The organism is Actinacidiphila epipremni (assembly GCF_012034175.1).
Lineage (GTDB): Bacteria > Actinomycetota > Actinomycetes > Streptomycetales > Streptomycetaceae > Actinacidiphila > Actinacidiphila epipremni.
This window is the reverse complement of the sequence record NZ_JAATEJ010000025.1, coordinates 55548-111898: the sequence shown is the minus strand read 5'-3', so window position 1 is coordinate 111898 and position 56351 is coordinate 55548. Positions and strand designations below refer to the sequence as shown.

Here is a 56351-nt window from a genome sequence, read left to right as displayed (position 1 = left end):
AAGAGCATCCGCAGCACCGCGGGGCAGCCGGTGTGGACCACGGCGTTGGTGACCAGTTCCGAGATGAGCAGGATCAGCGTCTCGGCGACCGGCTCGTCGGCGCCTATGCCGGAGCCGGCCAGCCGCGACCTCGCCCAGCGGCGCGCGCGCCCCACTTCCGCGGGGTCGGCGCCCACCTCGAGTTGCACCTGCAGCATCTGCACGTTCACACCATCCGAGCCGGCGGACACAGGGCCTCATGCCTGCGCGGGATCACCGTGTGTGATGCCCGCCGCACACAGCATGATCGACCGTCAGTCACTCCAACAAGCGCTTCCGTCATATTCCAGCGCAACGGGTCACGGGTGCCGCATACTGTGCGCCGCGTGGGGCCGGGCGACGAACACCCGGAGCTCACCACCGCCCGGGCCCGCCGGGCGGTGGTCCGGGAAGGCCGGGAAGGCCGTGGACGCAGCCGCACCCGATGGAGCGTACCCGAGGTCGGAGCCGACTCCACCGCGTGACAAGTCACGCATCGGACACAACTGCGCGCGGACGCTCCGTAATCGGACCGCGCGGACGTACCGCCGTGGCCGGTCAGGCGCTCAGCGGCTGGGCGGACTCGTCGGTGGCGGCGGCCAGGTCGGGGAAGACCTCGAACAGCCGGCGCACGCCGAGCGCCGCGAGCACCCGGTTGACGTGGGCGCCCTGGCCCGGAGGTGCGTCCGCCGCGGGCAGCACGACCCGCAGCCGGCCCGCGCAGGACCGCATCAGCCGCCGGGAGCCGATCAGCACGCCGACCCCGCTGGAGTCGCAGAAGCGCACGCCGGCCAGGTCCAGCACCACGTCGCGCCGCCCGTCGGCGACCGCGTCGTGCACCTTCTGCCGTACCGCGGGCGACGAGATGAGGTCCATCTCGCCCGTGACCGTCACCACCGCCCAGCCGTCTCGCTCGGCCCGGGTCACGCGCAACAGACCGCTCCTCGCCTCGACGTCGGATTCAGCTGTCTCATCCCACCGAGCCTATGCCCAATCACAGCCGTAACTCTGCCCTCTTCCGGTCACACCCGGATAACAGACCGACAGAACCGATCACATGAGGGGCCATGTTGCCGCAAAGGCACGCATGCCGCGGTGGCCGGCGGGTACGGTCGAAGGCACACGGACGGCACGCGAGCAGCGCCGACGAGGCAAGGGGGCGGCAGATGGCGACACCCGCACCGCCGCGCTGGGACCGCAAGATGCAGCAGCGGCTCGCCCGCGGCGAGGAGGCCGCGCTCGGCGAGCTCTACGACCGCTACGCCACCCTCGTGCACAACCTCGCCTACCGGGTGCTCGACGACGACGAGGCCGCCGACCTGATCACCCGCGAGGTCTTCGGCTACGTCTGGGAGAATCCGGACGACTACGACCCCAAGCACGGCTCGCTGCGCTCCTGGATCGCCGGCCTCACCCAGAGCCAGGCCGTGCACCGGCTGCGCCAGTACGCCGGCCGCGGACGTTCCACGCCCGGCGAGGTCGAGGCCCGGGTCCGCGAGGCCACCGCCGCCGCCCGCGCCGACTTCATCGTGACCTCCATGCCCGCCCCGCTGCGCGACGCCCTCGACCTGGCCTACCGCGACCGGCTGGACTACCGCGACGCAGCCGCCGGGCTCGGCGTGAGCGCCGACGAGTCGCGCCGCCGGCTGCGGCTGGGCCTGCAACTGCTCTCCACCGCCATGGACCCCGCCGACAGCCAGGACCCCCGCACGCCGTCCGGCGGGCCCGGGCACCTGAGCCCGCACCTGCGCACCGATCGGGGACAGCCGTGAGCGGCCCGGCCTACAGCAACGGCGACGGCACGCACGGCGGCGGCGGTGAGGGCGAAGGGCTGCCGCGCGTGCCGCAGCAGCGCGACCAGCCCGGCATCCCGCGGGCCGTCCCCGACCCGCCGCCAGGGCCGGCCGAGCTGTCGGAGCCGTCGGAGCCGAACGGCACCGCAGAGCCCGTACACCCCGCAGGACCCTCGGCACCGGCCGGTCGCCGGCCCGGCGGCACCTTCGAGGAGCCCGCCGAGCGGCTGCCGCTGTACGACCACGCCACGCTCAAGGCGCTGCTCGGCGCCTGGGCGCTCACGGCCTGCTCGCGCGACGAGTCGCTGGCCGTCGAGGTCCACCTCACCGACTGCGCCACCTGCGCCGAGGAAGCGCTGCGGCTGCGCGACGCGGTCGGCCTGCTGCACCGCGAGGAGAGCCTGGACCTCGACCCGCTGCTGCGCGCCCGGGTGCTGGAGGGCTGCCTCGGCCGCCGCCCGGCCCGTATCCCGGTGCCGGAGTGGGCGGGCCCGTACGACGCCGAGGCCGCCCGGCTGGACGCGCTGCTGCGCGACCTCGGCGACACGTACTGGCAGGAGCCCGTCGAGCTGCGCTGGTACGACAACGGCCCGGTGACCAGGAAGGCCACCGTCGGCGAGGTCATCGCCCATCTGACGGCCGTGGACGGCCTGGTCGCGGCGGCCCTCGACGTCCCCGGCGCGGCGGCGTCCGACGGGCTGGACCTGCCTGCCGACCCGACGCGGCGCACCGAGGCGCTGTGGGCGGCACGGCGGGCCGCGGCGGCCGGCGGCGCGGGCGCGGGTACGGGTGCGGGACCGGCCGCCGGGCTGCGGGACGTCTGGCGCGCGCAGAGCCACACCCTGCTGCGTACGGTCTCCTTCGCGGGCGCCGGGGCCGCCGGGGTCGGCGTCGACTACGGCCTGCGCACGCTGCCGCTGCGTACCGCCTTCGTGGACCGGGCCTTCGCGTGCTGGATCCACGCGTGGGACATCGCCGAGGCGGTGGCGTACCCGTACGACCCGCCCGCGCCGCGCAACCTCAACCGGATCATCGACCTCGCCGCGAACCTGCTGCCGGGCGCGATGGCCGGGCGGCGCCGGCAGGGGCTCGCGAGCTTCCCGGCCCGGCTGGCGGACGCCGGGGCGCCCGGGCGGTCGCTGGTGCTGCGGATCGAGGGCGCGGGCGGCGGCGACTGGTGCCTGCCGGTGGACTCGCCGGGCACCACCGCCTCGCCCGAGCACGCGGTGGCCGAGGTGGCGATGGACGGCGTGGAGTTCTGCCAGCTCGCGGCCGGTCACCTCGAGCCGGAGCGGATCGCGGTGGGCCAGCAGGGCGACCGCGCGGTGATCAGGGACGCGCTGTTCGCGGCGGCGTCGCTGTCCCGGCTGTGAGCCGGCGCCGACCGCAGGCCCCGTAAGCCCCCGTAAGCCCGCAGGCTCCGAATCCCAGCAAGCCCCGCAAGCCATGGGCCCTGAGCCGTAAGCCCTGAGCCGCGCCTCAGGCGAAGACGACGGTGCGGCTGCCGTTGAGCAGCACGCGGTGCTCGCTGTGCCACTTCACCGCCCGCGCCAGCGCCTGGCACTCCACGTCCCGCCCGATCGCGACCAGCTGCTCCGGCGTGACGCCGTGGCCGACCCGCTCGACCTCCTGCTCGATGATCGGGCCCTCGTCGAGGTCGGCCGTCACATAGTGCGCGGTCGCGCCGATCAGCTTGACGCCGCGGTCGTGCGCCTGGTGGTAGGGCTTGGCGCCCTTGAAGCTCGGCAGGAAGGAGTGGTGGATGTTGATGATCTTCCCCGACAGCTCGCGGCACAGGTTGTCGGAGAGCACCTGCATGTAGCGGGCCAGGACGACCAGTTCCACGCCCTCCCTGCGCACCAGCTCCAGCAGCTGCCCCTCCGCCTCCGCCTTGGTCTCGCGGGTGACGGGGATGTGCAGGAAGGGCACGCCGTAGGAGGCCGACAGCTCGCGGAAGTCGGTGTGGTTGGAGACGACCGCCGCGATCTCCACCGGCAGCGCGCCGCTGCTGGCGCGGAAGAGCAGGTCGTTGAGGCAGTGCCCGAACTTGCTGACCATGAGCACGATCCGCATCCGCTCCGCCGAGGGGTGGATGCGCCAGTCCATGTGGTACGCGTCCGCGACCGCCGCGAAGCTCGCCCGCAGCTTGTCCAGGCTGACCGGGGGCTCGGCGGAGAAGTGGACGCGCATGAAGAACAGCCCGGTGCCGCGGTCGCCGAACTGCTGGCTGTCCACGATGTTGCAGCCGGTCATGAAGAGGTAGCTGGAGACCGCGTGCACGATGCCCTGCTTGTCGGGGCAGGACAGCGTGAGGACGTACTGCGGCTCGGCGGGCTGCTGCGTCGGCTGTTCGTTCACCCGGTCAGCCTCGCACACCCGGCCGCCGGCGCGCCGCGCTGTCCGTCACGCGGACCTGGTGTAGATCGCCAGCACTTCCAGCGAGCGCGGCGGGGTGTCCGGGTCCTCGCCGTCCGCGCCGGCCAGCAGGACGTGCGCGTCCCGCGCGGCGTGCACCGCGTCCGGCCAGCCCGGGTGGTCCAGATACGCGGCAACGGGCGCGTCCGCCCCCACCTGGTGCAGGATCTTGAGCACCCGCAGCACCGCGACGTCGACCAGCGCCGCCTCCTGGGCGTCGCGGAAGACGGTCCCGACGTACTTCTCGGCGGACCAGTTGTCGAGCCAGGTGTCCTCGACCAGGCGGTAGACGGCGTCGGTGACGTCCCCGTAGCCCGGGCTCCCGGTCTGCCACACCTCACGCTGGAAGACCGGATCGCTGATCATGTGCAGCGCCGAGCGCACATTGGCACGCCAGCGCCACCACGGCATGTCGTTGAGCGGCATGCCTCCCATCGTGGAGGAGACACGGCCGCGACGGGAAGCTTTCTCGGAACCTTGCACGACGGGCAATCGTACGCACTCGAACGACGGCACCCGTAATTCACCTGAAAGTGACCGCCTGTTTGGTTGAGATCACCCTGACGTTGGGGGCGGACCAGCATCTTCCGTAATCATGACTGAACGGCGCATGCGCAGGGTTCGCCACGCTGTCGTCCCCTTGGTGGCCACAAGTGCGCTGCTCAGCGGCTGCGGTGTGCTTCCTGGGGGCTCGGGGGACTCCCAGGGGCCCGTGGTGGTGATGACATGGGCCCCGGTCGACACCAAGGCGACGAACATGCCGGGCATGATCGCGATGGCCCAGGCGTTCGAGCGGTACGTCAACGACAACGGCGGCCTGGGGGGCCGCAAGCTCAAGGTGCTCACTTGCAACGAGCGCAACGACTCGGTCGCCGTCGCCAAGTGCGTGCAGCAGGCCGCCGACGCGCACGCGGTCGCGGTGGTCGGCTCGTACAGCGAGCAGGGCAGGTCGTTCACGACGGCGCTGGAGTCCAACGACATCCCGTACATCGGCGGTTACGGCATCACGCAGGACGAGTTCCTGAGCCCGCTGTCCTACCCGGTCAACGGCGGGGTGCCGGCGCTGCTCGCGGGCAGCGGCGCGCAACTGGCCGCGGCGTGCAAGAAGGTGGCGTTCGTGCGCCCCGACACCATCACCGGCGACCAGTTCCCGAACTTCCTCAACCACGGCCTGAAGTCGATGGGCCACAACCCCGCCCGCGACCTGCGGGCCCAGGACGACGCGACGGAGTACACCGGCGTCGCCGAGCAGGCGGTCGGCGACAACAAGGCGAGCAACTGCGTGTCCGCGGTGCTCGGCGACCACACCAGCACCTTCTTCGACTCGCTGCGCCGCCTCGGCGACAAGCCGCCCAAGGTGCGGCTGTCGTCGGTCATCGGCAGCGTCCAGCAGTCGCTGGTCAACGCCACCGGCGGCGCCAACAGCCCGCTGGAGAACGCGCTGGTCACCGACTGGTACCCGCCGGCCTCCGACCCCAAGTGGGCGGAGATGAAGTCGGTCATCGACAAGTACGCCTTCTCCGACGACCGCATCGACGTCGCCGACCCCGGTGTGCAGACGACATGGATCGCCTACTCCGTCTTCGCCAAGGTGCTCCGGGCGATGGACAAGAACACCAAGGTGACCGCGACCACGGTGGAGAAGGCCTTCGACCACACCACGGCGCTGTCCACCGGCGGGCTCACCCCGGACCTCGGCTGGACCGACACCGACCTGCTCAACCTGCCCGACCACAGCCGGCTCGGCGACGCCAAGGTCACCTACCAGGTCGTCCGCAACGGGCAGTTGGTGCAGCAGACCGGCGGCTTCGTGGACGTGACGCGCACGCTGCAGGAAGCCACCGGGGCCCTGTAAGCGGGCGCGGGCGGCCGGGACGCGGGAAGCAGCACCTGGGGCGCGGGAAACGGCGCCCGGGGCGCGTAAAGCGGCGGCCTGGGCGGCTAAGGCGTGGGGGCCGTCGGCGGCCCGCTGCGTGCGGCGGCTCACAGCTGGCTGTACTGCCGCTTGGTGAGGCCGTACTGCGCGGCGATGGAATTCCACAGCTTCACGGCGGCCTTCTTCTGCGTGGTCGCCGTGCTGCTCTGCTGGTTGCCGGCCTGCTGCTCGCCGGTGGAGCGGGCGTGGCCGCCCTTGCACACGCTGCCGTTGTTCGCGGCCTGGTCCGCCCATGCCGCGTAGTGGCCGTCGGCGGCCGAGGACGCCTTCCACGCCTTGGTCAGGGCCGAGGTCAGCTCGTCGTGCTTGGGGAGCTTGTCCACCGACAGGTTCTGCAGCTGGGTGACCAGGCCGTCCCGCTGGGTCGCGGCCGAGCGCAGGTCCGCGGCGGCCTTCTGCAGGTCCTTGCAGCCCTTGATGTCCTCCACCGCGTTGACCACCGAGCTGCGGCTGGCGCCGCTGGAGCTCAGCAGCGCGTCCAGCGCCTTGGCCTGGCCCTCGGCGCCGTCGGCCGCGCCGGTGGACGCGCCGTCGCCCGAGGCGCTGCTGCCGGGCTTGCCGGAGGCCGGGGCGGACGGCTTGGCGGCCGAGTCGTCGGCGCCGGCCTTGCCGCCGCCCCCGCTCATCAGGCCGCCGACCACGAGCCCGGCGACGACGCAGCCGGCCACCACGATGCCGATCAGCACCTTGGGCGACATCCGGCGCCGGCCGCCGTCGTCCCCGTCGTCGTAGCCCTCGTAGCCGTCGTACCCGCCGTCGGCGTAGCCGCCGCCCTGCTGCTGCCACTGCTGCTGGCCGTAACCGGGCTGCTGGGGCCGGGGCTGCTGGGCGCCGTGCGGCTGGAGGATGCGCGGGCGCATCGGCTCGGGGGCCGGGACGTCGTTGCGGAAGAGGTGGTCGTAGTCGCTGTCCGGCGGCGGGGGCTGCTCGTCGTAGCCGGCCGGCGGCGCGGGCTGCTGGTCGTAGCCGGCGGGCGCGGCGAACTGCTGCTCGGCGCCGTACGCCTGCGGGTCGGCGTACGGCTGCCCGCCGCCGTACTGCTGCCCGGGGTGGGCCTGCTGCGGGCGGCCGTACTCGTCGAAGGGCTGCGCGTCCTGGAAGAGCGGCAGCGCCTGCGTGGCCTCGGCGGGCGCGGGCTCGCTAGGCGGTACGGGGGCCGGGCCGCCCGCGGGGTAGGGCGGCAGCATCTGCGTGGCGTCGGCGAAGGCCGCGGGCTCCGGCTGCGGGGGCTGCTGCGGTGCCTGCTGCGGCTGCGCGGCGAAGGGTACGTGCGCGGGCGGCGCCTGCTCGGCGAACGGTACGTGCGCGGGGGCCGGAGCCGGGGCCGGGGCCTGCGGCGGGAGGCCCGGTATCGGCGGCGGGGTGGCGGCCGGGTACGGCGGCAGCATCTGCGTGGCGTCCGCGGCCTCCTGGGCCTGCGGCGGGTACCCGGGCGGGCCCTGCGGCGGTACGGGCGCCGCGCCGCCGCCCTGCTGCGCCGCCGGGTCGCCCCACGGGGTCCCGCCGGCCGGCTGGACGTGCTCGCCGTACGCCGCCGGCGGCTGCTGCCCGGCGGGGAGGACGACGCCCTGGTACGGGTCGGGCGTGTGCTCGCCGCGTCCGTTGCTGTGCATCGCCGTTGACTCCCGCCTTCACCAAGTGTCGGACGTCCGCACACGCTACCGGGTCAACGGCGACACCGGCCACGAAGCCGAACGGGTGAACGGCCCCTGAAGGCGCGGCAATAGGGCACAGGGCTCCGCATATGGCCACGGCGCGGCAATTTCCAGCGCTTTGGGAACGCCCGCCGGTCCGGTGACGGAACGGTAACGATTCGGTGTGCTGGTGCCCGCGGACCGTTCCGTACGGCTCCGGTACGGCGTCCCGGGCGGGCCCGCGCAGGTGTTCAGGCGGCCTCCGGGGTGTCCAGGCGGGCGCCGAACTCCCGCACCGACGGCTCCGCGGAGAACGGTTCGAGGCGGCGCCGGAAGTCCTCCAGATACTCCGCGCCCCGGTCCGAGCGCAGCCCGGACAGCAGCGCCACGGCCTGTGCGCCGGTGTGGCAGGCCTGCTCGATCTCGCGCTGCTGCACCTGGGCGTCGGCGAGCAGCAGCATGTCGATGGCGCGCCGCCTGGCCCGGGCGACCGGGTGCGCGGCCAGCGCCTCCTCGGCGCGCCGCGCGGCGGGCACGGCCTGGCCCAGGTCGCGGTGGCAATGGGCCAGTTCGTCGGCGAGATAGGCGTGGTCGAAGTGCGCGATCCACGCCGGGTCCTCGTCGGGCTGGGAGCGGTCCATGGCGTCGACCGCGAGCCCCGCGACGGTGGCGAAGGTCCGGGCGTCGCCCAGCAGCGCGTGGCCGCGCGCCTCGGCCGCGTAGAACATCGCCTCGGCGGTGTGCCCGACCTGGCCCCTGGCGCCTTCCTGTGCCGCGCGGGCGAGTTGGGCGATCTCCCGCGGGTTGCCGAGCGCGGCGGCCAGGTGGCTCATGCTCGCGGCGAGGATGTAGCCGCCGTAGCCGCGGTCGCCGGCGGCCTGGGCGAGCCGCAGCGCCTGGATGTAGTAGCGCTGCGCCAGGCCCGGCTGGCCGGTGTCCACCGCCATGTATCCCGCCAGTTCGGTCAGCCGGGCCACCGCGGAGAACAGCTCGCGGCCCACCGACTCGCGGTAACTGCCCGCGAGCAGGCCGGAGACCACGCTGTTGAGGTAGTGCACCACCACCGGCCTGACGTGCCCGCTGCCGAACCTGTGGTCCAGCTCGGTGAGCGCCTGCGTGGTGGCCTTGACCGCCTCCACGTCCGAAGCGCCCACCCTGGCCCCGCCGTTGCGCGCTACGCCCTGGTCGGGGCGGGTGATCAGCCAGTCCCTGCTCGGCTCGACCAGGGCGGAGGCGGCGACCGTGGAGCCGGTCAGGAACTCGCGGCGGCCGACGTCGCTGCGCCACAGCTCGCAGACCTGCTCGATCGCGCCGAGCACCGTCGGCGAGAAGTGCAGGCCGATACCGGTGGCCAGGTTCTTCCCGTCGGCCATGCCGATCTCCTCGATCGACACCGCGCGGCCGAGCTTGCGGCCCAGCGCCTCGGCGACGATCCCCGGCGCCCTGCCGCGGGGCTGCTGGCCGCGCAGCCAGCGGGCCACCGACGTCTTGTCGTAGCGCAGGTCGAGGCCGTGCTCGGCCCCGCACATGTTGACCCTGCGGGCCAGGCCGGCGTTGGAGCAGCCGGCTTCCTGGATGAGCGCCTGGAGCCGCTCGTTGGGCTGGCGCGCCACAAGTGGTCGTGCGGCCATCGTGTCCCCCTCGTCCTCGTCGACCCGTCCCGGTGACCGACGTCCGTACGGTCCCGCGGCACGCTGTGCCGCTGTGCCGCTGTGCCGCTGTGCCGTCGTGCTGCTGTGCCGCTTTCTGCGGCTTTCTGCGGCGCCGCGGCTCCCGCGGTCCGATTGCGTTGCGCCCGGCGGCAGTTGTGCCGCCAGGCGGTACGGCCCGCACGGCTGTGCGGCTCATGCGTGTCGATACTGCCCATCCGGCGGCCAGAAAATGCCCCTCTTTGCGGGAGTTTCGCCGCACGGTGCCCGTGGGCACCCCCCACTGCCTACCCGCACCCGACGCCCGTTGCCCGTACGCGCCCCCGGCCGTGCATCCGTGCGCCCGCCATGACCCGCCGTGACCCGCGGCGCCACCCCGTAACCCGGGGGCGCGGGCGCGTGTTGTGCAGCGCGTGGAAGACAGCAGCGCAGTCCCGCAGCAGTTCACCGGCCGGCTCGCCGACGCGGCGGCCGGCTATGCCGAGGAACGGCACTGGGACGTCCTGCCGGGCGCCTGGCTGGAGGCCGGCCCGCACGGTGCGCCCCGCTGCTCCTGCGGCTTCGCCTTCTGCCCGGCTCCCGGCGCACACCCCACGCGCCCCGACTGGGCGGCCCGGGCGAGCGGCGCCGCCCCCGCGGTACGGCGCATGTGGCAGAAGCAGCCGCGGGCCTCGATCCTGCTGCCGGCCGGGCGGAGCTTCGACGCCCTCGACGTCTCGGAGGAGGCCGGCTGCCTGGCGCTGGCCCGCATGGAGCGGATGTCGCTCGCGATCGGGCCGGTGCTGGGCACCCCGCGCCGCCGGCTGCTGTTCTTCGTGCTGCCGGGCACCGGCGCCAAGGTGCCCGACCTGCTGCGCCGGCACGGCTGGGCGCCGCAGTCGCTGGACCTGGCGGTGCTCGGCGAGGGCGACTGGGTCGTCGCGCCGCCGACCAGGACCGTACCGGCCGGGTGCGTCCAGTGGGCCCGCCGGCCCACCCTGGCCAACCGCTGGCTGCCGGACGCCGCGGAGCTGATCGGCGCGCTGGCGTACGCGTGCGCCCGTGAGGCGATCGAGGCGCGGGAGGCCGCCGAGGCGCGTGCGGCGGCCGGGGTGCGCTGAGCGCGGGGCCGTACGCGGGCGCCCCGGGGGTCCGGGTCCCGAGGGTCCGGGGGTCCGGGCGGCGGTCACCGAACGTCGACCACCCCGCCGCTCTGGTCACTGTCAGTGGTCCCCTTTAGGGTGGGAGTCGTCCGCCGGAGGAGGCGGAGCAGGTTCGGGGACGCTACGGGGAGACCGGGGGAGGCACCGAGGCATGGCCGAGGAGTCGCAGGAGACGGGCCGGCGGGACGCGCTGCCGTCGTACGGGGATTTCCGGGACGGCGGGGCGATCGGTGCGCGGCCGGAGGGTCCGGTGCCCGCGGTGCGGGTGCGCGGGCTGTGGAAGCAGTTCGGCGAGCAGGCCGCGGTCGCCGGCGTCGACCTGGACCTGCCCGCGGGCCGCTTCATCGGCCTGGTGGGACCGAACGGCGCGGGCAAGACGACGACGCTGTCCATGGTCACCGGCCTGCTGCGGCCCGACGACGGCCAGGTGCAGATCAACGGGCACGACGTGTGGGCCGACCCGGTCGCCGTCAAGTCCAGGATCGGCGTGCTGCCCGAGGGCCTGCGGCTGTTCGAGCGGCTGTCGGGCCGCGAGCTGCTCGCCTACACCGGCCGGCTGCGCGGGCTGCCCGGCGCCGAGGTCGACAAGCGCGCCGCGCAGCTGCTGGACGTGCTGGACCTGACCGGGTCGCAGCACAAGCTCGTCGTCGACTACTCCACCGGCATGCGCAAGAAGATCGGCCTGGCCGCGGCCCTGCTGCACAACCCGGAAGTGCTCTTCCTCGACGAGCCGTTCGAGGGCGTCGACCCGGTGTCGGCGCAGGTCATCCGCGGTGTCCTGGAGCGCTTCACCGCCGGGGGCGGCACGGTGGTGTTCTCCTCGCACGTGATGGAGCTGGTGGAAAGCCTGTGCGACTGGGTCGCGGTGATGGCCGCGGGCCGGATCGTGGCGCGCGGCCCGCTCGCCGAGGTGCGCGGCGACGCCTCCACGTTGCAGGACGCGTTCTTGTCCCTGGTCGGCGCCGACCGCGTCGGCGGCCAGGACCTGGACTGGCTCGGCGGGGACTCCCGGTGAGCGCCCCCGCCGCCCCGGCCGCCGCCGGCCCGGCCCCGGCACGTATGGCCGCGGCCCCGTCCGTGACCGGCGTCTTCGTCCGCCTGAAGCTGTCGCTGCTGCGCAACGGGCTGCGCGTATCGCGCGGCCGTACGGTCGGCTGGTGCATCGGCGTCACCTTCGCCCTGCTGTACGCGCTCGCGAACGGCGCGGGCCTGATCGCGCTGCGGCACAACGAGCACGCGCCCGCCGCCTCCGTCACCGTCGCCGTCGTGCTGGGCGTCGGCTGGGCCGTGGTGCCGCTGTTCTTCTTCGGCGGCGACGACACCTTGGACCCGACGCGGCTGACGATGCTGCCGCTGCGCCCGCGCCCGCTGCTGACCGCGCTCATGGTGTCGTCCCTGGTCGGTGTCGGCCCGCTCGTGACGTCGCTGATCGTGGCCGGCGCCGTGACGTCGGTCGCCTACGGCGCGGCGGCGGCCGTCGTCGCGGTGCCGGCCGGCGTGCTGGTGGTGGCCTTCTGCGTGGCGCTCTCCCGGGCCGTCGCGGCGGCCAACACCCGGCTGCTGACCAGCCGCAAGGGCCGCGACCTGGCGCTGCTGAGCGGCCTGTTCGTGGCGGTCGGCGCGCAACTGGCCAACCTCGGCGCCCAGTCGCTGTCCGACAGCGACGGGCTGGACCGGGCCGACTCCGCCGGGCACGTGCTGCGCTGGATCCCGCCGGCCACCGCGGTCGACGCGGTCCGCTCCACCGGCCGGGGCGCGTACGGCCTGGCGGTGCTGCAACTGGCCATGACGGCGGCGGCCGTCGCCCTGGTGCTGTGGTGGTGGCACCGCAGCCTGGTGCGGCTGATGGTCTCCCCCGACGCGTCCACGATCGCCGCCGCCTCCGAGTCCGCCGCCGGTGGCCGCGCCCGGCGCGGTTCCCGGCTGCGACTGCGGCTCCGGCTGCCCGAGGGCCGCACCGGCACGGTGATGCAGCGGCAGTTCCGCTACATGTGGCGCGACCCGCGCGCCAAGGCGGCGCTCGCCACCGGGCTCGCGGTGGGCCTGCTGCTGCCGCTCATCGCGGTCGTCCAGCACGGCAGCGTCTACCAGTGCCTGTGGGCGGCCGGGCTGCTCGGCGTGCAGATGTACAACCAGTTCGGCACCGACGGCTCCGCCTTCTGGGTCGTGGCGTCCGCGACCGCCGACCGCCGCGACGCCGAGCTGGAACTGCGCGGGCGCGCCCTGTCGGTGGCCGTCGTCGCGCTGCCGTACGTCACCGTGGTCACCGTCGGCGCGGCCGTACTGCTCGGGCAGGTCGGCTCGCTGGCCGAGACCCTGGGCCTGGCGTACGCCTTCCTCGGCGCGCTGCTCGCCGTCGGCTGCCTGGCCAGCGTGCGCTTCCCGTACGCGGTGCCGCGCGACAACCCGTTCGCCAACGCCGCGCCCGGCCAGAGCGGCCTGGTGGTCCTCAACGTCATCGGCGGCACCCTCACCGGCGCGGCCCTGTGCCTGCCCGTCCTGGGCCCGGTGCTCGCGCTGCACCTGACCGGGCACCACGGCCTGCTGTGGCTCGCGCTGCCGGCCGGCGCGATATACGGGGCCGCGCTCGCGGCGCTGGCGGTGCGGTTCACCGCGCCGCGGCTGCTGGACCGGCTCCCGGAGATCCTGGCGACGGTGCGGGCTAGCTCGTAGCCGGCGCCTTGCCGCGGACGAAGGTGGCGGCCAGGGCCAGCAGCGGCAGGGCGGCACCCAGGCCGGCGGTCAGCGGCCAGCCGCCGAGGTGGTAGGCGGCCGAGCCGGCCTGCGAGCCGAGGGCGCCGCCGACGAAGAAGGTCGCCATGAAGGCGCTGTTGAGCCGGGCCCTGGCGCCGCCGTCGAGCTGGTAGACGACATGCTGGCCGAGGACGAGCGTGGTCTGCACGGCCATGTCCAGCAGCACCGCGGCGGCCCCCAGCGCCAGCACACTGTGCCGTCCGACGCCCGCCACGCCGAAGGCGGCAGCCGCCGTCACGAACGCGGCGGCCGTCATCGGCCGCACCAGCCCGCGGTCGGCCCAGCGCCCGGCCAGCGGCGCTATGAGCGCGCCACCCGCGCCGGCGAGGGCGAACAGTCCGACCTGCCACTGGCTGTAGTGGAAGGGCGCGGCGGTCAGGACGAAGGAGATCGTGGTCCAGAAGACGCTGAAGGCGCCGAACATCGCCGCCTGGTAGAGCGCCCTGCGGCGCAGCGCCGGGTGGATCCGCAGCAGCCGCACGGTGGAGCGCAGCAGCGACCCGTACGGCAGCGTCGCCGCGGGCCGGCGCGGCGGCAGGGCCGAGCGCAGCACCAGCGTCAGGACGGCCATCAGCGTGGCCGAGCCCAGGTAGACCACCCGCCAGCTCGTGGCGTCCGCGACGACGCTGCCGACCGTGCGGGACAGCAGGATGCCGGTGAGCAGGCCGCTCATCACCTGCCCGACGACCCGCCCGCGGCTGGCGTCGGGCGCGAGGTCGGCCGCGTACGGCACCAGGATCTGCGCGACGGTGAGGGTGCAGCCCAGTACGAGGGAGGCGGCGAGCAGCACCGCGAAGTCCGGTGCGAGGCCGGCCAGCACCAGCGCGGCGGTGGTGAGCGTGAGCAGCAGCGTGGCCAGCCGGCGCTTCTCGAGCACGTCGCCGAGCGGCACGACGAGCAGCAGGCCGAGCGCGTAACCCAGTTGCCCGGCGGTCACCAGGCTGCCGGCGGTGACGGTGCCGATGTGGAAGGAGTGCCGCAGGTCGCTGAGCAGCGGCTGGGCGTAGTAGAGGTTGGCGACGGTCAGGCCGCAGGAGACGGCGAGCAGCACGACCAGGGCGCGCGGCGGCCCGCCGTGCCCCGGCACCTCCCGCGGCGCCCGGCGGGTCTGCGGACGGCCGCTCCCCCGGGCGGGCTTCGCAAGGCCGGCGGGACCGTTCGGCTGGGACATCGGCACCTCACTGCGCTGGCTGACGACTGTTTCACCGGAACCGGTTATACCGGTCCACTGACGGTACCAGTCAAACCGGTTCCGGCAGTAGGCTGGCCGGCATGGAGGAGATCGACGCGACGCCGCGCTTCCGCCAGGGCGCGGGGCGGCTGTCCCTGGACTTCGTCCGGACCCTGCGCTATCGCGGAACGCCGGGCGAGCAGGAGGAGTTGCCGGACGGCGCGGCGCTCGCGCGGTGGGTCCGGCAGTGCGGCCCCGCCCTCGACACCCCGCCGGGCGCGCGGGCCGGCGGGCGGCCGGGCGAGGCGGAGGTGCGCGCCGCGCGGGCGCTGCGGGAGGCGGTGTACGCGCACATCGCCGCCGCGCGGTCCGGCGGGAGCCCCGGCCCCGAGGTCGCCGCCCGGCTCAACGGCGCCGCCGCCCCGGACGTGCCCGTGCCGTACCTGTCGGCGCAGGGCGCGCTGCGGTGGCGTGCGGACGACCCGGTCTCCGCCGTACTCTCCCTGGTCGCCCGCGACGCCCTGGAACTCGCCGCGGACCCCGCCCTGGTGAACCGCCTCCACGAGTGCGCCGCTCCCGACTGCGGGGCGGTCTTCCTCGACTCCTCCCGCCCGGGAACACGCCGCTGGTGCTCCATGGACGTCTGCGGCAACCGCGCGAAAAAATCCGCCCTCCGCGCCCGTACCTCCGCCTGACACCACCGACGCCTCGCCGGGCGCGCCCTTCAGGGGCCCGCCGCCCGACGGCCGGTCAGTCGCTGGGCAGGCCCGTGCGGGAGAAGACATCCGTGGGGCCGTCGGTCCACTGCACCGTCAGCGTGGCACCGTCGGGGGTCAGCACGCCGTGGCCGGCGGTGCGTTCCGTGTCGCCGTCCATGCAGGTCAGCGTGATCGTGATGGGGCCCTTGCCGGTGTAGCCGCCGCCGCACAGATGCGTACTGGTCAGCGCGGCCTCGCCCTTGCCCAGCACGAGCTGCACCTTCGTCGCGTCGTCCGCCGCGAGCCAGACGCCCTCCACGGTCTGCGTCCCGGCGCCGCTGGAGCCCGGGGGCGGTGCGCTGCCGGTCGCCGTACCCGTCGCCGAAGCGGTCGGAGTGCTCGCGGGCGTCGCCGCCGAGGAGTCCGCCGCGGGCGTCGACGCCCCGCCCGACGCCTGCTTGCCGCCACCGCCACCGCCGCTGCAACCGCCCAGCGCCAGCGCGGCAGCCACCGCGACCACGGCAACCGCCGCTCTCAACACTCCGTGGCGCACTGTGCTCCCCCATGACGCAAACGAATCCAGCGATCGCAAATTACCAGCAGGCCACGGCAATGCGCGCACGCCGCCGAACGGCCTCCGCACCCGGGCGCGGACACCGCGTCACCGCCCTGGCGCAGCCCGCGGGCCCTCGTACCGGCCCTTCGGCGCCCGCACACGGCGTGCCCCACCGCACGCAGGCCCCGCCATTTATCACCGACTTCTCACATCACCCTCACGTCCGTCCCGCACGCACAACCTGCCTCCCGCCCGCTTCCGGCCCCGCCTTCCCCTGCACCGCCGCCCCCGCCCCGGCTGCCCTCCCGGCCCCGGCCCGCGCTCCCGGCGCCGTCGGCGGGGTCGGCGGGTCCGGCGGGGCCGGCGGGGTCGGGCACCTCGGCGGCGGGGTCGGCCCCGCCCCCGCTCCCCCGGGCGCCCCACGGTCGGCGCGGCACCTCCCGCAGGAAGCGCTCGACCGTCTCGCACCAGGCGTCGGGCTGGTCCCACGGCACGAGGTGACCGGCGTCGGCTATCTCGGCGTAGCGCCCGTCCGGCAGCACCCGCACCATCTCCTGCGCCTCGGCACGGCCCAACTGACCGTCCAGCCCGCGGACCACCAGCGCGGGACAGCCCACACCCGCCAGCTCGTCCCAGTGCGCGTCCCGTGTCCACGGGTCGCCCGTGCGCAGCAAATGCGCGGGGGCGTACTGCGGACGCCACCCGTCGTCGTCCTCCGCCATGACCTCGGCGAAGAAGTCACCCCGCGCCGGGCCCGGCGCGTCGGCCCACGGATCCTGCTCGGCGAACCAGCGGCGGGCGTCCGCGAGGGTGGCGAAGGGCACCGGCCAGGACCGTGTCCACTCCTCCCACGCGCGCCGGCCCGCCTCACCGGGCGCCGCCGCCCGCATCTCGCAGATGACCACCGCGGCCACCAGATCCGGCCGCTGCGCCGCAAGCTGCCACGCCGTCAACGCGCCGAGACCGTGCCCGATCACGGTGACCGGCGCGAGGGCGAGCTGTTCGACCGCGGCTGCCGCGTCCGCCACGTACACCTCCGGCTCGCTCGCGCCCTCGGGGCGCTCGCTGCGGCCGTGCCCGCGCTGGTCGAGCGCGATCGCCCGGTACCGCGGCGCGAGCCGGCGCGCGGTCTCCGCCCAGTGCGACGCCCGGCCGAGCAGGCCGTGCAGCAGCAGCACGCCGGGTCTGGCGTCGGGGCCCGGCGCCTGCCCGGACTCGCGCCGAGCCGCCGGAACGGGCGCCGGCGCGGCGCCGGCCGCGCGGTCGGCGATGGCGGTCGCCGCCGCGTAGTCCCAGGCCATGAGGCGGGTGCCACCCGCTCCTGTGACCTCGAAGCGGCGCGGCCCGCGCTCGTCCGCCTGCTGCTTCATACGCCTCACCCCCTTTCGCCCGGTCGTCGTCCGTCCCGGTGCCGTTGCTGGATCACTTCGACGACCAGGCTATCGAACCTTTATTCGAACAAGGGGCTCCCGCGCCCAACACCGCTCTTTCGAGTGACAAGGCTCAAGGATTGGCGGCACGCGCCGAGGGGAGATCTTTCAGCGGGACGCGGCGCGAAGGGGAAGCGGGTCGCGAGGAGGTACCGGGAAGCTCGGGGTCCCGGCACCTCCGCGGGGACGCGGGGAGGGAAAAGGGGGGACAGGGAGGGAGCGGGAGGAAAAGGGGAGGGAGCGGGAGGGGCAGGGAGGGAAAAGGCCGCCCCGGTGCCGTCGACCACGACGGCACCGGGGCGGCCCTGTGTCCGCTCCGTGCGTGTCCGCCCGCGGGCCGCCGTACGGCCCCGAGCGCCTGCTACCGCTCCACCGCGCTACCGCTTGGCGACGAAGACGTGCGAGGCGACCTCCGCGTCCAGCTCGGCGGCCTCGCCGCCGCTGCCGACCAGCACCCCGCCTGCCGAGCTGGTCACGCTCACCACCGCGCCCGGCTGCACGCCGGCCCGCCGCAGCGTGTACATCACCTGCGCGTCGGTCTGGATCGGCTCACCGATCCGGCGCACGACCACGCTGGCCGCCGCGTCGCCCGGCTTGAGGTCGTTCAGGCTGACCATCCCGTCCTCCAGGAAGGTCTCCGCCTCGCCCTTCTCGCCCAGCTCCTCCAGGCCCGGGATCGGGTTGCCGTACGGCGACTCGGTGGGGTGGCGCAGCATCTCCAGCACGCGGCGCTCCACCGCCTCGCTCATCACGTGCTCCCAGCGACACGCCTCGGCGTGCACCTGCTCCCACTCCAGGCCGATCACGTCGACCAGCAGGCACTCGGCGATGCGGTGCTTGCGCATGACGCGAGTGGCGGTGCGGCGCCCTTCCTCGGTCAGCTCCAGGTGGCGGTCCCCGGCCACGTGCAGCAGCCCGTCCCGCTCCATCCGCGCGACCGTCTGGGAGACCGTCGGGCCGCTCTGGTCGAGCCGCTCGGCGATTCGGGCGCGCATCGGGACCACACCCTCCTCCTCCAGTTCCAGGATGGTGCGGAGATACATCTCCGTCGTGTCGATCAGTCCGGACATGCGCGCCCCTCGTGTAAATCGTGCGTGGCCCTCACACAATTCTGACGCATACCACCGACAACCGGCCCCGAAGTGAGAACGCCCACCGCCGAGGAGCCCTCCGCAACCACCCGGTCACCCGCCGCTGCCCCTCCCCCGCCGCCTCCGGGCGGCCCCGCGGGGGCCCTGAGCAGCCCGGGAGGCCGCCGCGCCGCCCGCTCCCGGCGCCGCCCCGCGGACGCCCGCGGCCACCGCCGGCCGCAGGCCCGGCGTCCGTATCGTGGACGGCGGTGCGGCACGTGGGCCCTGCGGTCCCCGGCGACGGCCCCGCGCCCGCCGGCCACCCGGTTTTTCTTGACACCGGCCACGCCCTGGCCCCACGGTGATCCGCATGACTGAGCCCCGCGACGACCTGGCCGACCGGTATTTCGACGCCGCGATCGCGCTGCTGCGCCGGGTGCGCGACGAGGAGGCGGACGCCATCAAGGCGGCGGCCACCGCCGTGGCCGACGCCGTCGCCTCCGACGCCCGGGTCTTCGTCTTCGGCGCGGGCCACTCCTCGCTCCCGGCGCAGGACGTCGTCTACCGCGCGGGCGGCCTGGCACTGATCAACCTGCTGGCCGTGCCGGGCGTCGTCGGCGTGGACGTGATGCCGGCGACGCTGGGCAGCGCGCTGGAGCGGGTCGACGGGCTCGCCGGCGTGGTCCTGGACACCAGCCCGATCCGGCGGGGGGACGTCCTGTTCGTGATCTCGCTGTCCGGCCGCAACGCGCTGCCCGTCGAGATGGCGCAGAAAGCGCGCGCACTGGGCCTGACCGTGATCGGCGTGACGTCGGTCGTCTACGCGGAGCAGACCGGCTCGCGGCACGTGTCCGGCACGTTCCTGAAGGACCACTGCCACATCGTGCTGGACTCCAAGATCGCCGTCGGCGACGCGGAGCTGACCGACGACGCCATTCCCGCGCCCTTCGCCCCCGCCTCCACCGTGGTGACCAGTGCCCTGATGCAGGCGGTCGTGGCGACCGCGGCCACCGACCTGGCCGGTCGCGGCATCACCCCGCCGATGCTGCGCTCGGGCAACGTCGACGGCGGCCACGACTGGAACGCCAAGATCTTCGACCAGTACCGCGACCGCATCTTCTTCCGGCGCTGAACGGCAGCGGCCACCGGAGCCGAAACCGGAGCCGGACCCGAAACCGGACCCGGGTGGCGGCTGAGGCGTAGCGCCGCGCCTCAGCGCTCGCCGGCCAGCCGCGCCAGGTCCAGGGCCATGGCCACCCGGGCGGCCACGTCCTCGGCGTAGGCGGCGTCGGCGCGGTCGAACAGCCGCCGCCCCGGGCCGCGCAGGAAGGTCAGCGCGCCGACCGTGCGGCCCCGGCTGCGCAGCACGGTGACCAGCCCGTGCGCCGTCCCCGGCGGCCAGCGCCTGGCAGCCGCCCACGCGTCCATGTGCGAAGCCTCGGCAGATTGCGCCGGATCCGTCGCCGCACAACTGGTCCGCACCGTGCCGACCCGCTCCAGTGCCTGGACGGCGGGATGGGTGGCGGAGTAGCCGACCGGGATGCCGTTGTCGGCGGCGTCGCGGGACAGCTCGCTCGGGCCCGGTTCGCCCGCCGGAGTCGCCGCGACCCGGACCAGCCGCTCGGCGTCGTCGGCGACATCGAGCAGCACATGGTCGGCGAAACCGGCGAGGGCGTAGTCCATGTGCAGCGCCGCCGCCTCCAGGGCAGTGCCGGACTCGGCGGCGGCGCGGTCGGCGCGGTGGAGCTGCTGGTAGCGGAAGCGGATCTGCGCGCCTTCCGTTTCCGCGGTCTTCTGCCGGGTGATGTCGATGAACAGCCAGCCGACGCCGAGGGGCACGGGCTCCTCGCCGAGGGGCGAGCCGAGCCGTACGAAGCCGCAGCGCCAGCAGCGCCGCTTGCCCTCCGGGTCGGCGCTGAGCGCCACCCACAGGTCGGCGGTGGCCGGCGGCGGACCCTCGGCGAGTACGTGCTGGAGCGCGTTCTCCAGCTCCTCCACGCCGCGTGTGAGCAGATTGCCCAGCGGACGGCCCAATACCTCGTCAGGACCGGTCTTCAGCATCGCCGCGGCCCTGGGGTTGACGACGGCGGGCCGCAGGTCGGCGTCGATGAGCACGACGCCCCACGACGCGTCGGCGAACAGCGCCTCGCTGAGCGCGAGGGAACGCTCCAGGTCGATCTGGGCGTGCACCGCGGAGAAGGCGCAGTACACACCCGCGGGCCGCCCGCCGGCGCCCGGTACGGCCGCGGACTGGGCGCGTACGAGCACCCGGTGGCCGTCCTTGGTCAGCAGCGCGAACTCGTGCACCTGGCGACCGCGGGAGTCCATGACCCGCCGCAGCCGCTCCTCGGTCTCCGCCGCGTCGGACGCCCGTGCCGCCCATCCGGCCAGGCCGTGCCGTCCGATGGCGTCGGCGGCCGTCCAGCCGAGGATCCGGGCCGCCTCGGCGTTCCAGTGGGTGACGACGCCCGCGCCGTCGAAGGCGACCAGTCCCGCCTCCATGCCGTCGAGCAGCGCGGCCAGCAGCCGCTCGTCGTCCCCCTGCCCCTCGCCGCCCGCCGCGCCCGCCGGGCCGCCGGTGTCGTCATCACCGCTGCCGTCGTCCAGCGGCTTCGGTTGCGCGTCGAAAGGCTGCACGTCACCACATTCAACCCCCGTGTGGGCTGCGTCACACCGTTTTTGCATAAATCGGTTGTGCGGGCTCCGGTGCGGTTCCTACTGTTGCGGCACACATGAAGGGAGGTGGTCTGAAGCATGGTTTGCAGTCGGACACGTGAGGTGGTCGCGGGCTAGCTCCGCGCACTGGGCGTGCGCGCAGCGCGCCAATTCCACGCGATCACCCGACCCGCGGGCTCGCCGGACTTGTCCGGCCGGTGCCCGGAGCCGCAGGCTCCGGGAGGCAGCCCGCGGGTCGTTCGCATGTACGGGACCGGGGTCCGGGGCCGGTGGCGGCGCTCAAGGTCCCAGGGGCTCCACGGGCGCCAGGAGCGCGGGAAGGCGTCAGGGGGCGAGCCGTTCCACCGACCAGCCGCCGGCGGCGTCCCGTACGTACCGCAGCCGGTCGTGCAGCCGGTTCTCCCGGCCCTGCCAGAACTCGACGGTGGCCGGCTCGACCCGGAAGCCGCCCCAGAACGGCGGTACGGGCACCCGCGCGCCCTCCGGCCAGCGGGCGGCCAGCTCGGCGTACCGCTTCTCCAGCACCTCCCGGGAGTCGACGACGGTCGACTGCTCACTGGCCCAGGCGCCGACCTGCGAGCCGTGCGGGCGGCTGTGGAAGTACGCCTCGGTCTCCTCGGGCGCGACCTTGGTGACGCTGCCGACGACGATGACCTGGCGGGCGATCGGGTGCCAGGGGAAGAGCAGCGAGGCGCGCGGGTTGGCGGCGAGCGCCTGGCCTTTACGGGACAGGTAGTTGCTGTAGAAGACGAATCCGCGCAGGTCGTAGCCTTTGAGCAGCACGGTGCGTGAGCTGGGCAGGCCGTCGGCGTCGACGGTGGACAGCACCATGGCGTTGGGCTCGGCGATGACGCCGTCCTCGGTCGCGGCGACGGCGTCGGTGAACCAGCGCGCGAACTGCGCGTACGGCTCGGCCGCCAGTTCGTCCTCGGTGATGCCGACGCAGCGGTAGCGCCTGCGCATGGCGGCCGGGTCGAGCCCGTCCGGCAGGGGGTCGTGGGGTTCTGGCACGCGCACATACTCGCAGGGGTCGGCGGGTACGTGTCCCGGCCGGTCGCGCGCGGTGTGCGGCATCTCACCCTGTCTGTCATGTCCACATGCCGGGAGAATGGCTGGTCCGAACGGGGCAGGTGGGCTCGGCCGCCACGGGACATGGGCGGAGCCGGGCCACCGCCGCGAGCTGTCGACAGCATCCAGAGGAGCCGCCGCATGTCCGACTTCGTACCCGGACTCGAGGGAGTCGTCGCGTTCGAGACGGAGATCGCCGAACCCGACCGGGAAGGCGGATCGCTGCGCTATCGCGGCGTCGACATCGAGGAGCTCGTCGGCCAGGTGAGCTTCGGCAATGTGTGGGGCCTGCTGGTGGACGGGCGCTTCGACCCGGGTCTGCCGCCCGCCGAGCCCTTCCCGATCCCGGTGCACTCCGGTGACGTACGGGTCGACGTGCAGTCCGCCCTGGCGATGCTCGCGCCGGTGTGGGGGCTGCGCCCGCTGCTGGACATCGACGCCGAGCAGGCGCGGGACGACCTCGCCCGCGCCGCGGTGATGGCGCTGTCGTACGTCGCCCAGTCCGCCCGCGGCCAGGGCCGGCCCATGGTGCCGCAGCGGGAGATCGACAAGGCGCGGTCCATTACCGAGCGCTTCATGATCCGCTGGCGCGGCGAGCCCGACCCGCGGCACATTGCGGCGGTGGACGCGTACTGGACGTCGGCGGCCGAGCACGGCATGAACGCCTCCACCTTCACCGCCCGCGTCATCGCCTCCACCGGCGCGGACGTGGCCGCCGCCCTGTCGGGTGCGGTCGGCGCGATGTCCGGGCCGCTGCACGGCGGCGCGCCCTCGCGGGTCCTCGGCATGATCGAGGAGATCGAGCGCACGGGCGACGCGGAGGGCTATGTGAAGGGCGCCCTCGACCGCGGTGAGCGGCTGATGGGCTTCGGCCACCGCGTCTACCGCGCCGAGGACCCGCGGGCGCGGGTGCTGCGCCGCACGGCCCGCGAACTGGGCGCGCCGCGCTACGAGGTGGCCGAGGCGCTGGAGAAGGCCGCCCTCGCCGAGCTGCAGGAGCGCCGGCCCGACCGGGTCCTCGCGACGAACGTCGAGTTCTGGGCGGCGATCATGCTGGACTTCGCGGAGGTGCCGGCGCACATGTTCACCTCGATGTTCACCTGTGCCCGCACCGCGGGCTGGTCGGCGCACATCCTGGAGCAGAAGCGCACCGGCCGGCTGATCCGCCCCTCGGCGCGCTACACCGGCCCGGGCGCCCGCAGCCTGCACACCATCGAGGGCGACCCGACCGTCTCGTCCTGACGGGAGGAGCCGCGAGCTAGCCGCCGGGGGTGCCCGGCGGCTGCGCGTCCAGGCCGGCCGCGAGGACTTCCGCCAGGTGGCGGGCGGTGGCGCCGGCGCCGAGGTGGGCGATCTGGGTGCGGCAGGAGAAGCCGTCGGCCAGCACCACCGCGTCGTCGGGCGCCGCGCGCAGCGCGGGGAGCAGCGCCTCCTCGGCGCAGGCGGCGGAGACCTCGTAGTGGCCCGCCTCGAAGCCGAAGTTGCCGGCAAGGCCGCAGCAGCCGCCGGTCAGGTCGCCGGTGAGGCCCGCGCGCTCACGCAGCCGGCGGTCGGCGGCGTCGCCGAGCACCGCGTGCTGGTGGCAGTGCGTCTGCCCGACGGCCGTACGGTCCAGGCGGGGCGGCTGCCAGTCGGGGGCGTACTCCTCCAGGGCCTCCGCGAAGGTCCGCACCGACGCGGCGAGCCGGGCGGCCCGCGGGTCGTCCGTGCCGAGCAGTTCGGGCAGGTCGGCGCGCAGGGCGGCGGCGCAGCTCGGTTCGAGGACGACGAGCGGGGTGCCGGCGTCCAGGAGCGGCTCCAGCCGGTCGAGGGTGCGCCGCATCACCGTCCGCGCGCGGCCGAGCTGGCCGGTGGAGACCCAGGTCAGCCCGCAGCAGACCGGTCCCGGCGGCAGGGTGACGTCCAGTCCCGCGGCCCGCAGCACCCGGACGGCGGCGCGGCCGGCCGAGGGCGTGAGGTGCTCGGTGAAGGTGTCCGGCCACAGCACGACGGTCCGCGCGCCGGTTCCCGGCCCGCCGCGGGGCTGCTGCCGGTCGCCGCCCGGGCCCCGGTGTCCCTCGTCCGTGGCGTTCCTTTGCCACCATCGGGTGAAAGTCTCGCGCGCCAGTTCGGGAATGTCCCGTTCGTTTGTCATACCGGCGAATCGTTTTGCCAGCCATGCGGTTGACCGTACCCGGCCAAGCATATTGACCGCCGGCGCGAACCGATGAGCGATTTTCAGCCACGCCGGAAGCCAGCCCATCGAATAGTGCGAGCGCGGCCGGATCCGCCTCCGGTAGTGGTGGGAGAGGAATTCCGATTTGTACGTGGCCATGTCGACCTCGACCGGGCAGTCCGACCGGCAGCCCTTGCAGGACAGGCACAGATCCAGGGCTTCCTTCACTTCGGGAGCCCGCCACCCGCCCGTGACGACCTCGCCGGCGAGCATCTCGTGCAGCAGCCTGGCCCGCCCGCGCGTGGAGTGCCGCTCCTCCCCCGTCACCCGGTACGACGGGCACATGACATCGGAACCACCGCCGGACACGGACGCCGAGGAGCGACATTTGGCCACTCCGACACAGCGGCGCACGGCGGCAACGAAATCACCGCCGTCACCCGGATAAGTGAATTCCACCGCGACCCGCCCGGCCGGCTTCGAGGGCAGCGCGGCGAAGCGGAGGTTGCTATCAATGAGGGCGGGACGAACAAGCGTTCCCGGATTCATCCCGCCGTCGGGATCCCAGAGATCCTTGAAATATGAAAAGAGTGTCATCATTTCCGGGCCGTACATTTTCGGCAGCAGCTCGGCACGCGCCTGACCGTCGCCGTGCTCGCCGGACAGCGAGCCGCCGTGGGCCACCACCAGGTCCGCGGCGTCCTCGGAGAAGCGGCGGAAGCGTGCGACGCCGGCCGGATCGACGAGGTCGAAGTCGATCCGTACGTGCACGCATCCCTCGCCGAAGTGGCCGTACGGCGCGCCGCGCAGCCCGTGGTCGGCCAGCAGGGCCCGGAAATCCCGCAGATAAGCGCCCAGCCGGGCGGGGGGAACGGCGCAGTCCTCCCAGCCCGGCCATGCCTCCGTGCCGTCGGGCATGCGGGTGGCGGTTCCGGCCGCGTCCTCCCGGATCCGCCACAGGGCGCGCTGCCGCGCGGGATCGGCGACGACGGCGTGACCGGTCGCGCCGTCGGCCGCGCGGCAGATCTCCCGCGCGTGTGCCAGGGCCTCGTCGGGACCGCCGCCGCCGGTCTCGACGAAAAGCCAGGCACCGCCGCGCGGGAGCTCCGCCGCCGCGGCCCCGCCCACCAGGTCGGCGGCCATCCCCTCCACCGTCAGGGGCCGCAGCGGCAGCAGCAGGTGCGCGGCCTGCGCCGCCGCGCTCTCGTCGGCGTATCCGACGACCGCGAGCGCCCGTGCCGCCGGCGCGGGCACCAGCGCCACGGTGGCCTCGGTGAGGATGCCGAGCGTCCCCTCGCTCCCGGTGAAGGCGCGTGCCGCGTCCCTGCCGTGCTCGGGCAGCAGCCGGTCGAGGGCGTATCCGGAGATACGGCGCGGCAGCCGGGGGAAGCCGGTGCGCAGCAGCGCCAGGTGGTCGTCGGCGAGCGCGGTCAGGCCGCCGCGCAGCCGGTCCGGCAGCCCGGCCAGGCCCCGGGTGCCGAGGACGGCGGTCTCACCGCGGTAGGTGAGGACGTCCAGGGCGCGGACGTTGTCGGCGGTGGTGCCCCAGGCCACCGAGTGGGCGCCGCACGCGTTGTTGCCGATCATGCCGCCGAGGGTGCAGCGGCTGTGGGTGGACGGGTCGGGGCCGAAGGTCAGGCCGTGCCGGGCGGCGGCCCGTCGCAGGTCGTCCAGCACCAGGCCGGGCTGCACGCGGGCGGTCAGCGCCTGCGGGTCGAGGGCCAGCAGCCGGTTCATATGGCGGGTGAAATCCAGGACGACGCCGGTCCCGAGGGCCTGCCCGGCGATCGACGTGCCCCCGCCGCGCGCGGTCACCGGCACCGCGTGGTCGCGGCACACCGCGAGCACCGCCGCCACGTCGTCGGCGTCCGCCGGCGCCACCACCGCCCGCGGCACCCGGCGGTAGTTGGAGGCGTCCATGGTGACCAGCGCCCGCGCGCCGGTGTCGCACTCCACCTCGCCGCGCACCGCCGCGCGCAGCGCTGCTTCCAGCCCGCCGGCCCCGCCACCACCCGTCATGACCACCACCTTGCCCGACCCGGCGCGCCGCGGCGTGCCGGGAGGGGCGCGAGGCGGACGGCGCGCACCTCCCCGGTGCCCCAAGAGGCCGTCTCATCCGATGGGACGCCCGGGGAAACGCGGGCGTAACGCACTACGCTGCGGTCGTGGCCGATATCCAGATTCCCGCTGACATCAAGCCCGCCGACGGTCGATTCGGGTCGGGCCCCTCCAAGGTGCGCACGCAGGCGCTCGACGCGCTGGCCGCCACCGGGACGTCCCTGCTCGGCACCTCCCACCGGCAGGCGCCGGTGAAGAACCTGGTGGGGAAGGTCCGCGACGGCGTCAAGCAGCTCTTCTCCCTGCCCGACGGCTACGAGGTCGTCCTGGGCAACGGCGGGTCCACGGCGTTCTGGGACATCGCCACGCACGGCCTGATCTCCACCAAGTCGCAGCACCTGTCGTTCGGTGAGTTCTCGTCGAAGTTCGCCAAGGCGGCGCAGCTGGCGCCGTGGCTGGACGAGCCGACCGTCGTCAAGTCCGAGCCGGGCACGCACCCGACGCCGGTCGCGGAAGGCGGCGTGGACGTCTACGCGCTGACGCACAACGAGACGTCGACCGGTGTCGCCGCCCCGATCCGCCGGGTCGCGGGCGCCGACGAGGGCGCGCTGGTCCTGGTCGACGCCACCTCCGGCGCCGGCGGCCTGCCGGTGGACATCGCCGAGACGGACGTCTACTACTTCGCGCCGCAGAAGTCCTTCGCGGCCGACGGCGGCCTGTGGATCGCGGTGTTCTCGCCGGCCGCCCTGGAGCGCGCCGCGAAGATCGCCGAGAGCGGCCGGCACATCCCGGCGTTCTTCGACCTGCCCACCGCGATCGACAACTCGCTGAAGAACCAGACGTACAACACGCCGGCGCTCGCCACCCTCTTCCTGCTCAACGAGCAGCTGGAGTGGATCAACGGCCAGGGCGGCCTGAAGTGGGCGACCGAGCGGACCGCCGACTCCTCGTCGCGGCTGTACGGCTGGGCGGAGAAGTCGTCGTACGCCACGCCGTTCGTCGCCGACCCGGCGCAGCGCTCGCAGGTCGTCGGCACCATCGACTTCGCCGAGGGCATCGACGCGGCGGCGGTCGCCAAGGCGCTGCGCGCCAACGGCGTGGTGGACACCGAGCCCTACCGCAAGCTGGGCCGCAACCAGCTGCGGGTGGCGATGTTCCCGGCCGTCGAGCCGGCCGACGTCCAGGCGCTGACGGCCTGCGTGGACTACGTCATCGGTCAGCTCTGATCCGCTGAAGCGGCAGGCGCCGCCGCCGGGTTCACCCCCGGCGGCGGCGCAGCACCCGGCGCAGGCCCAGGACCAGGGCGCCGAGCACGACGAGCACGCCGAAGCCGATCGTCTTGTCGCCCGTGCCGCCGGACGACGAGTCCTGCCCCGCCGCGCCGGTCGCGGAGTCCCCGGCGCCCTTCGTGCCGCCGGCGTCCTTGGGCGGTGCGGCCTCGGGGGCGACGCTGTCGGGCAGTTCGGAGTCCGACAGCGCCGTGCGCCACACCTGGCTGTTCCGGCCCTCGCTGCTGAACATCAGCGCCCTGCCGTCCGCGGTGAAGGTCACGCCCTCCCCTTGCGGCTGCATGGGCACGGTGAGATCGGTGAGCTTGCGCGGGGCGCCGCCGCTCCAGCAGTATTCCGACGCCCAGAAGTAGCCGCGCAGCACCAGCCGGCTGCCGTCGGGGGAGAAGGCCCCGTCGGTCACCCACGGGACGTCGGCGATGCGCCGGAAGGTGTTGACGCCGTGGGCGGTGAGCTCGGCGGGGCCCTCGTAGAGTCCGCCGCCGTCCTCGTTCTTGCTGGCGATGTAGACCCGCCCGGTCGTGGGCTGCACCATCATCGCCTCGGCGTTGCGCGGGCCGTTGTCGTAGCGGATGGTGTAGCGGGTGACGGCCACGGTCTGGTCGTGCAGCGTCTTCGGCTCGGCGAAGCGGTAGATCCAGACCTCCTTCCAGGCGCCGTCGAGGTTGTCGCCGATGTCGCCGACGTAGAGGTCGCCGTCCGGGCCGAGGGATATGGCCTCGACGTCGCGGGGGTGGATACCGCGCATCGTCACCCGTGCCACGGTCTTGCCGGTGGCGGAGTCCACGGCGTAGACGTACGGGCCGTCGCTGCTGTCGTTGTGGGTCCAGTAGACGCCGAGGTGCAGCTTGCTGGCGGCCAGTCCGCTGGACTCGGTGATCCGCGGGTCGGACATCGTGAAGGCCACCGAGGGCCCGGAGTTCGCGGCGGCCGGTGCCGTGCAGCCCCAGGCCAGGGCGAGGGCGGCGCAGGCGGCGGCCGTCGGGATGTACGCGCGCATGCACCCCAGTGTCCCTGGTCGCGGGCGGGTCGGGGATGATGCCCGGCATGCGTTACCTCTTCGTCGGCGACTCCATGACCATCGGCGCCGCCGGCGACTACACGTGGCGCTACCGGATGTGGCGGCATCTGAGCACCCTGGGCGAGCCGTTCGCAGTGGTGGGGCCGCGCGACGGGCTGTACGACCGGGCGGCGGACGCGCCGGTCTCCGCCGACTACGCCGACCCGGCCTTCCCGCCGCACGCCAGGCGCCATCTGGCGGGATGGGGCGAGGGGTGGCTGCACCTGGCGCCGCTGGTCGGCGACGTGGTGCGCGAGCACCGGCCGGACGTGCTGCTGGTATCGCTGGGCCTGATCGACCTGGGCTTCTACACCGACGCCCGGCAGACCGCCGGCAACGCCGAGCGCTTCATCGCCGCCGCCCGGGACGGCGCGCCGGGGGTGCGGATGGTGCTGCTGCCGGTGATACCCAACTCGCGGGCCGACCTCGACCCGGGGTTCGCCGACGAGTGCGCGGAGCTGAACACGCTGCTGGCCAAGGCGGTCGCCGACCACGACTCGCCGGAGTCCCCGCTGCTGCTGGCCTCCCGGCCCGAGGGCTACGACATCCTGCTGGACACCTACGACGGCACGCATCCCAACGCGCAGGGCGAGCACAAGCTCGCGGCGGCCTTCGCCGACGCCATGTACCAGGCGTGGGGCATCGGCGCGCCCTACGCCGGGGCCTCTTGATTCGAGCGCACTCCAACGGCTTGGCTGGAAGCCATGGAGTACACACATCTCGGACGCACCGGTCTCAAGGTCAGCCGCCTGGTCCTCGGCACGATGAACTTCGGTCCGCTGACCTCCGAGGCGGACAGCCACACGATCATGGACGCGGCCCTCGACGCCGGGGTCAACTTCTTCGACACCGCCAACGTCTACGGCTGGGGTGAGAACAAGGGCAGGACCGAGGAGATCGTCGGCAGCTGGTTCGCCAAGGGCGGCGGGCGCCGGGACAAGACGGTGCTGGCCACCAAGGTGTACGGCAACATGGCCGCGGACGGCGAGGCGGCCTGGCCGAACCACGACAAGCTCTCCGCGCTGAACATCCGCCGGGCGGTGGACGCCAGCCTCAAGCGGCTGGGCACCGACCACATCGACCTGTACCAGTTCCACCACGTCGACCGGGACACGCCGTGGGACGAGATCTGGCAGGCCGTCGACGTGCTGGTCAGCCAGGGCAAGGTGCTCTACGCCGGGTCGAGCAACTTCGCCGGCTGGCACATCGCGCAGGCCAACGAGGCCGCCAGGCGCCGGGGTTCGCTGGGGCTGACCTCCGAGCAGTGCCTGTACAACCTGATGGAGCGGCGGGCCGAGATGGAGGTGATCCCGGCGGCGCAGGGCTACGGTCTCGGCGTGATCCCGTGGTCGCCGCTGCACGGCGGGCTGCTCGGCGGTGTGCTGCGCAAGCAGGCCGAGGGCGGCGCGTCCCGGTCGGCGGGCGGGCGCGCGGCGGACGCGCTGGCCGACCCGGAGCAGCGCGCGCGCATCCAGGCGTACGAGGACCTGTGCGACAAGCACGGGCTGACGGCGGGCGATGTGGGCCTGGCGTGGCTGCTGACCCGTCCGGGGGTCACCGGGCCGATCGTGGGCCCGCGTACGGCGGAGCAGCTGGAGTCGGCGCTGCGGGCGGTGGAGCTGGAGCTGTCGGCCGACTTCCTGGCGGCGCTGGACGAGATCTTCCCCGGCCCGGGCCCGTCCCCCGAGGCCTTCGCCTGGTAGCACACCCCCACCGGGCAGCCCCCGGCGGGCGGCCCGTGCAGGGCCGGAACGACGGTCGCCGCCGCGGTCAGCGCACCGCGGCGGCGACCGCGACCACCGCGAGCATCAGGATGAGGGCGGCGGTCATCACGCGGGTACGGGTCTTGGGGTCCACCCTTCGAGGTTAACCGGCCGTGCCGGGTGCCCCGCGCCCGGGCGGGTCGGCCGCGGCCCGGCCGAGCGGCCAGGAGGCGGCGACGGTGTAGTGCGAGCGCTCCCCGGGCACGCCGGAGGCGGGCGGTTGGCTGGCGACCAGGCTCAGGGTGTCCGCGGTCCACCAGGTGCCGCGGAAGTCGGCGAGCGCGGCGGCGTAGGGGCGCAGGTCCACGGGGGCGTTCTTGGAGGCCCGGGCGAGTGTGAGGTGGGCGCGGAAGCCGTGCTCCTCGTCGGCGGGGGCGCCGGCCCGGCGGGCCGCCGCCCGTACGGTCGCCGCGAGGGCCGCCAGCGGGCGCAGGTCGCCCTCGGCGCCGGTCCACAGGGCGCGGCTGCCGAAGCGCCCGCCGCCGGCCGTACGCAGGGCGCAGGGCTCGTGGCGGTGGGCGGCGCGGGCCAGCCGCTCGTCGAGGTCCGGGCGGACGTCGTCGGGTACGTCGCCGAGGAAGGCGAGCGTGTAGTGCCAGCCGTCCGGCGCGGTCCACCGCAGGTCCCGGGCGCCGGGCAGCCGGTGCAGCGGGGCCAGGGCCGCGGTGAGGCCGGCGATCGCGGCGGGCGGCGGCAGCAGCGCGACGAAGAGCCTCACAGCGCCGGGCTCGGCGTGCTGTCCGCGCGCTGGGCGGCCTCGGGGGCCTGGGCGGGCTCGTCGTGCTCGGCAGGCTCGGTGTGCTCGTCGGGGTCGCGCGGTACGAAGGCGACCAGCGGGCGTCCGCTGCCGCGTCGCAGGTCGACCTGGGGGCGCAGGCCCGCGGCCCGGGCGAGCACCAGTCCGACGCCGGCCGCGGCGGCGGCGGCGACCAGGCCGCCGCTGAGGAAGCCGACCCGGGCGCCGAAGGTGTCGGTGACCCAGCCCATGACGGGGCCGCCGATGGGGGTGCCACCGACGAAGACCATCATGTACAGGCTCATCACCCGGCCGCGCATGACGGGGTCGGTGGCGAGCTGGACGGTGGCGTTGGCGGTGGTGTTGAAGGTGAGCCCGAAGATCCCGATCGGCACCAGCAGCGCGGCGAAGAGCCAGAAGGCCGGCGCGAGGGAGGCGGCGGCCTCCAGCAGGCCGAACAGGGCAGCGGCGGCCACCAGCATGCGCAGCCGGGTGCGGGTGCGGCGGGCGGCGAGCAGGGCGCCGAGCAGGGAGCCGCCGGCCATCAGCGAGTTGAGCAGGCCGTAGGTGCCGGCGCCGCTGTGGAAGACGTCGTTGGCGAAGGCGGACAGCCAGATCGGGAAGTTGAAGCCGAAGGTGCCGATGAAGCCGACCAGCACGATCGGCCAGATCAGCTCGGGGCGGCTGCGGACGTACCGCAGGCCCGCGCGCAGCTGGCCCTTGCCGCCGCGCGGGGCGCGCTCGATGGTGTGCAGCTCCGAGGTGCGCATGAGCAGCAGGCCGGTGAGCGGGGCGAGGAAGGACAGGCCGTTGATGAGGAAGGCCCAGCCGCTGCCCACGGCGGTGATCAGCACACCGGCGACGGCGGGGCCGACGAGGCGGGCGGCCTGGAAGTTGGCGGCGTTCAGCGAGACGGCGTTGCGCACGACGTCGGGGCCGACCATCTCGACGACGAAGGTCTGCCGGGTGGGGTTGTCCACGACGGTCACCACGCCGAGCAGGAAGGCGATGGTGTAGACGTGCCAGACCTGGACGACGCCGCCCAGGGTGAGGCCGGCGAGCAGCAGTCCGAGCACGCCGAGCGCGGCCTGCGTGGAGAGCAGGATCTTGCGCTTGGGGTAGCGGTCGGCGATGACGCCGCCGTACAGGCCGAAGAGCAGCATCGGCAGGAACTGCATCGCCGTGGTGATGCCCACGGCGAAGGACGAGCCGGTGATGCTGAGCACCAGCCAGTCCTGGGCGATCCGCGACATCCAGGTGCCGGTGTTGGACACCACGGCGCCGGTCGCGAAGAGCCGGTAGTTGCGGATCTTGAGCGAGCTGAAAGTGCCCGTCTTCCGGTCCGCGGGACGGTCGTGTTCGGTTGCGGTGTCTGGTCCGGCTGCCGAACTCAATCGGTTCTCGCCTCCCCCTCGTCGGGTGCTTCGGGTCGGGTCGTGCGTGCGGTGGTCACAGGTGAGCGAGCTTCTCCAGGACGGGCGCGGCCTGCCGCATGATCGCCAGCTCCTCCTCGGTCAGGCCCGCGGCGAGATCGGCCAGCCAGGCGTTCCGGATGGTGCGGCTCTCGGCGAGCATCGAGTCGGCCTGCTCGGTGCGGCTCACCACGACCTGGCGGCGGTCGTCGGGGTGCGGCTCGCGGCGGACCAGCCCCTTGGCCTCCAGCATCGCCACGATGCGGGTCATCGACGGCGGCTGGACGTGCTCCTTGCGGGCCAGTTCACCGGGCGTGGCGGAACCGCAGCGGGCCAGGGTGGCGAGCACCGACATCTCGGTCGGGCTGAGCGTCTCGTCGACGCGCTGGTTGCGCAGCCGGCGGGACAGCCGCATCACGGCGCCGCGCAGTTCGTTGACCGCGGCTCGGTCGTCCTCGGACAGTTCGGTCACGATGTTTAGTCTAGCTCATTAGTTAACCTAAGCACACTCCGGGGAAGCGCCCGCGGAAGGCGCCCGGGAACGCGAGAACGCGCCGGGCGGGGCCCGGCGCGTTCAACCGCCACCCGGTCGGATCTCACCCGAACGGGTGAGATCGCGGGCGAAAGCGGCGCGGACGGCCGCCTTCGCCCGCGACCGTGGGCGTATGGCATCGAGAGTGCTCAGCCTGCGCATAGACGCACGCCTGTGGGACCGGATCCGCGATCATGCCGCCAAACGCGGGATGACCGCACAGGACTACGTCGTCGCGACCCTGGTCCGCGACGACTTCGACCAGCGCTTCCACGCCGCGGTCGAGGAGACCGAGCGCTTCTACCGAGGCGGGGACGACCCGGCGGCCCCGGCGCCCCCGCCCTACAGCAGCCCCAGCGCCGGCATCAGGTAGTAGAAGGCGAAGACGGCGGCGACCGCGTAGAGGGCGATCGGCACCTCCTTGCCGCGGCCGGCCACCAGCCGCAGGACGCAGAAGGTCAGGAAGCCGATCCCGATGCCGTTGGTGATCGAGTACGTGAACGGCATCAGCACCATCGTCAGGAACGCCGGGACGGCGATGGTGAAGTCGCTCCAGTCGATCTCCCGGATCGACCCGGACAGGATCAGGAAGCCCACCGCGACCAGCGCGGGGGTGGCGGCTTGCGCCGGGACCATGGTGGCCAGCGGTGTGAGGAACAGCGCGAGCACGAACATCAGGCCGGTGACGACGCTGGCGAGGCCGGTCTTGGCGCCCTCGCCGACGCCGGCGGTGGACTCCACGAAGCAGGTGTTCGCCGACGAGGAGCTCGCGCCGCCGACGGCGGTGGCGATGCCGTCGATCATCAGGACCTTGTTGATGCCCGGCAGGTCGCCCTTCTCGTCCAGCAGCCCGGCCTCGTCGCTGACGCCGAGGATCGTGCCCATCGCGTCGAAGAAGCACGACAGCAGGACGGTGAAGACGAACAGCACGCCGGTGAGGATGCCGACCTTGTGGAATCCGCCGAACAGGCTGACCTTGCCGAGCAGGCCGAAGTCGGGGGTGGAGACCGGGTTGCCGGGCCACTTGGGGACGGTCAGGCCCCAGCTCTCGGCTGGGACGTCGGCGACGGCGTCGATGATGAGCGCCAGGACCGTCATGCTGACGATGGAGATCAGGATGGCGCCCGCGACCCGGCGGATGATCAGGCCCAGGGTCAGCAGCGTGCCGAGGATGAAGATCAGCACGGGCCAGCCGGTGAGGTGGCCGTCCGCGCCCAGCTGCAACGGCACGGTGGTGTGCGCCTTGTCCGGGATGCGGGTGACGAAGCCGGAGTCGACCAGGCCGATGAGCAGGATGAACAGGCCGATGCCGATCGCGATGCCCTTGCGCAGGCCCAGCGGCACCGCGGTCATCACCCGCTCGCGCAGTCCGGTGGCGACCATGAGCATGATCGCCAGGCCCGCCAGGACCACCATGCCCATCGCGTCCGGCCAGCTCATCTTGGGGGCGAGCTGGAGGGCGACCACGGTGTTGACGCCGAGGCCGGCGGCGAGCGCGATCGGCACGTTGCCGAGGACGCCCATGAGCAGCGTGGTGAAGGCGGCGGTGATCACGGTGGCGGTGACGAGCTGGCCGCCGCTGAGATGGTGGTGGAACTTGTCCTCGGCGGTGCCGAGGATGATCGGGTTCAGCACGATGATGTACGCCATCGCGAAGAAGGTCGCGAGACCGCCGCGGATCTCCCGGGGGAGGGAGGAGCCGCGCTCGGAGATGCGGAAGAAGCGGTCCAGCGGGTTGGTGGGCGGGCCGGACGGCCGCCCCATGTCGACCTGAGCGGTGGCCGGGGTGGGCATGTAAGACCTCAAGGGGGGCGCATTCTCGCCCGCATTTGGGCGATCAAACGAATGAAACCGGTCAGCGGTGACCGGTTTCAGTATGAATACCCAACTGGCGAAAAACCATCTCCGCGCGTAGACCCCGCAGGCAGGCCGCTCACCGGCGCCGTACGCCCGCCGCATACCATGGCGTCATGAGCAAGCAGCGGAGCCCACTGCGCGAGGCCCCCGAGCCGCTGGAGGCCAACGACGTCGCGACCGTCACGGTCGGCACGATCGTCTGGTTCGCGCTCTTCGTCGTGCAGCTCCCCTTCTACGGCTGGTACTCCGACCACGGCCACACCTGGTTCATCTGGACCTGCGCGGCCGGCGGCGGCCTCGGCCTCGTGGGCCTGTGGTACACGCGGGCCCGGCGGGACGCCATAGCGCGGGCCCGGGCGGCCGGCGAGGACCGGACCACGCAGGGCGCGTAAGGCGCACGGAACCGGCCGAAAGCCGGCGCCGCCGCGTACCGTCGAGCCATGACGGAAGGCGAGGTGACCGGTGCGCAGGCGGGCGCCGGGCAGGGCGGCGGGGGCGGCGGCACGGACGGCCGGGGCGGCGGGGGGCGGCTTCCGGGGCTGAGCAGCGCCGAGGTGGCGCGGCGGACCGCGGCGGGCGAGGTCAACGACGTCCCCGTACGGTCGTCCCGCTCGGCCGGCGAGATCGTCCGGGCCAACGTCCTGACCCGGTTCAACGCGATCATCGGCGTGCTGTTCCTGGTCATCCTGGTGGTGGGCCCGATCCAGGACGGCCTGTTCGGCTTCGTCATCGTCGCGAACACCGCGATCGGCATCGTCCAGGAGCTGCGGGCCAAGCGGACCCTGGACAGCCTCGCGGTGGTCGGCGAGGCCCGGCCGGAGGTGCGCAGGGACGGCACGACCCGGGAGATCCCCACCTCCGCGATCGTGCTGGGCGACCTGATCGAGCTGGGCCCGGGCGACAAGGTCGTGGTGGACGGGCAGGTCGCCGAGGCGGACGGCCTGGAGGTCGACGAGTCGCTGCTCACCGGTGAGGCCGACCCGGTGCTCAAGCACCCCGGCGACACGGTGATGTCCGGCAGCTTCGTGGTCGCCGGCGGGGGCGCCTTCACCGCGACCAAAGTGGGCCGGGAAGCCTACGCGGCGCAGCTGGCCGAGGAGGCGTCGCGCTTCACGCTGGTCAACTCCGAGTTGCGCGGCGGCATCAGCCTGATCCTGAAGTACGTCACCTGGGCGATGGTGCCGACGGCGGCCGGGCTGATCGTCAGCCAGTTCACCGTGGAGAGCCATGACGCGCGCGAGGCGGTGCGCCGCACGGTCGGCGGCATCGTGCCGATGGTGCCCGAGGGGCTGGTGCTGCTGACGTCGGTGGCCTTCGCGATCGGCGTGGTCCGGCTGGGCCGCCGGCAGTGCCTGGTGCAGGAGCTGCCGGCGATCGAGGGCCTGGCGCGGGTGGACGTGGTGTGCCTGGACAAGACCGGCACGCTCACCGAGGGCGGCATGGACGTCACCGAGCTGCGGATCCTGGGCAGCGGCGGGTCTGGTGCAGGCGAGCGCGACGACGGGGACGGGCGCGGGGAGGGTGCCGGGGGCGGCCGGGAGCGCGGGTATGTGGGCCGGGTGCTGGCCGCGCTCGGCGGCAGCGACCCGCGGCCCAACGCCAGCCTCCAGGCGATCATCGACGCCTTCCCGCCGGGGGACGCGGCCGGCTGGCGGGAGACGGCCGCGCTGCCCTTCAGCTCGGCCCGCAAGTACAGCGGCGCCGCCTTCACCGAGCCGGACGGTACGCGGAGCGGCTGGCTGATGGGGGCGCCCGACGTGCTGCTGCCCGCCGGGCATCCGGCGCTGGGCGAGGTGGACCGGCTCAACGACGAGGGGCTGCGGGTGCTGCTGCTGGCCCGCACCGGGCGCGCGCTGGACGACCCGCGGGTGGCCAGGCCCGACGCCGTCGAGCCGGTGGCGCTCGTCGTGCTGGAGCAGCGGCTGCGGCCGGACGCCGGCGACACACTGCGATATTTCGCCGAGCAGGGGGTGCACGCGAAGGTCATCTCCGGGGACAACGCGGTGTCGGTCGGGGCGGTCGCGGGCAAGCTGGGGCTGCCGGGTGCGCAGGAGCCGGTGGACGCCCGGCGCCTCCCGGCCGAGCGGGACGCGATGGCCGCGGTGCTGGAGCAGGGCGCGGTCTTCGGCCGGGTCACGCCGCAGCAGAAGCGGGAGATGGTGGGCGCGCTGCAGTCCCGCGGGCACAACGTGGCGATGACCGGCGACGGCGTCAACGACGTGCTGGCGCTCAAGGACGCGGACATCGGCGTGGCCATGGGCTCGGGTTCGGAGGCGACCCGGGCGGTGGCGCAGATCGTGCTGCTGGACAACAGCTTCGCCACCCTGCCCTCGGTGGTGGCCGAGGGCCGCCGGGTGATCGGCAACATCACCCGGGTCGCGACGCTGTTCCTGACCAAGACGGTCTACTCGGTGCTGCTGGCGGTGCTGGTGGTGTGCTGGCAGGTGCCGTATCCGTTCCTGCCCCGGCATCTGACGCTGCTGTCGACGCTGACCATCGGCATCCCGGCGTTCTTCCTGGCGCTGGCGCCCAACAAGGAGCGGGCCAGGCCGCACTTCGTGCGCCAGGTCATGCGGTACGCCACGCCCGCCGGGGTCATCTGCGCGGTGGCGTCCTTCGCGGCATACCTGCTGGCCCGGCACCACTACACCGGCGCGGGCGCGCTGGACGCCGAGACCAGCGCGGCGACGCTCACCTTGTTCCTGCTGGAGGTGTGGGTGCTGGCGATCATCGCCCGGCCCTACACCTGGTGGCGGATCGCGCTGGTGCTGGCGATGGGTGTGGGGTTCGTGATCGTGCTGGTGACCCCGTGGTTGCAGCGGGTCTTCGCACTGCGGCTGGTCGGCGACGAGGTGCCGTGGGCGGCGGTGGGCATCGCCGCGGTGGGGGCGGTGGCGCTGGAGGTCGCCTGGGCGTGGATGCGGCGCCGGGAGGCGACCGCGCAATAGGCGAAGCCGCGGCAATGGACCGAGCCGCGGCAATGTGCCACGGCTCGGCAAGTGGCCCCGCCACCGGCAGGAGGCGGGGCCGGGTCGGGCTAGTCGAACCAGCGGTCGCGGGCCAGCTCTTCGGTGCGGGACGGGTCCTCCAGGAGCGCGGCCAGCTCGAAGCGGCGCTCCCAGCGGCCGGCGGCCCATGCCAGGCCCGCGGCGACGCCCTCGACGGTGGCGGCGTGCAGGACGCCGTCGACGTAGCGCCAGTCGACCTCGATGTCGCCGTTGAGGAGGAGTTCCTCGTGCTCGACGTACGAGGTCGGCGCGCCGGGCAGCAGGTCGTGGACGGCCGGCAGCACCTCGTGCGGCTCGCCCTGGGAGACGACGGCGGCCTCGACGGTCTCGCTGAGCCGGCGCACCTGGAGCAGTTCGGCCAGTTCCGCGGCAAGGCGCGGCGGTACGGGCAGCAGCGGCAGGCCGGCGGCCAGCGGCAGCAGGTCGGGGGCGTCGGCGACCAGGGCGTCCGCGGCGTCGACGACGGCCGTCTCGCCGTCCACGACGGCCCGCAGCTCGTCGGGCAGGGTGACCTGGTCGGGGTCGAGGACGGCCAGGGCCGCGTACAGGCCGTGCAGCTGGGCCGGGGCGACGGGCAGGTCGGGGTCGGCGAGGCGGGCGAGCAGTTCGGCGGCGCCGCCCGGCTCGTCCAGCAGCGCGGCGACCGTGGTGCGCACCCCGAGGGCGCGCAGAACCTGCTCGTCGACGCCGGAGTCGGTCTCGGCCTCCTCGTAGAGCCCGGCGAGCAGCCGGTCGCCGCCGGCCGCGCGCAGCCCGACGGGGTTGCGGCCGTCGAGGACGGGGTGGTCGCGCAGCCACCAGGCGGCGTACGGGCGTACGGACTGCGTGGTGCCGTCCGGGAGCAGGACGCGTACCGGCGCGGTCACGGCCTCCCGCAGCGGGGGCCGGGACAGCAGCGCGAGGGCCTGGAGCCAGGCGTCGTCGTCGACGAGGTCGAGGTCGCGGACGCCGACGATCTCGGTGGCGACCGGCGGCACGTCGGTCTCGGGGAGCTGGTCCAGGACGTCCTCGCACCACACGTCGACGGCGTCCAGCAGGCCCACGTCGTCGGGTTCGGCCCAGTCGCTGTCGCGCGGCTCCAGGTCGTCGGGGTCGAGGACGACGTCGGCGGCGCGGACCAGCGCGAAGGTGGCCAGCACGCCGACGGCGGTGAGCGGCTGCTCGCCCCAGCGCTCGGCGAGGTCGGGGTCGACGGTGCCGAGCTCGTTCTCGCGCAGCACGGCCTCCAGCGGGCTGCCGGGCAGCACCAGCTCGCCGGCCGGCGCGAGCTCGCCCTCGTCGTCGGGGAGGGCCAGGGCGGCGAGCCAGGGCTCCTCGCCGGGCGCGAGGCCGGCGGCGCGGGCGAGGCCCAGGACGGTGTCGGCGAGCTCGTCGGCGTCCAGGCCCGACTCCTCGACGTCCCAGGCGGCGTCCTCGTCCAGGGAGGCGGCGACGGCGGCGCGTACCTGCGGCGAGGTGAGGATCGCCCGCGGGGTGGCGGGGGCGGCGCCGAGCTTCTCCAGCAGCGGGTGGGCGGCGTCGGGGTGGGCGAGCCGCAGGCCGAGCCGGGCCAGCAGGGCGGGGTCCAGCGCGGTGTCGTCGCCCGGCACGGGCAGCAGCACCTGGCGGGGGCCGACAACGGTGCGGCCGTCGGCGAGCGGCACGGGCAGGCCGCTGAGGACGTCGGGGTCGGTGCCGGCGAGGGCGTCGTAGAGCCGCCACCACCACTGGGCGGGCCGTTCGGCGCCGGCGAGCCGGTCGACGGCCTCACCGAGGGAGAGCCGGGCGACGCCGAGCTGCCGCAGCGCCGGGCGGCGCTCCAGGGCGGCGGGGACCAGCGTCGGCAGCACCTCGGCGAGGACGCGTACGGCCTCGGCGGTGGCGGCCTCGACGACCTCGGCCTCGACCGGGCGCAGGGCGTGGCCGTCGCCGGCGAGCGGCCCGTCGTCCTCCCAGCCGCCGTCGGCGGGCGCGGCGGCCTCGTCGGCGGGCGGTTCGGCGGCGCGCGGCAGGAAGGGCGTCCGGGGCAGCCGGGCCAGGACGCGGCGGCGCAGTTCTGCGTCCAGGGCGCCGGAGCCGAGCGGGCCCGGCACGAGGTCGACGACGCCGGTGCCGGTGGGGCGCCAGGCGGCGAGCAGCCGGACGTAGGCGTCGGCGGCGCGTTCGACGAGGAAGTCGGTGAGCGGGCCGGGCGCGGCGTGCCGCCGGGTCGGGTCCAGCGGCAGCGAGGCCAGCAGCAGCGCGGGGAAGCCGAGGGGTTCGTCGGTGGGCGTCGGGGCGTGCACGACGGCGGCGGTGCGGGGCGCGGCGGGGGCGCCGTCGGCGGCGACGGGCACCGCCCAGGTGACCGACCACACGGGCCGCAGCCGCTCCTCGACGGGGCGGTCGGCGAGCAGGTCGGGGGTCAGGGCGCCGCCGTCGCCCAGCACGCGCCAGCGGGTGGGCGCGGGCGCGGCGCTGTCCTCGACGAGGACGTCGCCGTCGGCGGTGGCGGTACGGGTCAGGGTGCGCACGCCCTGCGGGGTCTCGACGACGACCTCGGCGAGCCCGGGCAGCGCCAGCAGCAGCGCGTCGTCGACGGCGGCCAGCAGCCGGGCGGTGAGGTCCTGCGCCGCGCCGTCCCGCAGCGGCAGCACGACGACGGTGTCGTACGTGTCGGGTGCGGTGCCCTCCGCGGGCAGCGGGAGCCGCAGCAGGGGTACGTGGCCGTCGCGGCGGCGCAGTTCGTCGGCCAGGCCGGGGACGGCCGCGGCCAGGGCGCGGGCCTCGCCGAGGGACCAGCGCACGCCGCCGCCGCGGCCGACGACGGCGGGCTCGTCGCTGACGGCGAGGACCGCGGCAAAGCCGACGCCGAAGCGGCCGACGGAGGCGGGTCCGTCGTCGCGCTTGGCGGAGGCGCGCAGGGTGGACAGCGACTCGACGGCGGTGTGGTCCAGCGGGGCGCCGGTGTTGGCGGCGGCGAGGACGGCGGGGGCGTCGCCGGCGGCCTCGTGGTAGGTCAGCCGCAGCCGGCCGGGGACGCCGGCGCGGGTGGCGGCGTCGGCGGCGTTCTGGGCCAGTTCGATGATCAGCCGGTCGCGGTGGCCGCCGAGGGCGAGGTCCTCCTCGGCGTTGGCGTCCTCGCGGAAGCGGGCGGCGGACGCGGACCAGGCGGTCAGGACCGCCCGCCGCAGTTCCGCGGTGCGGAACGGGTCGGGGTGGCCTTCGGGGGGCGTCCGGATTACGCCTGCGCGGGTCACGTACGGTCCTTCGCTCCTGGCGGGTGGGCCCCGGGTGGGGGCTGTGCACGGTGACCGTACCGCCATTCGGCGTGCCCTTCATCCCGCGGCCTGACGTGCTGCCGCGGGACGGCTGCGCATATGGCGGCGGGAGGCGCATATTGCCGCGGACGGCTCCGTACATTGCCGCGGGAAGCGGTCAGGAGGCGCCGGGCTCCCGGGCCTCCAGCGTCATCGGGTCGGTGTCGTGGTACTCGTCGAGGACCATGGGGGCCGGCTGCGGGGGCTTGGGCATGACCGCGGCCTCGGAGTGGCCGCCGCAGCCGTAGCCGAGGGAGACCAGGCGGCCGTCGGCGGGCGAGAACTCGTTGGCGCAGATCCCGAAGGCCTGGCTGAGGGAGCCGGCGATCGGCACCAGGAAGCCGCAGCTGACGCAGTTGGCGGGGGCGGCCTGCGCCATGGCGGTCTTCGGGCCGAACTGCTCGTCCCAGCGGTCGGCGGCGGCGTGCAGCCCGTAGCGGGACAGCACGCGGGGGCGGCCCAGGCCGAGCTGCCCGGCGATCGAGGCGATGGTGGCGACGGACGGCACGATGACGTCCTCGGCGACGGTCTCCTCGATGACGGGCGCGGCCGGCGGTTCGTCCTCGCCGCTGTAGCCGGGCTCCAGGCGCAGGTCGTCGGCCTCGGTGGGCAGCAGGTCGCCGGGGCCCATGTCGCCGGGGCGCAGCCGGTCGCTCCACGGCACCCATTCCGGGGCGAGGATGGCGTCGTCGCCGGGCAGCAGCACCGTTTCGTCGATGGTGACGACCTTGGCGCGGGAGGCGCGGGTCAGCGTGGTGGCCCAGCGCCAGCCGCGGTAGGCGGGCTCGGTGCAGGCGAAGTAATGGGTGACGACCCGGTCCCCCTCCGCGGCGACGCCCAGGTGCTCGCCCACGGAGTCCGGTCCCGCCGCCTCCACCGTGACGTCCCTGGCCATCTCGACCGCCTCGGCGCACAGGCGGTCAGGGGTACGGCTTCGCATCGCTGCACTCACAGAAATCGTTTCTCTCTCTACGCCGTCTCACGTGTGCGCTCGCGGGCGGAAAGGACCCGACGCGGAGAGTCGCAGCGGAGCGGACCTGTGGACCGCTTCGACGCCTGGTCTCCCTGCCAATCCGGTCCTGCCCGAGCGTCCTCGGGCGCACCTGTTGCCACCCATTCTGCGTGATCGCACGGTACCTGTGCGCACCACGCCCGCAAAGGAGGGGGTGAGCACTCTTCCGATTGGGGCAGGATTGCGTCATGGCAAGAACCGTCACAGCCGGCCGCGGGCCGGTGCGCAGCGCGGGACGCGCCCTCGCCCGCGGCGTGGGCGGTCCCGCCGGTGCGCTGGGCCGGCGCATCCGGCGGGCGACACGGTCCGGCGGCGCGGGCGAGTCGGGCCTGGCCAAGCTGATCGAGCTGCACGCCGTCAACTCCGCCGGCGACATGATGATCACCGTGGCGCTGGCCAGCACGGTGTTCTTCTCGGTGCCCAGTGGCGAGGCGCGCGGCAGGGTGGCGCTGTATCTGCTGGTGACGATGGCGCCCTTCGCCCTGCTGGCGCCGGTGATCGGCCCGCTGCTGGACCGGTTGCAGCACGGCCGCCGGGCCGCGATGGCGATGGCGATGATGGCCCGGGCGGTGCTGGCCTGGACGATGGCCGGGGTGATCGCCACGGCGGGCCTGGGCCTGTATCCGGCGGCGCTCGGGGTCCTGGTGGCGTCGAAGGCGTACGGCGTGGTGCGCAGCGCGGTGGTGCCGCGGCTCCTGCCGGGCCGTACGACGCTGGTGAAGGCCAACTCGCGGGTGACGCTGTCGGGCCTGCTGGCGACGGCGGTGGCGGCGCCGGTGGCGGCGGGGCTGAACGTGATAGGGCCGCAGTGGCCGCTCTACGGGGCCTTCGTGGTGTTCCTGTGCGGCGCGATCCTGTCGCTGTCGCTGCCGGCGAAGGTCGACTCGGCGCGCGGCGAGGAGAAGGTGCGGCTGTCGGCGGACGAGGAGGCGCCGCCGGAGCCGGCCGGGCTGCCAGGGCGCAAGCCGGGGCTGCTGAGCGTCGGCTCGTCGGTGCTGCACGCGCTCCAGGGCAACGGGGGGCTGCGGGCGCTGTCGGGCTTCCTGACGATGTTCCTGGCCTTCATGATGCGCGAGCACCCGCTGAACGGGCTGACGCCGGCGATGTCGCTGGGCGTGGTCGGCGTGGCGGCGGGTGTCGGCAACGCCTTCGGCACGGCGCTGGGGGCGTGGCTGAAGGCGCGCGGCCCCGAGATGATCATCGCGACGGTGCTGGTGTGCGCGCTGACGACGGCGACGGTGGCGGCCGGCTGGTACACCCTGTTCACGGTCGCGGCGCTGACGGCGGTGGCGGGCATCTCGCAGGCGCTGGCGAAGCTGTCGCTGGACGCGCTGATCCAGCGCGATGTGCCGGAGCTGGTGCGGACGTCGGCCTTCGCGCGCTCGGAGACGGCGTTGCAGCTGTCGTGGGTGGTCGGCGGCGGGCTCGGCATACTGCTGCCGCTGAACGGCCCGCTGGGCATGGGGTGCGCGGCGGGCCTGGTGCTGGTGGCCTTCGGCGTGTCGGTACGCGGCCTGTTCGGCGGCGCCCGGCGCGGCAGTACGGCCCGCGCCCGCGTGGCCTGAGGCCGCCCGGCGCCGGGTCGGCGCCGGGTCCGGAGCCGGGCGGGCCGGACACCGCACCCGTACGCGCGCCGGCGCCGCGTGGCGGGTCCCCCGTACGGGTCTGCCCGCGGCGGCGGGGGGTGCCCCCACCTGGGGACACGCGCACCCCCGCGCGGGCTGGGGGCGACCGCCCGGTAGCCTCCTGCCATGAGCATTCGCCGCGCCGCCACCACGCTTGGTGCCCTCTCCCTCGGGCTTGTCGTCCTCACCGCCTGCGACAAGCCGACCGCCATGGCGACCGTGACGGTGGGCGGCAGGACCGTGCAGGCGGAGGCCGCCGACAAGTGCTACGACGGCGGCAAGAAGCTGGCGCAGAACGTGTTCCTGGCGTGCTTGCAGGTCACCCCGAAGCACCACATCACAGTGCCGGTCGGCGACCAGGTGCGCATCGGCGTGGACCCGTCCATCGCCGACAAGGGCTGGCTGATCGCGTCGGGGACGACGCTGGTGACGCCGGAGCCGCTGAAGGACAAGACGTACTGGTCGGTGGACAGCGAGCAGCTGTTCAACCAGCAGGACCCGACGACCGGCGGCACCACCACCGCTAAGCAGGTGACGCTGAACATCGTGGAGTCGTCCGACACCACCGGTGAGGACTCCTTCCGGGTCATCCAGGTCAACCTGATCCGGAGCAACTAGCCGTGTCCACCCGCCGCGGGCGCGTCCTGGTGCTGACCGCGGTCGACGCGGAGCGCGAGGCGGTCGCCGCCGGCCTGGCCGCGGCCGGGGCGCCCGGCGGCGGTGCCGAGGTGGTCGCGGCGGGCGTGGGTCCCGCGGCGGCGGCGGCGCGGGCCATGCACGCGATGCTGACCGCGTGCGGGGCGGGGCGGCGGCCCGGCCTGGTGGTCAGCGCGGGGATCGGCGGCGGTTTCGCGCCGGCCGCGCCGGTGGGCTCGCTCGCCGTCGCGCGGACGATCGTGGCGGCGGACCTCGGGGTGCGGACCGGCGAGGGCTTCACGCCGGTCGCCGAGCTGGGCTTCGGGCGCGGCGAGCACTACCCGCCGGCGGGGCTGAGCCGGGCGGTCGCGGACGCGCTGGGCGCGGCCTACGGGCCGGTGCTGACGGTCGGTACGGTCACCGGGACGGCGGAGCGCGCGGCGGAACTGGCGGCCCGTCACCCCGGCGCGGTGGCCGAGGGGATGGAGGGCTTCGGCGTGGCCGAGGCGGCGGCGCAGCTGGGGATACCCGTGCTGGAGATCCGGGCGGTCTCCAACGCCGTCGGCCCGCGGGACCGCGCCGCGTGGCGTATCGGTGAGGCGCTGGCGGCGCTGACGGCGGCGTTCGGGAAGCTCCCGGGAATCTTGGAGGTTGAGGCGGCACATGACGACACCGACGAACCCGATGAACCCGGGGACACCGAGGACACCGGGGACCGCTGACGGCGACGGCGCCGGGCTCGCGTACGGGAGCGCGGGCGGGGGCGGGAACGGGAGCGGTGAGGCGCTGCGGATCGCGTACTCCCCCTGCCCCAACGACACCTTCGTCTTCCACGCGTGGGCGCACGGCCTGGTGCCGGGCGCGCCCCCGGTCGACGTGACGTTCGCCGACATCGACATCACCAACGGCATGGCCGAGCGCGGCGAGTTCGACGTGCTGAAGGTCTCCTACGCGGTGCTGCCGTGGGTCCTGGAGGAGTGGGCGCTGCTGCCGTGCGGCGGGGCGCTGGGCCGCGGCTGCGGGCCGCTGGTGCTGACCCGGGAGCCGGGCACGGACCTGTCGGGCAGGACGGTCGCGGTGCCGAGCGAGAAGTCGACGGCGTATCTGCTCTTCCGGCTGTGGGCGGCTGCCGAAGTGCCGGGCGGCGTCGGGGAGATCGTGGTGATGCCCTTCCACGAGATCATGCCGGCCGTGCGGGACGGCCGGGTGGACGCTGGCCTGGTGATCCACGAGGCGCGTTTCACGTACCAGAACTACGGGCTGCACAAGCTCGCGGACATGGGTGAGCACTGGGAGGGCAGCACGGGGCTGCCCATTCCGCTGGGCGCGATCATCGCGCGGCGGTCGCTCGGCAAGGAGCGGCTGCACGCGCTCGCGGAGGCGGCGCGCACCTCGGTGCGGATGGCGTGGGACGACCCGGCGGCGTCGCGCGGGTATGTGCTGGCGCATTCCCAGGAGATGGATCCGGCGGTCGCCGACCAGCACATCGGGCTGTATGTGAACGAATTCACAGCGGATTTGGGCGAGGCGGGTTACGCGGCGGTACGGGGGCTGCTCACCCGGGCGGCGGCGGAAGGGCTCGTGCCGGCGCTGGGCGCCGACGCACTGGCTTTCTGAAATTCGCGGAGCGAAAACGGCGCTTACCGGAACAACTTCCTCCGGTAAAGCGCCGCTTTTGCCTTGCCTTAAACGTCGAGCTGGTCGGCGACGACCCGCAGCACGGCGGCGATCTTGTGGCCGTGGGCCTTGTCGGGATAGCGGCCACGCTGCAGCGACCGGGCGACGTCTTCGAGCAGCGTGGTGAGGTCCTGCACGATCGGCAGCAGTTCGTCGGGCTTGCGGCGCTGGGCCGCGGCGACGGAGGGCGCGGGGTCGAGCAGGGTCACCGAGAGCGCCTGGTCGCCGCGCTGGCCTGCGACGACTCCGAATTCGACGCGCTGGCCGGGCTTGAGGGCGGTGACGCCGTCGGGCAGCACCGAGGAGTGCACGAAGACATCGCCGCCGTCGTCGCGGGAGAGAAAGCCGAAGCCCTTCTCGCTGTTGAACCACTTGACCTTGCCGGTAGGCACGTCCGACCTCGTCCTCATTGCTCGAAACCGCTCTGAATAAGACAGCAGCGGGTCCACCGGAGACCCGCCGACACCAAGGCTAATGGCCAGATGCCGTGTGACAAGACGGCGAGGTCCCGATCCCCCGCCCGTACAGCACGGACCTACCCTTGTCCGGTGAGCAAACAAACCATGGGCGCCGGTGACCTGCTCGTCAGGATCGGCGCGATCGTCTTCGTGGTCGGGGCGGCCGGCACCCTGGCCACGGTGGCCCCGCTGCTGCTCGGCACGCGCCGGCTGCCGACGCCGGCGTATTTCGTGTCGATGCTGATGGGGGTGGGGCTGGCGCTGGCATTGCTGGGCCTGCTGCGGTCGGCGCTGGCGCAGCGGCGGCCCGGGGGTCACCCGCAGGCGTGAATTCGAAGGTCAGGCCGCCTGCGAGGTGTGGGCGGCCAGCCAGCCGGGGAATTCTTCCAGAGAGGCCAGGACGACATCGGCTCCCGCCGCCCGCAGCTCCGCCGCGCTGCACGGCCCGGTGGCCACCGCCACGGAGAGCGCACCCGCCCGGTGCGCGCCCCGTACGTCCCCTGTGTGGTCGCCGACATAGACGGTCGCGCCCCACTCGACCAGTGCCTCGGCCTTGGCCTCCGCCCAGAGCCAGCCGCGCAGCTCCGCCTCGATTCCCACGTGCGCGAGGTGCAGCTCGGCGTTGGGGCCGTATTTGGCGGTCACCACGACCGGACGGCCGCCTGCCGCCCGGACCGCGGCCACCGCGTCGGTCGCGCCCGGCATCGCGGGCGTGGGGGCGATGGCGTGGTGCGGGTAGAGGTCACGGTAGCGGTCGGCCATCTGCGGGACCTGCTCCGGCGGGAACCAGTTGGCCAACTCGTCGTCCAGCGGCGGTCCCAGTCGCGTGACGGCGAGCGCGGAGTCGATGAAGACGCCGGTCTCCGCCGCGAGCCGGTCGTACACGGCCTTGATCCCGGGCCGGGAGTCGATCAGGGTCATGTCGAGGTCGAAGCCGACCGTGAGGGCCGGCGGAACGGAGAAGAGGTCGTTGGTCACGGCACCTATTGTCACCTGGCGGGTCAACCTCTCCGCAAAGGTGACGGGGTCACCACGCATAGCTGGCGCGGCCTGAGCTCATGCCCGGCGTGCCGTCCGAGGGCCGTCGGCAGCCGTGGGACGCCGCGCCGCCGCAGGTGCTGGACGCGCTGCTGCACGGCGGCACGAGCCGGAACGCCGAGGTGCTCCGCGGCCTGCGGGTGCCACGGTCGGCGCGGCCTTTGCGGTGGCGGGCTGGTGGTGCATACCGCCGCTGCGGCTCCCCTAGGCCGAGCGGCGGCTGCGCCAGAGGAGGTAGAGGGCCGTGCCGACCGCCGCGAGCCGGACGGTGAGCGGGTAGGTGTCCTGGAACGCCTGGCCCACCTGCCCCTGGGCGATGGGGTCGCCCCACTTGCCGACGTCGCGGCCCCAGATCCACACGAGCATGCCGGCGGCGAACGCGCCCGGGATGACCAGCACCGCGAACTTGGCCTGGGGGCGGCTGAGTCTGCGGGAGAGCCAGGCCGTCAGCCAGCCCAGGCCCAGCGGGATGAGGGAGCCGATCGCGGCGCCGGCCAGCAGCAGCGCGGCGGCCAGCAGCAGGACGGGGCTGCCCCAGCCGCGGGCGGCCCCGCCGGCGCGCAGCATCCGCGGCAGCAGGCGGCGGCGGGGCCGGGCGCCGGCCGGGACCTCCTCCGCGACCTCCTCGGCCTCGTCCTCGGCCTCGGCTTCGGCCTCCTCGACGGCGGTTTTGGCGAGGGGGCGGCCGGCGGCGTCCAAGTCCTCGTCGTCGACGGGGATGAAGATCCCGCCGGTCATGCCCGGCAGCCCCACCAGCTCCTCGCCGGAGCCGAGGCCGCCGCGCCCGTCGCCCTGCCACCACTCGACTCCGCCGGAGAAGCCGCCGGTCCCGCCGGTGAACCCGCCGGCGCCCGCGCCTTCCGTACGGCCCTGGGCCGGCCGGCCCGGGCGGGGCACCCTGCCGCCGCCCGGCGGCTTGGCGTAGGGCCCGTACGAGCCGGGCGGCGGCTCCTGCGCGGGCGGGGGCGGCGGGGCTGCGGCGCCGGCCCGGGACGCCCGGCCCGCGACCTGCTCCGCCGCCGCCTCCACGACGTCGTCGGGGCTGCCGATCCGGCCCAGGACGCGCTGCACGGCGGCGGCCGAGTCCGCCCCGCGCGTCTCGCGCTCGATGTCCTTGCGCAACTGCGCGACCAGTTGCATGCGTTGTGCGGCGGGCATCGCGGTCTGGGCCAGGTCACCGACCCGGCTCAGGTAGTCGAACACCAGCCGATCGCTCTCGACGCCCACGACCAACCGCCCTCCCCCCGCACCGTTTTCGCCTCAGCCGAAGGTACCGGCCCGCCGGTGCGGCTGTCGCCGGGACACCTCGCGGACGGCGTTCCGGTTGCGGATCGGACACCCGCGGGCCGCGAATCGCCAACGGCCCGCATGGCGCCGGCCGGCGGCGAGCAGGGTCCGGCCATGGACATCGGGAAGGGCCTGGAGCACCTGGCCGCCATGTTCGCGCTGATCGTGCTGGGGTCGGTCGTCGCGACGCTGTGCCTCGTCGCGCTGGCCCTCTGCCTGATCGCGCTGGGCGCCCGCCTCCTGCACCGCAGGCGGCGACCGGCGCCGCCGGGAGCGGAGGCGGTGGCCGGCCCAGAGGCGGAGGTGACGGGGGCGGTGGCGGCGGTGGAGCCGGACCGCGGGGGCGAACACGGTGCCCGGGCCCGGCGCGACGCGGGTGGCAGGGCCTAATGTGGGACGGATGACGACCGGTGGCCAGAGCAGTGCGCCGCGCACCCTCGCGGAAGACCTGCGCGCGCGGGACGACGACGCGCTGGTGCGGCTGCTGCGTGCCCGCCCGGACCTGATGGCGCCGGTCCCGAGCGACCTCACGCAGCTCGCGACCCGCGCGGCCACCCGTACCTCGGTCGTACGGGCCCTGGACCGGCTCGACGCCTTCACGCGGCAGGTGGCGGAGGCGCTGGCGCTGGCCCCGGACGGGTGCGCGTACGAGACGCTGGGCGGCCTCATGACCGGGGTGCCGGCGGCGGAGGCGACCGCGGGGCTCGGCGAGCCGCTGGACGACGGGACGGCGCGGGCGGTGGCCGGGGAACTGCCGCGGGCGGTCGCAGCGCTGCGCGAGAGCGGCCTGGTGTGGGGCGAGGACGACCGGCTGCGGCTGGTGCGCACCGCCCGGGACGTGCTCGCGCCGTCCGCCTCGATGCCGTCCTCGACCGGCCTCGGGCCGTCCGTGGCCGAGGCGACCGCCGGGATGTCGCCGGCCCGGCTCCAGGAGCTGCTGGCCGACGCCGGGCTCCCCGCGACGCACGACCCCCAGAGCGCGGTGGCGGCGCTCGCGGCGCTGTTCGGCGACCCCGGGCGGTTCGCCGCGCTGCTGGCGCAGGCGCCCGAGGGCGTACGGGCGGTGCTGGACCGGCTGGTGTGGGGGCCGCCGTACGGCGAGGTCAGGGACGCCACGGTGGCGTGGCGGGCGGAGGAGGCGGAGACGCCGGTGCAGTGGCTGCTGGCCCGCGGCCTGCTGCTGCCCGCGGGCCGCAACAACGTCGTCCTGCCGCGCGAGGCGGCCCTCGGCCTGCGGGCCGGCCGCGCGCACCGCGCCCCGCAGCCGCTGCCGCCGCAGGTCGCGCCGGTGCAGCGGACGCAGAAGACGGTGGACGCGACCGCCGCGGGCCAGGCGTTCACCGCCGTCCGCACGGTCGCCGACCTGCTCAAGGAGTGGCAGACCGGCGGCCCTGCGGTGCTGCGCGCCGGCGGCCTGAGCGTGCGCGACCTCAAGCGCACCGCCGCGGCCCTCGACCTCACCGAGCCGCAGGCCGCCTTCTGGCTGGAGCTGGCGTACGCGGCCGGTCTCGTCGCGGGCGACGGCGAGGTGGACGAGGCGTACGCGCTCACGCCGGCCGCCGACGAATGGCTGCTGCTGCCGGCCGAGCGGCAGTGGACGGCGCTGGCCGGCGCATGGCTCGCCGCGACCCGCACGCCGGGCCTGGTCGGCACCCGCGACGCCAAGGGCCGCGCCCTGGCCGCGCTCGGCCCCGACCTCGACCGCTCGCTCGCCCCGCACGTCCGGCAGGCGGTGCTGGGCCTGCTGGCCGCCCTCCCGCCGGGCGCGGCGGCAAGGCCGGAGGAGCTGCTGGCCCGGCTGCGCTGGGACCGTCCGCTGCGCGCGTCCGCGGACTCGCTGCGTACGGACCTGGTCCGCTGGACGCTGGAGGACGCGGAGGCGCTGGGCGTGACGGGGCGGGGGGCGCTCGCCGCGCACGCAAGGCCGCTGCTCACGGTCACGGCGGCCGGCGAGCGGGGCGGCGACGGGGCGCAGGACCCGGGGGGCGCGGAGGGCTCCGAGGGCTCGGGGGCCGCGGGGGCCGCCGTGAAGGGAGCTGCGGGGCGCCGGGGCGCGGGCCCTGCCGCCGGGTCCGGCGCCGACGCGCGGGCCGCCCGCGCCGCGGCCCTGCTCGCGCCGCTGCTGCCCGAGCCGCTGGACCATGTGCTGCTCCAGGCCGACCTCACCGCCGTCGCGCCGGGCCCGCTGATCGCGCCGCTCGCCGAGACGCTGGGCGTGCTCGCCGACATCGAGTCCAAGGGCGGCGCGACCGTCTACCGCTTCACCCCGGACTCGGTGCGCCGGGCCCTGGACGCCGGCCGTACCGCCGCCGAGCTCAAGGACTTCCTCACCGCGCACTCGCGCACCCCCGTACCGCAGCCGCTGGCCTACCTCATCGACGACGTCGCCCGGCGGCACGGCACCCTGCGGGTCGGCGCGGCGGCGGCGTATCTGCGCTGCGACGACGACGCCCTGCTCACCGAGCTCCTCGCCGACCGGCGCGCCTCGGGCCTGGGCCTGCGCCGGCTGGCCGCCACCGTGCTGGCCGCGCAGGCCGACCCGGCGACGCTGCTGGAGCGGCTGCGCGCGATGGGCCTGGCCCCGGCGGCGGAGTCCGCGGAGGGCGACGTCCTGATCACCCGCCCCGACGCCCGCCGCACCCCGCCCCGTACGGCGCCCGTGCCCGTACCGGACGGCCCGCCCACGCCCGACGGCACGCTGCTCGGCCTCGCCGTCAAGACCATCCGGGCCGGCGACCGCGCCGCGACCGCGGTCCGCCGCCCGCCCGAGGACCCGCCGCCCGGCGTCCCCCGCACGCCGACCGCGGAAACCCTCGCCACGGTGCAGTCCGCCGTGCTGACCGGCCAGGCGCTGTGGATCGGCTACGTCAACGCCGAGGGCTCCGCCACGCAGCGCGTCATCGCCCCGGTACGCGTCGAGGGCGGCCACGTGACGGCGTACGACCACACCACGGACGAGATGCGCACCTTCGCGCTGCACCGCATCACGGGCGTCGCCGAACTCGCCGACGAAGGGGCCTGAGCCCGGCGGCACACGCCTTTATGGCGATACGGCCTCACGGCTTTACGGTTTTACGGCCTCGTACGGTCCCGGTCGGCGGCCGGCGGGAAGTAGCGGTGCCACCAGTGCGTGCGGTGCGGGTGGAGCGCGGAGCCGAGGCGGCGGCCGAGCAGCAGATAGCCGAGGAGCGAGCCGGCGGTGTTGAGGATGACGTCGTCGATGTCGAACGCCCGGCCCTCCACCATCGCGCCCTGCGTGATCTCGATCATCACCATGACCAGCGCGGTCAGCACGACCACCCGCAGCAGGCCGCGGGCGCCGGGGAAGAGCATCGGCAGCAGGACGCCGAAGGGGACGCCGAGCAGGACGTTGCCGCCGATCTGCTTGACCGAGTCGCGGACGTTCGGCTGGTCGAGGTAGGCGTGGATGGACGCGCCCGGCTTGAGGTTGGTGTGGATCAGGGCGTCCGAGGAGGGTGACGGCACGAGGGTGACCTTCGCGAGCGCCACCGCGAACGCCGCCATGCACACGATCGCGACGGCCAGCACCGCCGCCCGCGCGAGCATCGGCAGGACCGAACGCCGCTGGAGCAGCGGCGGCGGGGGCTTGCGCACTCGCTCCCGCGCCCGCTCGCGCTCGTGGGTACGGCCGGCCGGGCGGCGCCAGAGCCGCGGTTTCGGCTCCGCCGCCGGCTCGGGCGGGGGCGCGGGCTCCGCGGGCCCGGCCTTGCGCCACGGCCGCACATTCACCCTGCGGGGGCTCGCCGCCTCGGCTCCGGCAGCCACGGCGGGCTTCCGCCGCAGCCGCGAACCCGGCGCGGGGGCGGCCTTCGCCGTGGCCTTGGCGCCGGCCTTCGGGCTGGCCTTGGCCCCGGACTTCGCACCGGCCCTGGCCTTGGCGCCCGCGGCCGTCTTCGCCTCGGCCGGCGACGCCGTGCGTTTCGCCGCCGTCTTACGGCCTGGGCGCGGCTCGGGCGGCGGCTCGGGACGTGATCCGCGGAGCCGGTCGAAGAGTGCCACTCGCATCGCCATCTGGCGTAACCCCCCTCGGTCGAAGCCCTCTGGCCGCCGTTTACCCGCGTGCCGCCGCCGTACGCCAAAGACCCCGGCACCACCGCGACCGGCTGTCGCGGTGGTGCCGGGGTCTCACGGCGGTGAGGGGCTGTCACGGCGGCGCGAACGTCTCACCGCCGTTGCGGCCCCCGCACCTGTGCCGGGCCGGGCAATGCCTCAGTGGTGCTGCCCACGGCGCCGACGCGACATGAACAGCAGCGTTCCGCCGGCCCCGAGCACCGCGACCGCTGCCGCCCCGATCCACTCGACCCCGTCCGCACCGGTGTGCGGAAGGCCGGGCGAGGTGGTCGGCGGCTGCGACGGGTGGTGCGAGGGGTGATGCGACGGGTGCCCATGCGTCGGCGGAACCGTCGGCGGCGTGCTGGTGGGCGGCGTCGTCGGCGGAGTGGTCGGCGGAGTCGTGGGCGGATGCGTCGGCGGATGGGTCGGGGGATGGGTCGGCGGGTGCGTCGGGGGATGCGTGGGCGGATGCGTCGGGGGGTGCGTCGGCGGATGGGTTGGCGGATGCGTCGGGGGGTGCGTCGGCGGATGGGTTGGCGGATGGGTCGGCGGGTGCGTCGGAGGGTGCGTCGGCGGATGGGTCGGCGGGTGGGTCGGCGGGTGCGACGGGTGGTGCGACGGGTGGTGCGTCGGCGGGTGCGGGTGGTGCGTCGGGGGATGCGGGTGGTGGGTAGGCGGGTGCGACGGGTGGTGGGTCGGGTGGTGCGTCGGGCGGGTGGGCGGGGTCGAGGGCGGGCAGTCCGACTCGCTCGGCTGCGGCCACCCCGTGTCCGGCGGCGTCGACTCGCCGGGCTGCGGCCACCCCGTGTCGAGGGTGCCCGCGCCGTCGGGGCGTCCCGACGACTGCTGCGGGCGGCTCTCGGCGCCGGGTCGCGCCGCGGTGTCGTGCGGGCGGCTCTGGGTGCCGGGCCGCGTGGTCGTGTCGTGGGGGCGGTCCGCCGTGTCGGGCCGGCTCGCCGCTGCCGCCTGGCTGGGCCAGGCGGTCGGCCAGTCGACGGGCTGCGAGGAGCCGGGGTGGGAGGCCGGGCCCAGGGCGCCCGTCGCGCCCCCGCCGGTGGCGGAGGCGGAGCCGGGGAGCAGCAGGCCGGCCGCGGCCATGACTCCCGCGACGACCACGGCCGAGGAGGCCGCGAGCGCGCGGAACGTCCCTCGCCGGCGCGGCGCGGCGGGGGGATGCGTCTGCTGGTGATCCATGACCGCAGAAAACATCAAATACGACTAATGCGGATGTAAGCCACGAGTAAGGAAGGAGCAGATTCGCACGGATGGCGTCCGCCCCTCACACCACGGCCCCCGTGCAACGGCCGGAGTGACCGCGGCCACCCTGTCGCCCGCCCCGCCGGACGTACAATTCTTCGTTCGCCCTCCACCGGCCGCCCCGGAGGTAACCCGCGTGTCCTGTCTGATCGTCCAGAGCGACAAAACCCTCCTCCTCGAAGTCGACCACGAGCTGGCCGACGCCTGCCGGCGGGCCATCGCCCCCTTCGCCGAGCTGGAGCGGGCGCCCGAGCACATCCACACCTACCGGCTCACCCCGCTCGGGCTGTGGAACGCCCGGGCCGCCGGGCACGACGCCGAGCAGGTCGTGGACGCCCTCGTCGAGTACAGCCGCTATCCCGTACCGCACGCGCTGCTCGTCGACGTCGCCGAGACGATGGACCGCTACGGCCGGCTGCGGCTGAGCAAGCACCCGGCGCACGGACTCGTGCTGACCACCACCGACCGCCCGGTGCTGGAGGAGATCCTGCGGTCCAAGCGCATCCAGCCGCTGGTGGGCGCCCGGATCGACGAGGACACCGTCGCCGTCCACCCCTCCGAGCGCGGCCAGATCAAGCAGGTGCTGCTCAAGCTGGGCTGGCCGGCCGAGGACTTCGCCGGCTATGTGGACGGCGAGGCGCACCCCATCGAGCTCGCGCAGGACGGCTGGGCCCTGCGGCCGTACCAGAAGCAGGCCGTCGAGGGCTTCTGGCACGGCGGCTCCGGCGTCGTCGTGCTGCCGTGCGGTGCGGGCAAGACGCTGGTCGGCGCCGGCGCGATGGCCGAGGCGAAGGCGACGACCCTCATCCTGGTCACCAACACCGTCTCGGCCCGGCAGTGGAAGCACGAGCTGGTCCGGCGCACCTCGCTCACCGAGGACGAGATCGGCGAGTACAGCGGCACGCGCAAGGAGATCCGCCCGGTCACCATCGCCACCTACCAGGTCCTGACGACCAAGCGGAAGGGCGTCTATCCGCACCTGGAGCTGTTCGACTCCCGCGACTGGGGCCTGATCGTCTACGACGAGGTCCACCTCCTTCCTGCTCCGGTCTTCAAGTTCACCGCCGATCTCCAGGCCCGGCGCCGCCTGGGGCTCACGGCGACGCTGGTCCGGGAGGACGGCCGTGAGTCGGACGTCTTCTCGCTCATCGGGCCCAAGCGCTTCGACGCCCCCTGGAAGGAGATCGAGGCGCAGGGCTACATCGCGCCCGCCGACTGCGTCGAGGTGCGCGTCAACCTCACGGACTCCGAGCGGCTGGCGTACGCGACCGCGGAGACCGAGGAGAAATACCGCTACTGTGCGACGACCGCCACCAAGCGCAAGGTCACCGAGGCGCTGGTGGCCAAGCACGCCGGGCAGCAGACCCTGGTCATCGGGCAGTACATCGACCAGCTCGACGAGCTGGGCGAGCATCTGAACGCCCCGGTGATCAAGGGCGAGACGCCGAACGCGCAGCGCGAGAAGCTGTTCGAGGCCTTCCGGCAGGGTGAGCTGTCGGTGCTGGTGGTGTCGAAGGTGGCGAACTTCTCCATCGACCTGCCGGAGGCGACCGTCGCCATCCAGGTCTCGGGGACGTTCGGTTCCCGCCAGGAGGAGGCGCAGCGACTGGGACGGGTGCTGCGGCCCAAGGCGGACGGGCACGAGGCCCGCTTCTACTCGGTGGTGGCGCGGGACACCATCGACCAGGACTTCGCGGCGCACCGCCAGCGTTTCCTCGCCGAGCAGGGTTACGCGTACCGGATCGTGGACGCGGACGACCTGCTCACGGGCGCGGGCGAGGACATCTGAGGGGCGCGCGGGCGTCCGCGGACGGGGGCGCGGGGGCAGGGGCGGTGGCGGGGGTGGTCAGAAGCGCTGCCTTTCGTTGCCGAGCAGCACCACCTCCACCGCGGTGACGGCGTAGACGCGTATCGCGCGGAGCGCGTCGCCGAGCCGATGGCGTGGGTGGTCGTCGGGACGGGTGCCGAGCACGGTCGCTCCGTGCACGGCCGGACCTGGGGTGATCGTCGAGGAGGCCATGTCCCTACGGTACGAAATCCGGCATTCCCTCCACGTCGGGCTGAGGATGTAATTCTGCGGAGCCTGCCTCCGCCCACGGGCGGACCCCCACCCCCTACTCCGCCCTCAG

At 74.4% G+C, this 56351-nt stretch carries 48 protein-coding genes and 1 pseudogene (1 of these 49 only partly in view); 23 read left to right on the top strand and 26 right to left on the bottom strand.

What is annotated here, in order from left to right:
- Positions 1 to 203: the beginning of an ATP-binding protein gene (locus HCN08_RS26595; protein ID WP_167985787.1), read on the bottom strand. It extends 307 nt beyond the left edge of the window; the window shows 203 of its 510 coding nt (coding positions 1-203); it begins with the start codon at positions 201 to 203; its stop codon lies off the left edge, out of view.
- 373 nt (positions 204 to 576) lie between these two features.
- A complete protein-coding gene (locus HCN08_RS26590; RefSeq protein WP_265738269.1) occupies positions 577 to 951 on the bottom strand; it encodes an STAS domain-containing protein in 375 nt (124 codons plus the stop codon).
- 233 nt (positions 952 to 1184) lie between these two features.
- Here HCN08_RS26590 and HCN08_RS26585 point away from each other — a divergent pair, with 233 nt between their 5' ends.
- Positions 1185 to 1790, top strand: coding sequence for a sigma factor (locus tag HCN08_RS26585; RefSeq protein ID WP_167985786.1), 606 nt, complete (start codon positions 1185 to 1187; stop codon positions 1788 to 1790).
- Positions 1787 to 3184, top strand: coding sequence for an MDMPI N domain containing protein (locus HCN08_RS26580; RefSeq protein WP_167985785.1), 1398 nt, complete (start codon positions 1787 to 1789; stop codon positions 3182 to 3184). Before HCN08_RS26585 ends, HCN08_RS26580 begins: the two co-directional genes overlap by 4 nt.
- Positions 3185 to 3290: 106 nt before the next feature.
- On the opposite strand, the gene purU is transcribed toward HCN08_RS26580, so the two are convergent.
- Both purU and HCN08_RS26570 read right to left on the bottom strand, forming a co-directional pair.
- Positions 3291 to 4169 carry a formyltetrahydrofolate deformylase gene (gene purU, locus HCN08_RS26575; protein WP_167985784.1) on the bottom strand — a complete coding sequence of 293 codons (879 nt, stop codon included), beginning with the start codon at positions 4167 to 4169 and terminating at the stop codon, positions 3291 to 3293.
- A 45-nt stretch (positions 4170 to 4214) separates the two neighbouring features.
- Positions 4215 to 4661 (bottom strand): SCO4402 family protein, encoded by a 447-nt coding sequence (locus HCN08_RS26570; protein ID WP_206319260.1) that lies wholly within the window; start codon positions 4659 to 4661, stop codon positions 4215 to 4217.
- 208 nt (positions 4662 to 4869) lie between these two features.
- On the opposite strand from HCN08_RS26570, the gene HCN08_RS26565 reads away from it, so the two are divergent.
- Positions 4870 to 6081, top strand: a complete 1212-nt coding sequence (locus HCN08_RS26565; protein WP_322974687.1) for an ABC transporter substrate-binding protein — start codon at positions 4870 to 4872, stop codon at positions 6079 to 6081.
- 128 nt (positions 6082 to 6209) lie between these two features.
- Here the strand turns inward: HCN08_RS26565 and HCN08_RS26560 are convergent, their stop codons facing one another.
- Entirely contained in the window at positions 6210 to 7775 is a 1566-nt protein-coding gene (locus HCN08_RS26560; RefSeq protein ID WP_167985781.1) for a hypothetical protein, read from the bottom strand.
- Positions 7776 to 8047: 272 nt separating this feature from the next.
- Positions 8048 to 9427 (bottom strand): transcriptional regulator, encoded by a 1380-nt coding sequence (locus HCN08_RS26555; protein WP_167985780.1) that lies wholly within the window; start codon positions 9425 to 9427, stop codon positions 8048 to 8050.
- Positions 9428 to 9858: 431 nt separating this feature from the next.
- On the opposite strand from HCN08_RS26555, the gene HCN08_RS26550 reads away from it, so the two are divergent.
- The 3 genes from HCN08_RS26550 to HCN08_RS26540 all read left to right on the top strand — a co-directional run bounded on the left by HCN08_RS26550 (position 9859) and on the right by HCN08_RS26540 (position 13260).
- Complete coding sequence (locus HCN08_RS26550) at positions 9859 to 10545, top strand: bifunctional DNA primase/polymerase (protein ID WP_322974686.1); 687 nt, start codon at positions 9859 to 9861, stop codon at positions 10543 to 10545.
- Between the two features lie 193 nt (positions 10546 to 10738).
- A complete protein-coding gene (locus HCN08_RS26545; RefSeq protein ID WP_167985778.1) occupies positions 10739 to 11602 on the top strand; it encodes an ABC transporter ATP-binding protein in 864 nt (287 codons plus the stop codon).
- Positions 11603 to 11646: 44 nt separating this feature from the next.
- Positions 11647 to 13260 (top strand): transporter, encoded by a 1614-nt coding sequence (locus HCN08_RS26540; RefSeq protein ID WP_206319281.1) that lies wholly within the window; start codon positions 11647 to 11649, stop codon positions 13258 to 13260.
- Here the strand turns inward: HCN08_RS26540 and HCN08_RS26535 are convergent.
- Positions 13250 to 14512, bottom strand: a complete 1263-nt coding sequence (locus tag HCN08_RS26535) for an MFS transporter (RefSeq protein WP_167985777.1) — start codon at positions 14510 to 14512, stop codon at positions 13250 to 13252. The genes HCN08_RS26540 and HCN08_RS26535 overlap by 11 nt on opposite strands.
- Positions 14513 to 14613: 101 nt before the next feature.
- Here HCN08_RS26535 and HCN08_RS26530 point away from each other — a divergent pair, with 101 nt between their 5' ends.
- On the top strand, positions 14614 to 15207 hold the full coding sequence (locus tag HCN08_RS26530) for a CGNR zinc finger domain-containing protein (RefSeq protein ID WP_167985776.1): 594 nt from the start codon (positions 14614 to 14616) through the stop codon (positions 15205 to 15207).
- Between the two features lie 55 nt (positions 15208 to 15262).
- Here HCN08_RS26530 and HCN08_RS26525 read toward each other — a convergent pair whose 3' ends face one another.
- The 3 genes and pseudogenes from HCN08_RS26525 to HCN08_RS26515 form a co-directional block, all read right to left on the bottom strand.
- The gene (locus HCN08_RS26525; RefSeq protein WP_167985775.1) at positions 15263 to 15721 is read right to left on the bottom strand and encodes a hypothetical protein; all 459 of its coding nucleotides are present in this window, start codon (positions 15719 to 15721) and stop codon (positions 15263 to 15265) included.
- Between the two features lie 479 nt (positions 15722 to 16200).
- Positions 16201 to 17136: pseudogene (locus HCN08_RS26520) on the bottom strand (alpha/beta fold hydrolase); the annotation flags it as partial.
- A 437-nt stretch (positions 17137 to 17573) separates the two neighbouring features.
- Entirely contained in the window at positions 17574 to 18266 is a 693-nt protein-coding gene (locus tag HCN08_RS26515) for a metal-dependent transcriptional regulator (protein WP_167985774.1), read from the bottom strand.
- A gap of 370 nt (positions 18267 to 18636) precedes the next feature.
- On the opposite strand from HCN08_RS26515, the gene HCN08_RS26510 reads away from it, so the two are divergent.
- The gene (locus HCN08_RS26510) at positions 18637 to 19398 is read left to right on the top strand and encodes an SIS domain-containing protein (RefSeq protein WP_167985773.1); all 762 of its coding nucleotides are present in this window, start codon (positions 18637 to 18639) and stop codon (positions 19396 to 19398) included.
- 80 nt (positions 19399 to 19478) lie between these two features.
- On the opposite strand, the gene HCN08_RS26505 is transcribed toward HCN08_RS26510, so the two are convergent.
- On the bottom strand, positions 19479 to 20903 hold the full coding sequence (locus HCN08_RS26505; RefSeq protein WP_407648887.1) for a PAS domain-containing protein: 1425 nt from the start codon (positions 20901 to 20903) through the stop codon (positions 19479 to 19481).
- A gap of 363 nt (positions 20904 to 21266) precedes the next feature.
- Positions 21267 to 21905 carry a pyridoxamine 5'-phosphate oxidase gene (gene pdxH / locus HCN08_RS26500; RefSeq protein WP_167985824.1) on the bottom strand — a complete coding sequence of 213 codons (639 nt, stop codon included), beginning with the start codon at positions 21903 to 21905 and terminating at the stop codon, positions 21267 to 21269.
- A gap of 246 nt (positions 21906 to 22151) precedes the next feature.
- On the opposite strand from pdxH, the gene HCN08_RS26495 reads away from it, so the two are divergent.
- Positions 22152 to 23252: a citrate synthase 2 gene (locus HCN08_RS26495; RefSeq protein ID WP_167985771.1), complete on the top strand. Its 1101-nt coding sequence runs from the start codon at positions 22152 to 22154 to the stop codon at positions 23250 to 23252.
- 16 nt (positions 23253 to 23268) lie between these two features.
- Here HCN08_RS26495 and HCN08_RS26490 read toward each other — a convergent pair whose 3' ends face one another.
- Positions 23269 to 26184, bottom strand: coding sequence for an FAD-binding and (Fe-S)-binding domain-containing protein (locus HCN08_RS26490; protein WP_167985770.1), 2916 nt, complete (start codon positions 26182 to 26184; stop codon positions 23269 to 23271).
- A gap of 146 nt (positions 26185 to 26330) precedes the next feature.
- Between HCN08_RS26490 and serC the strand changes: the two genes are divergently transcribed.
- Positions 26331 to 27449 carry a phosphoserine transaminase gene (serC, locus tag HCN08_RS26485; protein WP_167985769.1) on the top strand — a complete coding sequence of 373 codons (1119 nt, stop codon included), beginning with the start codon at positions 26331 to 26333 and terminating at the stop codon, positions 27447 to 27449.
- 31 nt (positions 27450 to 27480) lie between these two features.
- Here serC and HCN08_RS26480 read toward each other — a convergent pair whose 3' ends face one another.
- Positions 27481 to 28512 (bottom strand): hypothetical protein, encoded by a 1032-nt coding sequence (locus HCN08_RS26480; protein ID WP_240970468.1) that lies wholly within the window; start codon positions 28510 to 28512, stop codon positions 27481 to 27483.
- Between the two features lie 47 nt (positions 28513 to 28559).
- Here HCN08_RS26480 and HCN08_RS26475 point away from each other — a divergent pair, with 47 nt between their 5' ends.
- Both HCN08_RS26475 and HCN08_RS26470 read left to right on the top strand, forming a co-directional pair.
- On the top strand, positions 28560 to 29243 hold the full coding sequence (locus HCN08_RS26475; protein WP_167985768.1) for a GDSL-type esterase/lipase family protein: 684 nt from the start codon (positions 28560 to 28562) through the stop codon (positions 29241 to 29243).
- 33 nt (positions 29244 to 29276) lie between these two features.
- Complete coding sequence (locus tag HCN08_RS26470; RefSeq protein WP_167985767.1) at positions 29277 to 30275, top strand: aldo/keto reductase; 999 nt, start codon at positions 29277 to 29279, stop codon at positions 30273 to 30275.
- 163 nt (positions 30276 to 30438) lie between these two features.
- On the opposite strand, the gene thpR is transcribed toward HCN08_RS26470, so the two are convergent.
- The 3 genes from thpR to HCN08_RS26455 are packed head-to-tail and all read right to left on the bottom strand — an operon-like array spanning position 30439 to position 32898.
- Positions 30439 to 31053, bottom strand: a complete 615-nt coding sequence (gene thpR, locus HCN08_RS26465; protein WP_167985766.1) for an RNA 2',3'-cyclic phosphodiesterase — start codon at positions 31051 to 31053, stop codon at positions 30439 to 30441.
- Positions 31050 to 32465 (bottom strand): MFS transporter, encoded by a 1416-nt coding sequence (locus HCN08_RS26460; protein ID WP_167985765.1) that lies wholly within the window; start codon positions 32463 to 32465, stop codon positions 31050 to 31052. The genes thpR and HCN08_RS26460 overlap by 4 nt, the downstream gene beginning before the upstream one ends.
- Positions 32466 to 32520: 55 nt before the next feature.
- Positions 32521 to 32898 carry a MarR family winged helix-turn-helix transcriptional regulator gene (locus HCN08_RS26455; protein ID WP_167985822.1) on the bottom strand — a complete coding sequence of 126 codons (378 nt, stop codon included), beginning with the start codon at positions 32896 to 32898 and terminating at the stop codon, positions 32521 to 32523.
- A gap of 250 nt (positions 32899 to 33148) precedes the next feature.
- Here HCN08_RS26455 and HCN08_RS26450 point away from each other — a divergent pair, with 250 nt between their 5' ends.
- Positions 33149 to 33388: a ribbon-helix-helix protein, CopG family gene (locus HCN08_RS26450; RefSeq protein ID WP_167985764.1), complete on the top strand. Its 240-nt coding sequence runs from the start codon at positions 33149 to 33151 to the stop codon at positions 33386 to 33388.
- On the opposite strand, the gene HCN08_RS26445 is transcribed toward HCN08_RS26450, so the two are convergent.
- Positions 33358 to 34809: an NCS2 family permease gene (locus HCN08_RS26445; RefSeq protein ID WP_167985763.1), complete on the bottom strand. Its 1452-nt coding sequence runs from the start codon at positions 34807 to 34809 to the stop codon at positions 33358 to 33360. The genes HCN08_RS26450 and HCN08_RS26445 overlap by 31 nt on opposite strands.
- 176 nt (positions 34810 to 34985) lie before the next feature.
- Here HCN08_RS26445 and HCN08_RS26440 point away from each other — a divergent pair, with 176 nt between their 5' ends.
- Positions 34986 to 35264, top strand: a complete 279-nt coding sequence (locus HCN08_RS26440) for a DUF2530 domain-containing protein (protein ID WP_167985762.1) — start codon at positions 34986 to 34988, stop codon at positions 35262 to 35264.
- A 48-nt stretch (positions 35265 to 35312) separates the two neighbouring features.
- Positions 35313 to 37820, top strand: a complete 2508-nt coding sequence (locus HCN08_RS26435; protein ID WP_167985761.1) for an HAD-IC family P-type ATPase — start codon at positions 35313 to 35315, stop codon at positions 37818 to 37820.
- An 89-nt stretch (positions 37821 to 37909) separates the two neighbouring features.
- Here HCN08_RS26435 and HCN08_RS26430 read toward each other — a convergent pair whose 3' ends face one another.
- Positions 37910 to 41098 carry a sacsin N-terminal ATP-binding-like domain-containing protein gene (locus HCN08_RS26430; RefSeq protein WP_167985760.1) on the bottom strand — a complete coding sequence of 1063 codons (3189 nt, stop codon included), beginning with the start codon at positions 41096 to 41098 and terminating at the stop codon, positions 37910 to 37912.
- A 178-nt stretch (positions 41099 to 41276) separates the two neighbouring features.
- Complete coding sequence (locus HCN08_RS26425; protein ID WP_167985759.1) at positions 41277 to 42098, bottom strand: DUF3027 domain-containing protein; 822 nt, start codon at positions 42096 to 42098, stop codon at positions 41277 to 41279.
- Between the two features lie 260 nt (positions 42099 to 42358).
- On the opposite strand from HCN08_RS26425, the gene HCN08_RS26420 reads away from it, so the two are divergent.
- From HCN08_RS26420 to HCN08_RS26405, 4 genes are all read left to right on the top strand, one after another.
- Positions 42359 to 43735, top strand: coding sequence for an MFS transporter (locus tag HCN08_RS26420; RefSeq protein ID WP_167985758.1), 1377 nt, complete (start codon positions 42359 to 42361; stop codon positions 43733 to 43735).
- Between the two features lie 186 nt (positions 43736 to 43921).
- Positions 43922 to 44413, top strand: a complete 492-nt coding sequence (locus HCN08_RS26415) for a hypothetical protein (protein ID WP_206319259.1) — start codon at positions 43922 to 43924, stop codon at positions 44411 to 44413.
- A 2-nt stretch (positions 44414 to 44415) separates the two neighbouring features.
- Positions 44416 to 45153, top strand: a complete 738-nt coding sequence (locus tag HCN08_RS26410) for a futalosine hydrolase (RefSeq protein WP_322974683.1) — start codon at positions 44416 to 44418, stop codon at positions 45151 to 45153.
- Positions 45095 to 46048 carry a 1,4-dihydroxy-6-naphthoate synthase gene (locus HCN08_RS26405; RefSeq protein ID WP_240970467.1) on the top strand — a complete coding sequence of 318 codons (954 nt, stop codon included), beginning with the start codon at positions 45095 to 45097 and terminating at the stop codon, positions 46046 to 46048. The genes HCN08_RS26410 and HCN08_RS26405 overlap by 59 nt, the downstream gene beginning before the upstream one ends.
- A gap of 68 nt (positions 46049 to 46116) precedes the next feature.
- Here HCN08_RS26405 and HCN08_RS36735 read toward each other — a convergent pair whose 3' ends face one another.
- Entirely contained in the window at positions 46117 to 46500 is a 384-nt protein-coding gene (locus tag HCN08_RS36735; protein WP_167985757.1) for a cold-shock protein, read from the bottom strand.
- 171 nt (positions 46501 to 46671) lie between these two features.
- Between HCN08_RS36735 and HCN08_RS26395 the strand changes: the two genes are divergently transcribed.
- The gene (locus tag HCN08_RS26395) at positions 46672 to 46896 is read left to right on the top strand and encodes a hypothetical protein (RefSeq protein WP_167985819.1); all 225 of its coding nucleotides are present in this window, start codon (positions 46672 to 46674) and stop codon (positions 46894 to 46896) included.
- A gap of 9 nt (positions 46897 to 46905) precedes the next feature.
- Here HCN08_RS26395 and HCN08_RS26390 read toward each other — a convergent pair whose 3' ends face one another.
- Both HCN08_RS26390 and HCN08_RS26385 read right to left on the bottom strand, forming a co-directional pair.
- A complete protein-coding gene (locus HCN08_RS26390) occupies positions 46906 to 47544 on the bottom strand; it encodes an HAD family hydrolase (protein ID WP_322974681.1) in 639 nt (212 codons plus the stop codon).
- 264 nt (positions 47545 to 47808) lie between these two features.
- Positions 47809 to 48831, bottom strand: a complete 1023-nt coding sequence (locus tag HCN08_RS26385) for a hypothetical protein (RefSeq protein ID WP_167985755.1) — start codon at positions 48829 to 48831, stop codon at positions 47809 to 47811.
- Positions 48832 to 49005: 174 nt separating this feature from the next.
- Here HCN08_RS26385 and HCN08_RS26380 point away from each other — a divergent pair, with 174 nt between their 5' ends.
- Entirely contained in the window at positions 49006 to 49281 is a 276-nt protein-coding gene (locus tag HCN08_RS26380; protein WP_167985754.1) for a hypothetical protein, read from the top strand.
- Positions 49282 to 49291: 10 nt separating this feature from the next.
- Positions 49292 to 51913, top strand: coding sequence for a helicase C-terminal domain-containing protein (locus HCN08_RS26375; protein WP_167985753.1), 2622 nt, complete (start codon positions 49292 to 49294; stop codon positions 51911 to 51913).
- Positions 51914 to 51963: 50 nt separating this feature from the next.
- On the opposite strand, the gene HCN08_RS36980 is transcribed toward HCN08_RS26375, so the two are convergent.
- A complete protein-coding gene (locus HCN08_RS36980; RefSeq protein WP_407648886.1) occupies positions 51964 to 52923 on the bottom strand; it encodes a VanZ family protein in 960 nt (319 codons plus the stop codon).
- 198 nt (positions 52924 to 53121) lie between these two features.
- Positions 53122 to 54063: an LPXTG cell wall anchor domain-containing protein gene (locus HCN08_RS36975; RefSeq protein ID WP_407648891.1), complete on the bottom strand. Its 942-nt coding sequence runs from the start codon at positions 54061 to 54063 to the stop codon at positions 53122 to 53124.
- A gap of 295 nt (positions 54064 to 54358) precedes the next feature.
- Here HCN08_RS36975 and HCN08_RS26360 point away from each other — a divergent pair, with 295 nt between their 5' ends.
- A complete protein-coding gene (locus tag HCN08_RS26360; protein ID WP_167985751.1) occupies positions 54359 to 56011 on the top strand; it encodes a DNA repair helicase XPB in 1653 nt (550 codons plus the stop codon).
- 57 nt (positions 56012 to 56068) lie between these two features.
- Here the strand turns inward: HCN08_RS26360 and HCN08_RS26355 are convergent, their stop codons facing one another.
- Positions 56069 to 56242: a hypothetical protein gene (locus HCN08_RS26355; protein WP_167985750.1), complete on the bottom strand. Its 174-nt coding sequence runs from the start codon at positions 56240 to 56242 to the stop codon at positions 56069 to 56071.
- Between the last annotated feature and the right edge of the window lie 109 nt (positions 56243 to 56351).

What these genes read in the sequence shown, in the direction of transcription:
- HCN08_RS26375 (WP_167985753.1), top strand. Translation starts at nt 49,292, where the DNA reads ATGACGACCGGTGGCCAGAGCAGTGCGCCGCGCACCCTCGCGGAAGAC.
- pdxH (WP_167985824.1), bottom strand. Translation starts at nt 21,905, where the DNA reads ATGCGCAGGCGCTACCGCTGCGTCGGCATCACCGAGGACGAACTGGCG.
- HCN08_RS26585 (WP_167985786.1), top strand. Translation starts at nt 1,185, where the DNA reads ATGGCGACACCCGCACCGCCGCGCTGGGACCGCAAGATGCAGCAGCGG.
- HCN08_RS26510 (WP_167985773.1), top strand. Translation starts at nt 18,637, where the DNA reads ATGACTGAGCCCCGCGACGACCTGGCCGACCGGTATTTCGACGCCGCG.
- HCN08_RS26405 (WP_240970467.1), top strand. Translation starts at nt 45,095, where the DNA reads ATGACGACACCGACGAACCCGATGAACCCGGGGACACCGAGGACACCG.
- HCN08_RS26450 (WP_167985764.1), top strand. Translation starts at nt 33,149, where the DNA reads ATGGCATCGAGAGTGCTCAGCCTGCGCATAGACGCACGCCTGTGGGAC.
- HCN08_RS26545 (WP_167985778.1), top strand. Translation starts at nt 10,739, where the DNA reads ATGGCCGAGGAGTCGCAGGAGACGGGCCGGCGGGACGCGCTGCCGTCG.
- HCN08_RS26530 (WP_167985776.1), top strand. Translation starts at nt 14,614, where the DNA reads ATGGAGGAGATCGACGCGACGCCGCGCTTCCGCCAGGGCGCGGGGCGG.
- HCN08_RS26445 (WP_167985763.1), bottom strand. Translation starts at nt 34,809, where the DNA reads ATGCCCACCCCGGCCACCGCTCAGGTCGACATGGGGCGGCCGTCCGGC.
- HCN08_RS26435 (WP_167985761.1), top strand. Translation starts at nt 35,313, where the DNA reads ATGACGGAAGGCGAGGTGACCGGTGCGCAGGCGGGCGCCGGGCAGGGC.
- HCN08_RS26570 (WP_206319260.1), bottom strand. Translation starts at nt 4,661, where the DNA reads ATGGGAGGCATGCCGCTCAACGACATGCCGTGGTGGCGCTGGCGTGCC.
- HCN08_RS26515 (WP_167985774.1), bottom strand. Translation starts at nt 18,266, where the DNA reads ATGTCCGGACTGATCGACACGACGGAGATGTATCTCCGCACCATCCTG.
- HCN08_RS26475 (WP_167985768.1), top strand. Translation starts at nt 28,560, where the DNA reads ATGCGTTACCTCTTCGTCGGCGACTCCATGACCATCGGCGCCGCCGGC.
- HCN08_RS26355 (WP_167985750.1), bottom strand. Translation starts at nt 56,242, where the DNA reads ATGGCCTCCTCGACGATCACCCCAGGTCCGGCCGTGCACGGAGCGACC.
- HCN08_RS26395 (WP_167985819.1), top strand. Translation starts at nt 46,672, where the DNA reads ATGGGCGCCGGTGACCTGCTCGTCAGGATCGGCGCGATCGTCTTCGTG.
- HCN08_RS36980 (WP_407648886.1), bottom strand. Translation starts at nt 52,923, where the DNA reads ATGGCGATGCGAGTGGCACTCTTCGACCGGCTCCGCGGATCACGTCCC.
- HCN08_RS26540 (WP_206319281.1), top strand. Translation starts at nt 11,647, where the DNA reads ATGGCCGCGGCCCCGTCCGTGACCGGCGTCTTCGTCCGCCTGAAGCTG.
- HCN08_RS26490 (WP_167985770.1), bottom strand. Translation starts at nt 26,184, where the DNA reads ATGACGGGTGGTGGCGGGGCCGGCGGGCTGGAAGCAGCGCTGCGCGCG.
- HCN08_RS26560 (WP_167985781.1), bottom strand. Translation starts at nt 7,775, where the DNA reads ATGCACAGCAACGGACGCGGCGAGCACACGCCCGACCCGTACCAGGGC.
- HCN08_RS26470 (WP_167985767.1), top strand. Translation starts at nt 29,277, where the DNA reads ATGGAGTACACACATCTCGGACGCACCGGTCTCAAGGTCAGCCGCCTG.
- HCN08_RS26440 (WP_167985762.1), top strand. Translation starts at nt 34,986, where the DNA reads ATGAGCAAGCAGCGGAGCCCACTGCGCGAGGCCCCCGAGCCGCTGGAG.
- HCN08_RS36975 (WP_407648891.1), bottom strand. Translation starts at nt 54,063, where the DNA reads ATGGCCGCGGCCGGCCTGCTGCTCCCCGGCTCCGCCTCCGCCACCGGC.
- HCN08_RS26380 (WP_167985754.1), top strand. Translation starts at nt 49,006, where the DNA reads ATGGACATCGGGAAGGGCCTGGAGCACCTGGCCGCCATGTTCGCGCTG.
- HCN08_RS26480 (WP_240970468.1), bottom strand. Translation starts at nt 28,512, where the DNA reads ATGCGCGCGTACATCCCGACGGCCGCCGCCTGCGCCGCCCTCGCCCTG.
- HCN08_RS26415 (WP_206319259.1), top strand. Translation starts at nt 43,922, where the DNA reads ATGAGCATTCGCCGCGCCGCCACCACGCTTGGTGCCCTCTCCCTCGGG.
- HCN08_RS26495 (WP_167985771.1), top strand. Translation starts at nt 22,152, where the DNA reads ATGTCCGACTTCGTACCCGGACTCGAGGGAGTCGTCGCGTTCGAGACG.
- HCN08_RS26425 (WP_167985759.1), bottom strand. Translation starts at nt 42,098, where the DNA reads ATGCGAAGCCGTACCCCTGACCGCCTGTGCGCCGAGGCGGTCGAGATG.
- HCN08_RS26535 (WP_167985777.1), bottom strand. Translation starts at nt 14,512, where the DNA reads ATGTCCCAGCCGAACGGTCCCGCCGGCCTTGCGAAGCCCGCCCGGGGG.
- HCN08_RS26420 (WP_167985758.1), top strand. Translation starts at nt 42,359, where the DNA reads ATGGCAAGAACCGTCACAGCCGGCCGCGGGCCGGTGCGCAGCGCGGGA.
- HCN08_RS26455 (WP_167985822.1), bottom strand. Translation starts at nt 32,898, where the DNA reads ATGCGGCTGTCCCGCCGGCTGCGCAACCAGCGCGTCGACGAGACGCTC.
- HCN08_RS26555 (WP_167985780.1), bottom strand. Translation starts at nt 9,427, where the DNA reads ATGGCCGCACGACCACTTGTGGCGCGCCAGCCCAACGAGCGGCTCCAG.